This is a genomic window from Cellulosimicrobium composti (genome assembly GCF_009711085.1).
GTDB classification, from domain to species: domain Bacteria; phylum Actinomycetota; class Actinomycetes; order Actinomycetales; family Cellulomonadaceae; genus Cellulosimicrobium; species Cellulosimicrobium composti.
This window is the reverse complement of sequence record NZ_WMKA01000020.1, coordinates 1-57,671: the sequence shown is the minus strand read 5'-3', so window position 1 is coordinate 57,671 and position 57,671 is coordinate 1. Positions and strand designations below refer to the sequence as shown.

The following is a 57,671-nucleotide window of genomic DNA, read 5'->3' as shown; positions in this document are numbered from 1 at the left end:
CCGCGCGCGTCGCCGGCGCCCTCGGCGCGCGCATGACGGGCGGCGGGTTCGGCGGCTCCGCGATCGCGCTCGTGCGCGCCGACCAGGTCGAGGCCGTCGCCGACGCCGTCCGCGCCGCGTTCGAGCGCGAGGGCCTCGGCGCCCCGGGGTTCCTCCTCGCGACGCCGTCCGCGCCCGCCGAGCGCGTCGCCTGACGGGTGCCGCTCAGACGTCGTAGGTGACGACGAGCGGCGCGTGGTCGCTCCAGCGCTCCTCGTGCGACGGCGCGCGGTCGACCTCGACCTTGACGGCGCGCTCGGCGAGCGACGGCGTCGCGAGCTGGTAGTCGATGCGCCAGCCCGAGTCGTTGTCGAACGCGCGCCCGCGCCACGACCACCACGTGAACGGGCCGGGACCCTCGCCGCCGTGCAGCCGCCCCAGGTCGACGAGCCCGACCTCGTCGAGCCACGTGTCGACGTACGCGCGCTCCTCGGGCAGGAAGCCGGCGCTCTTGAGGTTGCCCTTCCAGTTCTTGATGTCGGCGTTGCGGTGGGCGATGTTGAGATCGCCCGCGAGGACGACCCTCTCGCCCGTGGCCGCGAGGGCGCGCAGCCGGGCCGTGACCTTCTCCAGGTAGGCGTACTTGGCGACCATCGTCTCCGGCTGGCTCACCGTGCCGGAGTGGATGTACGCCGAGACCACGGTGACGCGGCCGCCGTCCGGGAGGTCGAGGTCCGCCTCGACCCACCGGCCCGTGTCGACCGGCGGCTCGGGCTCGCCCGCACCGAGGCCGACGCGCACGGCGGACACCGGCAGCCGTGACGCGACCGCGACCCCGGCCCGCCCCTTGATGTCGCACGCCTGGTGCGCGACGTGCCACCCGTCGAGGAGGTCGTTCACGACCGAGTCGGGGGCGCGGACCTCCTGCAGCAGCAGGACGTCCGGGGTGCGGGACGCGATCCAGGCGTCCATCCCCCGGCGGTAGGCGGCGCGGATCCCGTTGACGTTGGCGGTGGCGATGGTCAGCACGCGTGCCATCCCATCACACGCCGGTGACAGCCTCGTCAGCCGGGCGACGTGGGCTCGGTCACCGTCACCGGGGCGGTGCGCGCGGGCCGGAACGCGCCCGCGAGGACGGCCGAGACGGCGGCGAGCGCGGCGAGCACGACGAACCCGGCGCGGAGCTGGTGCGCGGTCGCGAAGACCCCGGTGAGCACGCCGCCGAGCACGGCGCCCGCGTACGTGAACACGTTGAGCCGCGCGACCGCCCGGTCCGTGACCGCGGCGACGACGCCGTCCCGCGGGCCGGCCACGACGTCGGCCGTCGGTGCCGCCGGGATCTCGACGTCGCCCCGCGCGACCGCGTCCGACGCGGGGCCGGCGGCCGCCGCCACGGCCTCCCGCGCCCGGTCGCCGATCGCGGAGAACGCGAGAGGTGCGACGACGCCCAGGCCGAGCCCGGTCGCCGCGAGGCCCAGGACCGCGACGGGCCACGCGGGGGCCGCCGCGACCGCGAGGAAGCCGAGGGCGCCCACCGTGCCGCCCCCGCGCACGACCCGGACGCGGCCGACCCGCTCGACGAGGCCGTCGCCGAGGAGGCGGGACACGATGAGCGCGGCCTGGTACGCGGCGTACCCGAGCGGGGCGGCGACGGCGCTCGCGGCGAGGACGTCGCGCAGGAACGTCGCGCTCCAGCTCGACACGGCGGAGTCGGCGACGGGGAACGCGAGCATCCCTGCCCCGAGCAGCGCGACGGTGCCCGCCGCGACCCGGACCAGGCCCCCGGCCGGGCGGCCCCGCCCGAGGTCGGCACCCCCGGGACCGGGCCCAGCGACCGGCACGGGCGGCGTGCCACCCGGAGCGTCCAGGCTCGCGCCCGTGTCGGTGCCGTCGTCCACCGTGGGCACCCCGCGCGCGGCGACGGGCGCGGGGACGGCCGGACCGGCGTCGGGCAGACGCGCCGCGAGCACGACGGCGCCGACGGCGACGAGCGCGGCGAGGAGCGGGAGCGCGACGGGTTGGCTGAGCGTCGCGAGCGCCGAGCCGGAGACGGCGAGCGCGCCGAGCACCCCGCCCGCGGCGTTCGCGGCGTAGAACGACGCGAGCAGGCTGCGCCCCTGGGCCCGCTCGACGTCGATCCCGAGCATGTTCATCGCGGCGTCGACCGCGCCGAGCGCGAGCCCGTACAGCCCGATCGCGACGAAGAACACGGGCCAGGACGGCGCCGCCCCGATCCCCGCGACCGCCGCCGCGGCGAGGAGCAGCCCACCCACGACGACCGTCCGCGCCCCGCGCTGCGCCGCCACGACCCCGGAGAGCGCGCTGCCGAGCCCGGCGAGCACGCACACCCCCAGCACGACGAGCGTGACGACGTCGTCGCCCATGCCGAGCCGGTCCTTGTACCCGGGGATGCTCGTGAGCACCACCGCGAACCCGAACCCCTGCACGGCGTACGCCGCCGTCGTCGCGATGCGCGCCCTCGTCACCCGCGCAGACTAGCGCCCGCGCGACGCGACCGGGCAAGTCCCGCGGCGCGGCCGGCGGGCTGCGTTCGCACCGCCTCGGACGGTCCGACCGCACGAGCCGAGCACGCGCACGAGGTGAGCGGACACGCGAGGGGGCGGGTGCATGTCGCGGGTCGTGGTGGGCCTGGCGGGAGGCCGCGAGGCACGAGCGGCCGGATGGTAGACCCGCGACATGCACCCGCCCCCTCGCCCACGGCGACCCGGAACGGGCGACCGGGCGTCAGGCGGAGGCGCGCTCCGCCGCGTCCACGACGTTCGCGAGCAGCATCGCGCGCGTCATGGGCCCCACCCCGCCGGGGTTGGGCGAGATCCAGCCCGCGACCTCGGCGACGTCGGGCGCGGCGTCGCCGACGACGCGGCTCTTGCCGGTCTCGGGGTCGACCTCGCGCGAGACGCCGACGTCGATGACGACGGCCCCGGGCTTGACCATGTCGCGCGTGATGATGCCCCGGACGCCGGCGGCCGCGACGACGACGTCGGCCCGGCGCACGAGCTCTTGGAGGTCGGTCGTGCCGGTGTGCGTGAGGGTGACGGTCGCGTTGACCTCGCGACGCGTGAGCAGCAGGCCGATGGAGCGGCCGACGGTCACGCCGCGGCCGACGACCACGACCTCCTTGCCCGCGAGGGAGATCCCGTGCCGCTCGATGAGCTCGATGATCCCGCGCGGCGTGCACGGGAGCGGCGAGGTGACCTCCTCGTTGACGCGCAGCACGAGGCGGCCGAGGTTGGTCGGGTGCAGCCCGTCCGCGTCCTTGGCCGGGTCGATGAGCTCGAGCACGCGGTTCGTGTCGATGCCCTTCGGGAGCGGGAGCTGCACGATGTACCCCGTGCAGGCCGGGTCGTCGTTGAGGCGGCGGACCGCGGCCTCGATGTCCTCCTGCGTGGCGTCGCCGGGCAGGTCCTCGCGGATCGAGGCGAGCCCGACCTCGGCGCAGTCGCGGTGCTTGCCCGCGACGTACCACTGGGAGCCCGGGTCGTCGCCGACGAGGAGCGTGCCGAGTCCCGGCACGACGCCCTTGCTCGCGAGGACGGCGATGCGCTCGGCGAGCTCGGCCTTGATCGCCGCCGCGGTGGCCTTGCCGTCGAGGATCTGCGCGCTCACTGCTGCAGGCCCGGGTACAGCGGGAAGTCGGCCGTGAGCTTCTGCACGCGCGCGCGCAGCGCGTCGGCGTCGGTCGCGGCGCCCTCGCGCAGCGCGGTCGCGATGATCTCGGCGACCTCGGTGAACTCGGCGTCGCCGAAGCCGCGGGTCGCGAGCGCGGGCGTGCCGATGCGCAGGCCGGACGTGACGCGCGGCGGGCGCGGGTCGAACGGCACGGCGTTGCGGTTCACGGTGATGCCGACCTCGTGCAGGAGGTCCTCGGCCTGCTGGCCGTCGAGCGCGGAGTGGCGCAGGTCGACGAGCACGAGGTGGACGTCGGTGCCGCCGGTGAGGACGGACACGCCGGCCTCGGCCACGTCGGGCTGGGCGAGGCGGTCGGCGATGATGCTCGCACCGCGCAGCGTGCGCTCCTGGCGGTCGCGGAAGCCGTCGGTCGCCGCGACCTTGAACGACACGGCCTTGGCGGCGACGACGTGCATGAGCGGGCCGCCCTGCTGGCCCGGGAACACGGCGGAGTCGATCTTCTTGGCGTACTCCTCCTTGCTGAGGATGAAGCCGGAGCGGGGGCCGCCGATCGTCTTGTGCACCGTGGAGGAGACGACGTCCGCGTACGGCACCGGCGACGGGTGCAGGCCCGCGGCCACGAGGCCCGCGAAGTGCGCCATGTCGACCCAGAGCTTCGCGCCGGCCTCGTCCGCGATCTCGCGGAACGCGGCGAAGTCGAGGTGGCGCGGGTACGCGGACCAGCCGGCGATGATGACGTCGGGGCGCGTCTCGAGGGCCTGCTTGCGGACCTCGTCCATCTCGATGCGGTACGACTGCGGGTCCACACCGTACGCCGAGACGTCGTAGAGCTTGCCGGAGAAGTTGATCTTCATGCCGTGCGTGAGGTGGCCGCCGTGGGCCAGCTCGAGGCCGAGGATCCGGTCGCCCTTGTTGATGAGCGCGTGCAGGACGGCGGCGTTCGCCTGGGCGCCCGAGTGCGGCTGGACGTTGGCGTGCTCGGCGCCGAACAGCGACTTGGCGCGGGCGATCGCGAGGTTCTCCGCGACGTCGACCTGCTCGCAGCCGCCGTAGTAGCGGCGGCCCGGGTAGCCCTCGGCGTACTTGTTGGTGAGCACGGAGCCCTGCGCCTGCAGGACGGCGCGCGGGACGAAGTTCTCGGACGCGATCATCTCGAGGGTGTCGCGCTGGCGTGCGAGCTCCCCGTCGAGGACGGCCGCGATCTCGGGGTCGAGCTCGGCGAGCGGGGTGTCGAGGACGTTGTCGGCTGGCTGGGCGCTCATGGCGTCTCCTCCGCTGGTTCTGGCAGTTCGTCGTCGGTGGTCACGTCCCGGCTCGCCGGGTACGCCCCACCAGTGGGGTGACCCGGGGCCCAGGCGAACGACCCGTCGTCTGCACAGCGTGCCGCTCCCCGGTGGTGATCCACCCTGCCCGGGCGGAGATCCCGGGCGGCGCCAGTCGCGACGCGTCGATCCTAGCGCACGGCCCGCGGGCCGGTCCGGCCCTCTCGCCCGGACCCGCCCGTCCCCGGTGGCGCGGGGCTACTCCTGCCCGACGGCGCCGGACTCGTTGCGCGCCTCGGCCTCGCCGAGGATGCGGCGCAGGTAGGTGTACGTGAGGTCGCCCGCGGCCTTGTCGTACTGCTCCTCGTACCCGTGCTTGGTGTACATCGCGAGGTTCTGCTTGGAGTCCTTGCCGGTGAAGACCCAGATCTCCGTGGTCTGCTCGGGCAGGTAGGGCAGCACCTCGAAGAGCATCTGCGTGCCGATGCCGCGGCCCTGCATGTCGGGCGCGACCGCGAGCCGGCCGAGCGTCGCCTTGCTGCCCTCGATCTCGACGCGGACCGAGCCCACGAGGCGCGGGCCGAGCCACGCGCCGATCGTCACGACGTCCTCGCGCGCGAGGTCCTCGCGCAGCTCGTGCAGGGTCTGGGTCAGCGGGGGGATGTTCGGGTCCTGGTAGAGCTGCGCCTCGGTGACGAACGCCGCCCGGCGCAGGGTCAGGAGCTCACCGGCCTCGGCATCGTCGACGAGGCGGGTCGTGATCTGCGCGTCGCTCATGAGGACATCGTGTCAGACATCGCGGGGCCCGACCGCGCGCGTCCGGGTGATGTCCGCACCGGGGACGCGCGCCTCGTCGCGGCCCGCACGCGGCTACCCTCTGAGGGGTGTCCACGACAGATCCCCGTGGCGCCGACGTCCCCGACACCTCGGCGCTCCGTCCCGCGCAGCCCTCGACCGGCGACCCCACGCACTGGGTCCTCACGCTCTCGTGCCCGGACGGGCCGGGGATCGTGCACGCCGTCGCCGGCGCGCTCGCCCGCCTCGGCGGCAACATCACGGAGTCGCAGCAGTTCGGCGACCCGCTGTCGGGGCTGTTCTTCATGCGCGTGCAGGTCGAGGCGGCCGCCGAGCGCACCGAGCTCGAGCGCGCGGTCGAGGAGGTCGCGGCGCGGTTCGGCATGACGTGGCAGCTCGACGTGGTCGGGCGCCGCGTCCGCACGCTGCTCATGGTCTCCAAGGCGCCGCACTGCCTCGTCGACCTGCTGTACCGCGAGCGCTCGCAGGGCATGCCGATCGAGGTCGTGGGCGTCGTCGGCAACCACCGCGACCTCGAGGACATCGCGTCGTTCTACGGCAAGCCGTTCCACCACGTCCCGGTCACGCGGGACACGAAGCCCGCGGCGGAGGCGCGCCTGCGCGAGCTCGTGACGGAGCTCGACGTCGAGCTCGTCGTCCTCGCGCGGTACATGCAGATCCTCTCGGACGAGCTGTGCCGCGAGATGACCGGGCGCATCATCAACATCCACCACTCGTTCCTGCCGAGCTTCAAGGGCGCGCGTCCGTACGCCCAGGCGCACGACCGCGGCGTCAAGCTCATCGGCGCGACGTCGCACTACGTGACGGGCGACCTCGACGAGGGCCCGATCATCGAGCAGGACGTCGAGCGCGTCGACCACACGCGCCGCGTCGAGGACCTCGTCGCGATCGGCGAGGACGTCGAGCGCCAGACGCTCGCGCGCGCCGTGCGCTGGCACGCCGAGCACCGCGTGCTGCTCGACGGGCATCGCACCGTCGTCTTCCGCTGACCGCCCGCCCACCACGACGGCCCCCGTCGCGTCCGTGGACGTGACGGGGGCCGTCGTGCGCGGCGGCGTGCCGGTTCGCCGCCGCTCCCCCGGCGCTCGACGCGCCCGGGGACTCGCCGGTCAGGCGAGGGTCACTTGGTGAGCTCCTCGAGGGTGGGGTCACCCGCGTAGACCTCGGCCGCGTTCTCCTGCGTGACGATGATCGGCTCGAGGAGGAAGGCCGGGACGACCTTCACGCCGTTGTCGTACGACTCGGTGTCGTTGATCTCCGGCTCCTCACCCGCCTGGAGCGCCTTGACGGCGTTGATCGACTCCTCGACGAGCTTGCGCGTGTCCTTGTAGATCGTCGAGTACTGCTCGCCCGCGACGATCGACTTCACCGACTCGACCTCGGAGTCCTGGCCCGTGATGACCGGGGTCTCCTTGCCGGCCTGCTTGGCCGAGGTGAGCGCGGCGCGCGCGAGCGTGTCGTTCGGCGACAGGACGCCGTCGAGCTCGGTGTCGGCGTAGCTGCCCGAGAGCACGGTGTCCATGCGCTTCTGGGCGTTCTCGGCCTTCCAGCCCTGCGTCGCGACCTGCTCGAACGACGTCTGGCCGGACGGGACGACGAGCGTGCCGTCGTCGATCTTCGGCTGCAGGACGCTCATGGCGCCCTCGAAGAACGGCGTCGAGTTCGCGTCGTCGGGCGAGCCGGCGATGAGCTCGATGTTGTACGGGCCCTCGCCCTTGCGCTCCGCGAGACCCTGGAGCAGCGCCTCGCCCTGGAGCACGCCGACCTGGTAGTTGTCGAACGCGATGTACTCGTCGACGGCGTCCGTGTTCTTCACGAGGCGGTCGTACGCGATGACGGTCGCGCCGTTGTCCTTGGCGTTCTTGAGCTGGGTCCCGAGCTGCGAGCCGTCGATCGCGCCGACGATGATGACCTTCGCGCCCTGCTCGACCATGGCGTCGATCTGGCTCTGCTGCTCCGAGACACCGCCGTTGGCGAACTGGACGATCGGCTCGAAGCCGGCCTCCGTGAGCCCGTCGTTGAACAGCTCCTCGGCGAGGACCCAGTTCTCCGACGTCTTCTGCGGGAGCGCGACACCGATGGTCGCGCCCTCCTCGAAGCCGGCGGCCGCGGACTCGCCGCCGGTCGCCTCACCGCCACCGGTGTCGCCGCCGCGGTCGGACGAGCAGCCGCTGAGCACGAGCGCACTCGCGGCGGACAGCGCCAGGAGCGTCGTGGTGAGCTTCTTCATGGGTACCACTTTCTTGTCGGGCATCCGTCGTCGGATGCGGTCGTGGGGTCGTACGGGTGGTGGGTGGGACGTGCGCGTCAGCCCTTGGCGGCCGTCGCCCCGGCCTCGACGGGGACCTCGGGCTGGACGTCGTCGGCGCCGGTGACGGCCCCGGTGCCCTTGTCGCGCCGCGACGGGAAGATGAGGCCGATGATCGACGGGCGGCCCTGCACCTTGTTGTAGACGTCGAACGCGACGGCGATGAGGAGCACGAGGCCCTTGATGATCTGGGTCATGTCGGAGCCGACGCCCATGAGCTGCAGGCCGTTGTTGAGGACCGCCATGACGAGGCCACCGATGACGGACCCGACGACGGTGCCGACGCCGCCGGAGACGGCCGCGCCGCCGATGAAGACGGCCGCGATGGCGTCGAGCTCCCACATGTTGCCGTCGAACGGGCCGGACGCCGTGGAGCGGCCGATGAAGATCATCCCGGCGAGCGACGCGAGGATCGACATGTTCATCATGACGAAGAAGTTGGTGCGCTTGATGTTGACGCCGGACAGCGCGGCCGCGGCGCGGTTGCCGCCCACCGCGTACACGTGGCGGCCGGTGATGGTGCGCGACGCGACGAACTGGTAGACGACGACGAGCAGCACGAGGACGAGCGCCGGGACGGGGAACGACGTGCCGACGCGGCCCGAGCCGTAGAGGTACGTGAGGTACGCGATGACGGCGCCGAACAGGACGACGCGCGTCACGGCGACCGACGTCGGGACGGGCTCGGCGCCGAGCTTGCGGGCGCTCGCGCGCCGGCGGACCTCGGCCCAGACGACGGCACCGATCGCCAGGACGCCGAGGAGGAGGGTCGAGTTGTTGAGGCCGGTGTTCGGGCCCCACTCGGGGAGGTAGCCGCCGCCGAGGGTCTGGAGCTCCTGAGGGACGGGCACGGTGTTCGACTTGCCGATGAACTGGTTGAGACCGCGGAACAGCATCATGCCCGCGAGCGTCGTGATGAACCCGGGGATGCCGACGTAGGCGACCCACCAGCCCTGCCAGGCGCCGATGACCGCGCCGACGCAGAGCCCGAGCACGATCCCCAGCCACCACGGGATGCCCCAGTCACGGATCGCGATGGCGACGATGATGCCGGTCACCGCCGCCACGGACCCGACGGACAGGTCGATGTGGCCGGCGATGATCACGAGGACCATGCCGATGGCGAGGATGAGGATGTAGGAGTTGCCGTTGAGCAGGTTCTGCGCGTTGCTCGGCGTGAGGACCCGCCCGCCCGTCGCGATCTGGAAGTAGATGATCAGGGCGAGGAGCGCGAAGAGCATGCCGAACTGGCGCGCTCCTCCGCTCAGCAGCTGCTTGATGGACGACATCGTCGGTGGTTCCTTCTGGGTCAGGATGCGGTGGCTGGGTGGTGGGGCGCGCTCAGGCGGCGGCGTCGGACGCGTCGCCGGGCGTTCCGGTCATGAGGCGCATGAGCCCCTCCTGGGTCGCCTCCGACCCGGGGACCTCGCCCGTGATCCGCCCCTCGAAGACGGTGTAGATGCGGTCGCACAGGCCGAGCAGCTCGGGCAGCTCCGACGAGATGACGACGACGCCGCGGCCCGCGTCGGCGAGCTTCTGGACGAGCCCGTAGATCTCGTACTTGGCGCCGACGTCGATCCCGCGCGTGGGCTCGTCGAGGATGAGCAGCTCCGGCTCGGTGTACATCCACTTGGCGAGCAGCACCTTCTGCTGGTTGCCGCCGGAGAGCTTCGCGACGCCCTCGTGCACGCTCGGGGCCTTGATCGAGAACGCCTTGCGGTAGGACTCCGCGGCGACGAACGCCGCGTCCTGGTCGATCACACCGGCCCGGGAGATCCGCGGCAGGTTGGCCGACTGGATCGTGCCGAGGATCGTGTCGAGCAGGTTGAGGCCGAGCGACTTGCGGTCCTCGGGCACGTAGGCGATGCGGTTCTCGATCGCCGAGAGCACGGTCGGCATCGACACCTCGCGCCCGTCGATGCGCACGACGCCGGACTTGTAGCGCCCGTACGAGCGGCCGAACAGCGACCGCGCGAGCTCGGTGCGTCCCGCGCCCATGATGCCCGCGAACCCGACGATCTCGCCCCGGCGGACGTGGAACGTCGAGCCCTTGCACACGAGGCGGCCCGGCACCTCGGGGTGCTCGACCGTCCAGCCCTCGACCTCGAAGAACGTCTCGCCGATGTTCGGCGTGTGGTCGGGGAAGCGCGACTCGAGCGAGCGCCCGACCATCCCGCGGATGATGCGGTCCTCGTCGACGTCGTCGCCCTGGACGTCGAGGGTCTCGATCGAGCGGCCGTCGCGGATGATCGTGATCGAGTCCGCGACCTCCTCGATCTCGTTGAGCTTGTGGGAGATCATGATGCTCGTCAGGCCCTTGGCGCGCAGGCCGCGGAGCAGGTCGAGCAGGTGCTCGGAGTCCTCCTCGTTGAGGGCCGACGTCGGCTCGTCGAGGATGAGCAGCCGCACGTCCTTGGCGAGGGCGCGCGCGATCTCGACGAGCTGCTGCTTGCCGACGCCGATGTTCTTGATCTGCGCGTCCGGCGACTCCTGGAGGCCGACGCGCGCCATGAGCTCCTCGGCCCGGCGCCGCGCAGCTCCCCAGTCGATCCCGAACGAGCCCTTGACCTCGTTGCCGAGGAAGATGTTCTCGGTGATCGAGAGCTCGGGGATGAGCGCGAGCTCCTGGTGGATGATGACGATGCCCGCGTGCTCGCTCGAGCGGATGTCCTTGAACTGGACCTCGCGGCCCTCGTAGTAGATCTCCCCCGCGTACGTCCCGTGCGGGTACACGCCGGAGAGCACCTTCATGAGCGTCGACTTGCCGGCGCCGTTCTCCCCGCAGATCGCGTGGATCTCCCCGGCGCGCACGCGCAGGTTGACGTCGTCGAGCGCACGTACGCCCGGGAACTCCTTGGTGATGCCCCGCATCTCGAGGATCACGCGCTCGTCCGTCATCGGACCTCCTCCTGCCGAGGACAGCTCGCGGGGCGCCGACGCCCCGGGACCCGGGCACCCTCAGCGCCGCCCGAGCGGGCCCGCCGCTATGCCCGTCCCGATCTTGGCGTCAACTCCTGAACGCAAGGACAGGGACAACCGTGATCGAATAGCGACCTTGGTCCTATGACAGCGCAGACATTCCGGTCGGATGTGAGCGCGCACACACGAAATCGCTCCCACGAGGTCACGAACTGAATACGTGAGAGCGCTCCCGAGGCGACGCGTCACCTCCCCGAACATGCGACTGTCGCCCGTCCGGGCGTCCTCATGGGCGAGATGCGCATGCTCGACGGGTGCGACCGCATGGTCGGCGGGTGGGCGTGCGATCGGCANCGATCGGCAGAGGGAGGGAGGGAGGGAGGGAGGGAGGGAGGGAGGGAGGGAGGGAGGGGGTCAGCGGGGGTCGAGGGGCAGCTTGAAGCCCTCGTGCGACTGCTCGTACCCCAGCGACCGGTAGAAGCGGTGCGCGTCGGCGCGCTGCTTGTCGGAGGTGAGCTGCGCGAGGGCGCAGCCCCGTTCCCGGCCCCACGCGTGGGCCCAGGCCATCATGGCGCGGCCCACGCCGCGGCCCCGCAGGCCGCGGTCGACGCGGACTGCCTCGACGAGGAGTCGCGACGCGCCCCGGCGCGAGATCCCCGGGATCACGGTGAGCTGCATCGTCCCGACGACCCGGCCGTCCTGCTCCACGACGACGAGCTCGTTGTTCGGGTCGGCCGCGATCGCGGCGAAGGCCGCCTCGTGCTCGGGGCCGATCTGACCCGTGCGGGCGCGGGCGACCTCGTCGTCCGCGATGAGCTCGACGACGCGCGGGAGGTCCGCGGCGACCGCGGCACGGAAGGAGAGACCCGGCGTCGGGCCCGGGTCGGTCGGGGACGTGGTGCTCACGGTCGGCGACGGTACCAGTCGCACGCCCGTCCCCAGCCCGCCGAGCATGCGGTCGTCGCCCGTCCCGAAGCCAGGAAGGGCGACGACCGCATGCTCGGCGGTGAGGGTCAGGAGCAGGTGGTTCCCGCGTGCTCGACGACGAAGGTCGAGGTGACCTCCTCGCCGTCGACCACGGCGGTCGCGATCACCGTGGCCTCGCCGGCCGCGACCGCCGTCCGGCGCGTCGCGAACGACTGGTAGGCGTTCTTGCCGGGCGCGACGTCCACGACCGCCTTCTCGCCGAACGGCGTGGCGAGCCGGACGTCCACCGGCACGGCGCCGTCGTTCGTCGCGCGGACCGCGACGTACGCCGTGCCGGCCAGGCAGCGCGCCTGCACGTCGACGGAGACGGGCAGGTCCGTCCCCGCCTGCGGCTCGACGAGCACGGCGACGGACCGCCCGGGGACGGTCACCGTGCCGCTGGCCGCGTCCCACGTGGTGCCGCGCACGACGTCGTCGCTCCCCTCCTGCTGCACGGGCGAGAGCACGTACTCGCGGCCCGCGAGCGCGGACAGCGGGACCTCGACCTCGTCGGACGACGCGTTGAAGACCGCGAGCAGCCCGTCGAGGGCGGGGTCGACGTCGGCACCGACGGTGTCGTCGACCGACATCGCGACGACGCCGGGCACCTGGTCCGGGCCGGCACCCGGGAAGGTGACCTTCTCCCGGATGAGCTCCGCGTCGCCGAGCCGGAACAGCGCGGTCGAGTGCCGCAGCCGCAGGAGGTCCTGGGCCTGCGCCGACGCGGTGGCGATGTCGTCGGGCGACGGCTTCAGCGCAGGGTCGGCGAGGAGCGGGGCCATGAGCGGCCACTTGTCCTCGTTGTCGGCCGCCATCGGCAGGCCCCTGCCGAACCCGTTGTCCTGGCCGGTCCAGTCGATCGCGTTGAACCAGTCGCCCGAGTCGTAGCTGTTGCGGTCGAGCGACTTCGACCGCAGCAGGTCCGTGCCCGCGTGCCAGAACGACGGCGTCTGGGAGAGCGCCGCGGTCGCGAGCGAGACCGTGTTCATGCGCACGCGCTCGTCCATGGGCGTGTCCGCCGGGAGCTTGAGCGCGAGCAGGTCGAACAGCGTCTCGTTGTCGTGCGCGTCGACGTAGGTGACGACCTCCTCGGGCGAGTCGGCGTACCCCGCGGGCGAGCCGCGGTAGTCGATCTCGTCGCCGCGCCTCTCCTCGCCCGCCGACGTGACGAGCGTGTAGTCGCGCAGGTTGCCCGCGAGGCCGAGGCGCACGAGGTCGGTCTGGTGGCCGAGGTCGGCGTACTCGTCCGCGGAGCCGTCGTTCACAGTCCCCGGCTCCCCCGCCCGGGCGGGCTGCCCGTTCGGGTCGGTCGCGAGGCCCGTGCCGAAGCCCTGCGTGAACGTCGACGCGCCGTCGACGGGCGAGCCGCCGTGCACGGCGTCGCGCAGCCGGTCGGAGAACGTCCCGATGCCCGTGCCGCCGAGCTGGCCCTGCGTGGCCTGCTCGAACAGCGCGTTGCCCGCGACCTCGCCGAAGTCCCAGCCCTCGCCGTACAGGTAGACGGACTCCCCGTCGACGCCGTCCTCAGCGAGCGTGAGCTCGTCGAGCGCGGCCCGGACGTCGAGCATGTTCTGCTTCGAGTGGTGGCCCATGAGGTCGAAGCGGAACCCGTCGACCTTGTAGTCCTTGGCCCACGTGACGACCGAGTCCACCATGAGCTTGCCCGCCATCGCGTGCTCGGTCGCGACGTTCTGGCAGCACGTGCTCGTCTCGACGGCGCCCGTGGTCGGGTTCTGCCGGTGGTAGTAGCCCGGCACGACCCTGTCGAGCACCGACTTCGCGTCCTGCCCGCTCGCCGCGGTGTGGTTGAACACCTGGTCGAGCACGACCTGGAGCCCGGCGCCGTGCAGCGACCCGACCATCGTGCGGAACTCGGCCACGCGCGCGCCGCCGTCCGCGTCGACCGCGTACGACCCCTCGGGCACGGAGAAGTGCCACGGGTCGTAGCCCCAGTTGAAGCCGTCCTGCGCCTGCACCGCTGCGACGGCGGCCTGCTGCTCGGGCGAGTCGGGCGCGAACCCGGTGAGGTCGCCGGTCGTGGCCTGGGCCGCGCGGTCCTCGGGGATCGACGCGATGTCGAACGTCGGGAGCAGGTGCACCGTGGTGAGGCCAGCGTCGGCGAGCTCGCGCAGGTGCGTCATGCCGGCCGAGTCCTCCTCGGCGAACGCGAGGTACGTGCCGCGCCGCTCCGCCGGGACCGTCTCGTCCGCGATCGAGAAGTCGCGCACGTGCAGCTCGTAGATCGTCTGGTCCACCGCGCGCTCGACGACCGGGGCGGGCGTGCCCTCCCAGACGCTCGGGCGGAACGCGGGGTCGTCGAGGTCGACGGCCACGGAGTGCGTCGAGTCGAGCGTGAGGCCGACCGAGTAGGGGTCGGTGACGACGTTCGTCTCGACCGTCCCGGTGCTCGGGACGTAGACCTGCACCTCGTAGAGGTACCGCGCGCCCTTCCAGCCGACGGCCGCGCCGCCGAGCTTCTTGTCGGCCGCCTTGCCGTCGAGGGTCCACGTGCCGTCGGACTGGCGCGTGGCCTCGAACCGGCGCGGGTCGTCGTCGAGCGACGCCCCGGCGGGCCAGGCGAGCACGGTGACGGCCTTCGCCGTCGGGGCCCACAGCGCGAACGACGCCCACTTGCCGTTGGCGTGCCACGAGACGCCGAGCTCGCGCTCGGCCGCGTCCTGCGCGAACAGGTCGTCGACGACGCCGGGCACCTGGACGCCGGTCGCGGCCGTGAGCGCGCCGCCGTCGGCCCGGGTGACGAGGCGCTGGCCCGTGAGCGCGGCCTCGACCGCGGCCCGGCCGACCGGCTCGCCGTCCTCGCCGAGCACGCGCAGCGCGGTGTGCCCGGCGAGGGCCGGGAAGTCCGCGACGACGTCGTCGGGCAGCCCGGCCGGGTCCGCCTGGAGCGTGTACGACGCCGTCCCCTCCGGGACCTGCACGTCGCCGTCGGCGCCGCCCGGGGTGACCACCAGCCCGCCCTCGGGCGCGGCCCACAGGGTCCACTCGTCGCCGGTGCCGAGGTCGTCCGGCCACGCGACGAGGCCCTCGCGCACCCAGTGCGCGGCCTGCTGGCCGGTGCCGGGCAGCGGCGGGTTCGCGACGTCGATCGTCAGGACGTGGGACGCGAGGTCGTAGGAGAACGTGACGTTCTCGCCGTCGCCGACGGAGAACGGGTAGTTCGCCCCGTCGCGCGCGCCGCCGACGCCGTAGTTCTCGGCCCAGCTCAGGCCGTGCGCGACCTTGCCCTCGTACGCGCCGGCCGCGAGGCGGTCGGTCGACCACGTGTAGACGCCGTCGCCGTCGGGGTCCTTGAGCCACGTCGCGAGGCAGTCGGGCGCCCACGTGCCGGGGCAGCCCACCTGGTCCTGGAACGAGCCGGGGAGCGTGACGATCGGGCCCTGGGCCGTGCTGGAGAAGTCCTTGCTCACCGGGTCCCAGTAGAACGTCACGGGGCCCCCGGCCGTCGTGTACGTCGCGTTCGGGCCGTCCGGCACGCCACCGACGCCGTAGTTCACGGTCCACGACCCGTTGATCGCGACCTTGTACTCGTACGTGCCGGCCGGGACGTCGAACGTGCCCTCGTAGACGCCGTCGGCGCGCCGCGTGAGCTTCGCGGCCTCGCAGCCCGGGGCCCAGTCGCCCGCGCAGCCCATGGCCGCGTTGTGGCTCCCGGGCACGGTCACGAGGTCGATCTCGGGCTCGGGCTCCTCGCTGACGTCGCCGCTCACGTCGACCCCGACGCTCGCGAACGTGGACGCGGCGGCGCGGTCTCCGTCCGCGTCGGTCGTCACGGCGCGGTACTCGACGAGCGTGCCGTCGGCCAGCCCGGCGACGTCGTGGAAGACGCGCGGCGCCGTGTCCTCGGCGGTGCCGAGCGGGTGCCACTCGGCGCTCCCGACCTCGCGCCACGCGAACGACGTCTCGGACCACGCGTCCGCGTCGACCGTGGCCGCGACGGGAGCGACGCCCGCCACCGCGGCACCCGCGGCGGGGACGGAGACGGCGATCTCGCCCGACGAGTCGGCGCCGACCTCGCGGTCGGCCCGCAGGACGACCGTGCCGAGCGCGGGGACGGTGACCGTGACGACGCCGTCGGCGTCGGCGGTGACGGGCTGCGCGCCACCCCCGGAGACGGCGCCGTAGAGGACCTCGTAGGTGGCTCCCGGCGTGAGGGTCGTGAACGTCGCCGAGCGCTCGGCGGTCGCGTTGTTCAGTGCGACGAGGTGCTCGACCTTCTCCGAGCGGTCGACGCGGCTGAACGCGTACACGCCCGCGCCGTTCTCGACGTAGCGCTCGACCTGGGCGCCGTCCGCGAGCGCCGGGTGCGCCTCGCGCAGCGCGGCGAGGCCGGCGATGTGCGTGTACAGCGGCGCGTCGGTGCCAAAGCGGTCGACGCTGCCCGCCTGCTCGCCGGTGACGAGCGGCTGGTCGGCGTACTCGGCGACCTGGGTCGCGAACAGGGTCTGGCGCGCGTCCTTGTCGCCACCCGTGCCTGCGAAGCCCTGCTCGTCGCCGTAGTAGACGACGGGCTGCCCGCGCGTGAGGTACATGAGGTCGTGCGCGAGCTCGTCGCGCGCGAGCGGGTCGTCGGTGCTCGCGAGCATGTACCCGACGCGGCCCATGTCGTGGTTGCCGAGGAACGTCGGCAGCGCCTGCGCGTTCGTCGCGGGCGTCGTGTACATGTCGTCGCTCGCGAAGAGCGACGCGAGGCCCTTGGCGCTGTTGCCGCTCGCGAAGCTCGTCGCGGCGGACTGGAACGTGAAGTCGAGCGTCGAGCTCATGTCGGTCCTGCGCACGTAGGGCGAGAGCTTCGCCGCGTCGGCGTCGTACACCTCGCCGAACATGAAGAAGTCGTCCTTGCCCTGCGCGTGCGCGTAGTCGAGGACCTCGGTGGTCCACGTCTCCCAGAACTCGAAGTTCACGTGCTTGACGGTGTCGATGCGGAAGCCGTCGATGCCGAGGTCGATCCAGTCCTGGTAGACGTCGACGAAGCCGTCGACGACCGTCGGGTGCTCGGTCATGAGGTCGTCGAGGCCGTCGAAGTCCCCGTACGTCACGGACTCCCCGGTCCACGTCGAGTTGCCGCGGTTGTGGTAGAGCGTCGGGTCGTTGAGCCAGGCCGGGACCTTGAGGTCCTCCTTGCCCGCGGGGACGACCGGCGTGTACGGGAACGACGTCGCGGGGTCGAGCGCCGGGAAGTCGCCGGTGCCGGCGAAGTCCGCCGGGTCGAACACGGTGCCCTCGGCGTCCCGGTACGGCGACGTTGCCTGGTCGACGTACGAGTACTGCTGCTCCTCGTAGTCGATCACGTCGGCCGTGTGGTTCGTGATGATGTCGAAGTAGACCTTGATCCCGCGGTCGTGCGCCTCGTCGATGAGCGCCTCGAGCTCGGCGTTGGTGCCGAGGTGCGGGTCGATCTGCGTGAAGTCGGTGATCCAGTACCCGTGGTACCCGGCCGAGGCGTCGGCCCCGGTGCCCTGGACGGGCTGGTTCTTGAACGACGGCGTGAGCCAGATCGCCGTCGTGCCGAGGCCCTCGACGTAGTCGAGGTTCTCGCGCAGGCCCGCGATGTCGCCGCCCTGGTAGAACCCCTTGTTCGTCGGGTCGAACCCGGAGACGAGCGGGTCGTCGCCCAGTCCCGCGGTGTCGTTCGACGGGTCGCCGTTGGCGAACCGGTCGGTCATGACGAAGTAGAAGCGCTCGTCCGATCCGGGCTGGCGCACGGGGGGCACCACGAGGTCGGCGTCCTGCGCCTCGTCGTAGCCGCCTGCGAGCCCGAGCGGCGTGAGGGCGATGCGGTGCGTCGCCTCGTCGAACGTGACGCGCACGGTCGCGTCGCCGCCGAGCACGAGCGGCGCGTTGTCCTGGCCGCCGTCGCGCCCGTACGCCTCGTCCCACGCGTCGTCGTAGGCGACCTTGTACTCGTAGGCGCCCGCGGGCAGGTCGAACTCGGCGGACCACACGCCCGCGGCGTCGGTCGGGTCGAGCTCGGTCTCCGCGCACGCGGGGTCCCAGTCGGCGGCGCAGCCGAGCTCGGACTGGAGGTCGCCCACGAGGGCGAGCGTGCGCGCGTCGGCTCCCGCGGCGGGGGTCGCGAGCGCGGCGAGCGTGAGGCCCGCGAGCCCGGAGGTCGCGAGCGCGACGGCGGTGACCGACGCGGTCGCGCGAGCCCCGCGGGGACGTCGGGACGGTTGGTCGGGTGAAGCGGGCGACGGTGTGCGCGGGTCGCGGCGTCGTCGCGGCGTGGAGGTCATGAGGACTCCCTCGTCCGGTGGCTGGTGCGGGGACCGCAGGCGTGAGCAGGCACGGGCCGACAAGAACGCGGGCGACGCCACCGGCAGTGGTCGACGTCGACCGTGGCTTCCTCAGCGTACGGCTGGCTGAACTGTACTGGTTGCAGAAAGTTGCAGCAAGGGTCCGCAAACGGCCGTGCCGCCCCGGCGGTCCCGAGCACACGCGCGGGGCCGCCCCCACGGTGCGTCCGTGAGAGGCGGCCCCGTCCGGGAGCCGGGAGCCTCAGCCCGCGAGGTGCCCCCACCGCGACGCGAGGTCCCGCCACGGCCCGACCGCCGCGACGCGCCCCTCGTCGAGCACGACGACGCGGTCGGCGCGCGCGAGCGCCGCGCGCTTCGACGTCGCGCCGATGACGGTCGTGCCGCGCTCGCGCAGCGACGTCCACAGCTCGATCTCGGTCGCCGCGTCGAGCGCGCTCGACACGTCGTCCGCGAGGAGCAGCTCGGCGTCGGTCGCGAGCGCCCGCGCGAGGGCGAGGCGCTGCACCTGGCCGCCCGAGAGGCGCACGCCCCGGTGCCCGACGAGCGCCTCGTGCCCGCCGGCCTCGACGACGTCGCGCTCGAGCCGCGCGGCCGCGACCGGCCCGCGGACGTCGCGCTCGTGACCGAGGCGCACGTTGTCGGCGAACGACCCCGAGAGGACACGCGGCACCTGCGCGACGTGCGCCACCTGGCCCGGGCGCAGGAACGTCTGGGCGTCGACGACGTCCGTGCCGTTCCAGCGGATGCTGCCCGTGTGCTCCATGAGGCCGGCGAGCGCCGACAGCAGGCTCGACTTGCCCGCACCCACCTGACCGAGCAGCAGCACGAGCTCGCCCCGGCGCACCGCGAGGTCGACCCCCTGGACGCCGATCGTGCCGTCGTCGTGCAGCGCCGTGACGTCCTCGAGGTCGAGGCGGTCGAGCGGACGCCGCGGACCGGGCGCGGGCGCGGGCGCCGCGCCCGTGAGGAGGTCGACGCCGTCCGGCAGGTCCATGAGGTCGGTCCCGGCCGCGAACCGGCTCGTCGCGCGCTGCCACGAGCGCGTGCCCGGGGCCTCCGTCACGACGGCGCCGGCGACGACGCCGAACCAGCCGAAGCCGGTCACGGCGTTGGCGACGAGGAGCGCCGTCGCGAGGTCCCACGTGCCCGCGAGGAGCCCGGCCCACGCCGCCACGACGCCGAGCTGGATCATGACGAGCGGGACGCCGTCGAGCGCGGCCTGGACACGGTGCTCGAAGATCGCGGCGCGCACGCGGCCCGCGTCGACGTCCCGCAGGTGCGCGTGCACCTGCGGGGTCCGGGCGGCGAGCTTGACCGTGCGCGCCGAGTCGAGCGCCGAGACCAGCGCCCGCCCGAACCGGGCGCGCGCGGCCGACGAGCGCGTGGCCGACCGGCCCGCGATGGGCCGGCCGAGCGCCGACGCGGCGGCCGAGACCACCATGACCGCGAGCAGCACCGCGCCCGCGAGCCACGACCCGCTGAGCAGCGCCGTCACGCCCGCGATGACGAGGCCGTTGACGAGGTCGACCCAGCGGTCCGCGTACCGCACGAAGCGGTCGGCGTCCATGGCGCGCGCCACGACCTCGCCCGGGGGCGTCGCCGTGAGGCGGTGCTGGCGCGTCTGACCGGCCATGACCGCCATGCGCACGCGCAGGAGCACCTCGATCCACCAGCGCGGGTAGACGTAGAGCGCCCACGCGAGGCACAGCGGTGCGACGACGAGCAGCACGGCGAGCGGGACGAGGAGCCGCGCGGGGAAGCCCTCGTCGAGGTCCTGCACCGCGCGGCCCCACAGGAACCCGGTGATCGCGCCCTGCGCGGAGACGAGGCTCGTGGCGAGGAACAGCACGGCGCCCACGACGCCCCACGCCGGCCGCACGAACAGCGCGTGCAGGACGCCGCGCGCGAGCGAGGGCCCGTCGCCCGGGTCGGCGAGCACGGGTGGCGTGCCGCGCCGTCGCCGACCGCCGACGGCGTCGGTCGCGCGGTCGGTGCGGGTCGCGTCCGGCGCCGCGAGCGCGGCGCTGTCCTGCGCGTCGGGCGCGGTGACGCCCTGCGCGTCGGGCGGGGTGTCACCCTGTGCGTCGAGCGCGACGTCGCCCTGCGCGACGCTCGCCGCGAGCAGGTCGCGGTACGGCCCCGCGACGCGCGCGAGCGCCGCCCGCTCCCCCTGCTGCACCACCCGGCCGTGGTCGAGCACCACGAGCAGCCCGGCCCGCTCGATCGTCGTGAGCCGGTGCGCGACGAGCACGCCCGTGCGGCCCGCGAGCAGCCGCTCCGAGGCCGCGACGACGCGCGCCTCGGTCAGCGGGTCCATGCGCGCCGTCGCCTCGTCGAGAACGACGACCTGCACGTCGCGGACCAGGAGGCGCGCGAACGCGACGAGCTGCTCCTCCCCCGCCGAGAGCGACGTGCCGCCCGGGCCGAGCAGCGTGTCGAGGCCGTCGGGCAGTCCCGCCGCCCAGTCGTCGAGCCGCAGCTCACGCACCGCGGCCTCGACGTCGGCGCGCGGCACGTCCGCGAACAGCGCGATGTTCTCCGCGAGGGTGCCCGCGAGGATCTCCGTGCGCTGCGTCACGACCCCGACGGCGGCGCGCAGCGCCTGCAGGTCGAGGTCGCGCACGTCCACGCCGCCCACGAGCACGGCGCCGCGCGGCGGCTCGACCGCGCGCGACAGGAGCGACGCGAGCGTCGACTTGCCCGAGCCCGTGCGCCCCACGAGCGCGACCGTCTGACCGGCAGGCACGCGCAGGGTGACGCCGTCGAGCGCGAACGTGCCCTCCGCGTACGAGAAGTGGAGGTCGCGCAGCTCGATCCCCACGGGCCCCGACGGCAGCGAGCGCCCGCCCGTCGGCTCCGGCTCGACCGCGAGCATCTGCCGGATCCGGGTCAGGGCGCCCAGGCCCTCCTGGATGTCCGGGAGGTGGTGGACCAGGTTGTCGACCTGCCCCACGAACATCGCCGTCACGAGGAACAGCGTGACCAGGCGGTCCACGCCCAGGTTGCCGTCCGCGGCGAGCGCGGCCCCCGCGACGGCGACACCCGCGAGCAGCGACGCGAGCACGAGCCCCGCCCGGCGGAGCATGCGCGACTCGACGACGAGCACCGACTCGAACTTGCGGTGCACGTCCGCCGAGCGCTCGGCGAGCCGCCGCACCGCGAACGACTGCCCGAGGCTCGTGCGCAGGTCGTCACGCGCGGCGACGGACTCCTCGAACGCCGCGGCGTGGTCCGTCCACGCCGCCTCCTCGATCACCTTGCGCCGCGCGATCTCGCCGAGCATCGGGCGCACGATGAACCACGCGACCGCCCCCAGCACCGGGAAGAGGACCCACGCCGGCCACCAGGTGAGGCCGGCGACGACCCACATCGGCAGCACGCCGACGACGGTGCGGCCCGCACCCCAGAGCTGGCGGCGGACGAGCGTGCCGACGGCGTGCGTGTCGTCGTCGACACGGTCGAGCACCTCGCCGACCGCCTGCTCCGTGAGCGTGGCGAGCGGCTGGTGCAGCGCCGCCGTGAGCAGGTCGCCGCGCAGCCGCCCCTCGGCGCGGTCCACGACGCCCGCCCACACGACCTGGCCGGCGGTGTCGAGCAGCGCCGCCCCCACGACGCACACCGCGAGGAGCTGGAGCGTCGCCGTCGTCGGGTCGTCCGCGATCCACCCCGCGACGACCGTGCCGAGCGCGGCACCGACCGCGCCGAGCGTGAGCGCGACGAGCGCGACGACGGCCTGCGGCCCGCGCAGGCGCCGCCAGTCCAGGCGGCGCGCCGGGTCCACCGGCGGGCGCGGCGGGGTCGCCGTCGGGGTCGCGGCCGGGGCGGTCGGGGGGTCGGGGGTCTGCTCGGTCGGCAGGGAGGCGTCGATCATGGCCCGTCGACCCTACGGGTCCGCGCACGCGCGGACGCAGGGAATTTCCGCTCCCCGACGCCCCGCACGCGCGCCCCCGTCCCGCCCCGGACCGCCGCCCGGGGACTACCGCCTCAGACCAGGCCGAGCTGCTCCACGGCCTGCCGCTCCTCCTGCAGCTCCGCGACCGACGCGTCGATGCGCCCGCGCGAGAGCTCCGACAGCTCCAGACCCTGGACGATCTCCCACGACCCGCCCCGCGAGACCACGGGGAACGACGAGATGAGGCCCGTCGGGACGCCGTACGACCCGTCCGACACCACGCCCGCGCTCGTCCAGTCGCCCTCCGGCGTGCCGAGCACCCAGTCGCGCACGTGGTCGATCGCCGCGTTCGCCGCCGACGCCGCCGACGACGCCCCGCGCGCGTCGATGATCGCCGCGCCGCGCTTCGCGACCGTCGGGATGAACGTGTTCTCCAGCCACTCGCGGTCCTGGGCGAGCTGCGCGCCCGGCGTGCCCGCGACGTCCGCGTGGAAGATGTCCGGGTACTGCGTCGCGGAGTGGTTGCCCCAGATCGTCACCTTGCGGACCTCGGACACCGGCACGCCCGCGCGCTTCGCCACCTGCGTGAGCGCCCGGTTGTGGTCCAGGCGCGTCATCGCCGTGAACCGGTCCTTCGGCACGTCGGGCGCGTTCGACGCCGCGATGAGCGCGTTCGTGTTCGCCGGGTTCCCGACGACCAGCACGCGGACGTCGTCCGCCGCGCCCGCGTTGATCGCCTGGCCCTGCGGCTTGAAGATGCCGCCGTTCGCCTCCAGCAGGTCACCGCGCTCCATGCCCGGGCCCCGCGGCCGCGCGCCTACGAGGAGCGCCACGTTCGTCCCCTCGAACGCCGCCGTCGGGTCGTCGAAGATGTCGATGCCCGCGAGCAGCGGGAAGGCGCAGTCGTCGAGCTCCATCGCGGTGCCCTCGGCGGCCTTGACGCCCTGCGGGATCTCCAGGAGGCGCAGGCGCACCGGGGTGTCGGTGCCGAGCATCTGGCCCGACGCGATCCGGAAGAGCAGTGCGTAGCCGATCTGACCGGCCGCGCCGGTCACCGTCACGTTCACGGGGGAAGTCATGCGCTCACTCTCCCACAACGCGCCCCGCTCGGACGCCTCGCACGCCCCGCCGTCGTGGGGCGCGACGCGCCGGGTCACGTCTGGGTGGGCGGACGGCGGGTGACGACGCGCGGGGCCGCCTCTGGGCGGACGGGACGGCTCGCGTGCTCGGGCTGCCGCGCCGTCACCTCCGCCCGTCGTCCTCGCTTCCCGAGCGCGGCTCTGACGCCCTTCGCACCCGACCCGACCCGACCCGTCCGGGCGTCGCCCCACCCTGGTCACGACGCACCCCGACGCATCGGGAGCCCTGACCACGGCGGCTCACCCGTGCGGCGTCGCCCGCTCGACCCGAGCCGCCCGACTCACCCGGCCGCCGTCGCCTCTCGACCCCAGCCGCCCGACTCACCCGGCCGCCGTCGCCTCTCGACCCCAGCCGCCCGACTCACCCGGCCGTCGTCGCCCGCTCGACCCGTGCGGCGGGCGGCGGCACCGGGAGCGGGGCGCGCAGAGGAGGAGGGCGCGGGTCGTGGCGGGTCTGGCGGGAGGCCGTGAGGAACGAGCGGCCGGATGGAAGACCCGCGCCCTCCTCCTCGGAGCGCCCCGCGAAGGCGACCCCGACCGCGCGCCCTCCCTGCGCGCCCGGGGAAGCGCCCGGGACGACGAACGGCGGCGCCCCCCTGCGAGGGGACGCCGCCGTCGGGCGTGCGAGGAGGGCGGGTCAGCCCAGGCGCGCCTTGAGGTTCTCGTCGAGCGCGGCGAGGAACTCCTCGGTCGTCAGCCACTCCTGGTCCGGGCCGATGAGGAGCGCGAGGTCCTTCGTCATCTTGCCGGACTCGACGGTCTTGATGACGACGTCCTCGAGCGTCTGCGCGAACTCGGTGACCTCGGGCGTGCCGTCGAGCTTGCCGCGGTGCATGAGGCCGCGGGTCCACGCGAAGATCGACGCGATCGGGTTGGTCGACGTCGGCTTGCCCTGCTGGTGCTGGCGGTAGTGACGCGTCACCGTGCCGTGCGCGGCCTCGGCCTCGACGGTCTGGCCGTCGGGGGTCATGAGGACGGACGTCATGAGGCCGAGCGAGCCGAAGCCCTGCGCGACGGTGTCGGACTGGACGTCGCCGTCGTAGTTCTTGCAGGCCCAGACGTAGCCGCCCTCCCACTTCATGGCCGAGGCGACCATGTCGTCGATGAGGCGGTGCTCGTAGGTGAGGCCCTTGGCGTCGAACTGGTCCTTGAACTCGGCGTCGAACACCTCCTGGAAGATGTCCTTGAAGGCGCCGTCGTAGGCCTTGAGGATCGTGTTCTTCGTCGAGAGGTACACGGGGTACTCGCGCTGGAGGCCGTACGCGAACGAGGCGCGCGCGAAGTCGCGGATCGACTCGTTGAAGTTGTACATGCCCATCGCGACGCCGCCCTCCTCGGGCATGGTCACGACCTCGAACTTCTGCGGCTCGGAGCCGTCGGCCGGCTCGAACGTCATCGTGATCTTGCCGGGGCCGGGGACCTTGAAGTTCGTCGACTTGTACTGGTCGCCGTGGGCGTGACGGCCGATGATGATCGGCTTGTTCCAGCCCGGCACGAGGCGCGGGATGTTGGAGATGATGATCGGCTCGCGGAAGACGACGCCGCCGAGGATGTTGCGGATCGTGCCGTTGGGCGAGACCCACATCTTCTTGAGGCCGAACTCCTCGACGCGCGCCTCGTCGGGCGTGATCGTCGCGCACTTGACGCCGACGTTGTACTGCTTGATCGCGTTGGCGGCGTCGATCGTCACCTGGTCGTCCGTCGCGTCGCGGTTCTGGATCGACAGGTCGAAGTACTTGAGGTCCACGTCGAGGTACGGGTGGATGAGGCGGTCCTTGATGAACTGCCAGATGATGCGCGTCATCTCGTCGCCGTCGAGCTCGACGACCGGGTTGACGACCTTGATCTTGCCCATGCGCAGATCGCTCCAACTGTCGGGGACTGGTGCCCCCGGGAGGCTGACGGCGACCGGTGCGGCCCGTGGGGCCCGGTCCGTCGCACACGAGGGCGTTGCTGACCGCGGTCCAGGGTACTCGACTTCTCGACGTCAAGATACTTTGCGACCGAACGACCACGGCCCGCATCGTGAGACGACGCGCCGGTTCTCAGGTGGTGCACCGCCGATCTTCACGCATCTCCCGGGTCGTGGTGGCAAGATGCCCCCAGATGCCGGAATGGCCGGGCACCTCGGTCAGGCATCGTGCCGTCGTCCCGACGTCCGCCGGTGCCGTACCGGAGCCGGCGGGGCGGGGACCGCCCGATTTCCCACCGAAGCAGACAGGATCATCATGTCCCAGGACACCACCGCTCCCGGCGCACCGGAGGGCATCGCCGACGACGCGCGTCACGCGCCGGCCGAGACCGTCGCCGTCGTCCAGCCCGGCCTCCTCGCGCGCCTCGGCGCCGAGGTCTTCGGCACGTTCTTCCTCGTCCTCGCGATCGTCGGCGTGGCGATGTGGGTGCGGTTCTTCAACGGCAACCTCGTGCTCGCGGTCGCGCTGGCCGGTGGTCTCGCGCTGCTCGCGGCGGTCGCCGCGGTGGGGCACGTCTCGGGCGGCCACTTCAACCCGGCGGTGACGCTGGGTGCCGCGATCGGCGGACGCACCGCGTGGCGCGACGTGCTCCCGTACTGGATCGCCCAGCTCGTCGGGGCGCTGCTCGCGGGTCTGGTGCTCCTCGCCACGATCCCCCGCGCGACGCTCGACGTGCTGCAGCAGAACCAGCTCCTCGACGAGGCGACGACGGGCGCGCTGTTCCGCGCGACGGCGAACGGCTTCGACGAGCACTCGCCGATCGTCGGCACGTTCGGGGGCGCGGCCCAGCAGCTCGGGCTCGAGGTCACGCTGCCGCTCGTCGCGGCGCTGCTCATCGAGGTCATCGCGACCGCCCTGTTCGTCGGCGTGATCCTCGGCGTGACGGACTCGCGCTCGCGCAGCACCGTGGCCCCGGTCGCGATCGGCCTCGCGCTGGGCGTGCTCATCCTCGTCGCGGCGCCGTTCACCAACGCGTCGCTCAACCCGGCACGCTCCACGGTCTCGGCCGTGTTCGGCGGCGACTGGGCGCTCAGCCAGCTCTGGGTCTTCTGGGTCGCGCCGCTGCTCGGCGCGGCGATCGCCGGCCTGTTCTACCGCGCGTTCGCGTTCGCCCCGAAGCAGGACGACCTCCTCGGCGAGGAGCAGGTCGTCACGGTGACCGAGGGCGCCCCGGCCGGCGGTGCCTACTCGGCCGGGGCGGCGGCCGGTGCGACCGCGGGCGCCGCGGCGGCGGTCGTCGAGGAGGAGGTCGTCGTGACCGACGAGGACGGCGACGTCGTCGCCGTCGAGGAGGCGGTCGAGGTCGTCGAGGTGGAGGAGCCCGAGGCCGGCTCCGCGGACGACGCCACGGACGCGGACGAGACGCCCAAGGCCTGACCCGCACCGCTCGCCCGACGGGCCCGGACCGCACGCGCGGTCCGGGCCCGTCGTCGTACGAGGCGCCGGATGCGGGGCGGCAGGCGTCAGATCTCGCCCTGGTCGAGGGTCAGCGCGAGGAACGCGATGACGACGGCGGGCGCGAGGAAGAAGAAGACGTCCAGCCCGCGCGAGCGCACGGTGATGCCGACCGGTCCCGGGCCGGGGATCGTCGCGCGGCACAGCCCGGCGACGGCGAGGAGGCCGGCGAGCGTGAAGCACCCGGCGCGCGCCCCGACGAGCATCGTCACGGCCGTCGCGACCGCGACGCCCGCGAGCACGAGCCACATCGCGGGCTGGCGGGACGGCGCGAGGCTCGCGGGGGGCTCGGGCACCCGGGGCGGGGTCGCGTCGTCGTCCCGCGCGGGGTCGTGCGCGGACCCGGGGCCGTCCGGGGCGTCGTCGTCGACGTGGTGCCACGCCGGGACGAGCGGCGGGCGCGGCGGGTGCTGCGTGCCCCTGTCGGCGGTGACGTCGCTCACGCTGCTGCACCTTCCACGCCCGGAAGCCTACCGTCGTGGCCTAGCGTGACGTGCATGGCGTCCGTCGAGCATGCCCTTCCCGCACCCCGGCTCTCGGCCCCGTCCGCGCCGTCCCTGGGCCCGTCGTCGTCCGTCGTCGTGGTCGGGGCCGGCCTCGCCGGCGCGCAGACGGTCGGCGCGCTGCGCCGCCAGGGCTACGCGGGCCGGGTCACGCTGCTGGGCGCCGAGGGCGTGCCCCCGTACGACCGCCCGCCGCTGTCGAAGGAGCTCCTGAGCCGCCCGAGCCCGGCGTGGCTCGCGGAGGACCTCGGCGTCGACGTCGAGGCCCTCGCGGACGACGTGCGCCTCGCCGACCCGGCGGTGCGGGTCGAGCGGCACGACGCGGCCGGGCGGGCGCCGTGGGAGGTCACGACCCGGGCGGGTGAGCGCGTCGCCGCCGACCACGTCGTGCTCGCGGTCGGCTCGACACCGCTCCTGCCCGGCGGGTGGGACGGCGCGCGCCTCCTCCACACGGTCGACGACGCCGAGGCCCTGCGCGGCGCGCTGCGCCCGGGGCTGCGGCTGGTCGTGGTCGGCGCGGGGTGGATCGGCGCCGAGATCGCCGGGGTGGCTGCCGGGGCGGGCGCCCGCGTGACGGTCGTCGAGGCCGCGCCGACGCCGCTGCGTCGCCAGCTCGGCCCGGTCGTCGGCGCGCACCTCGCGCCCTGGTACGCGGCGGCGGGCGCGGAGCTCGTGACCGGTGCGCTCGTGGCCGAGGTCCGGCCCGACGGCGTCCGGCTCGCCGACGGGCGCGAGCTCGCTGCGGACGTCGTGCTGGCCGCGGTCGGCGCGCGGCCCGCGACGGACTGGCTCGACGGCCAGGTCCCGCGCGACGCGCGCGGCAGCGTGCCCGTGGACGCGTCGGGGGCGGTCCGCGGCCTTCCCGGACTGTGGGCCGTCGGCGACTGCGCGACGCGCGAGCACCCGGTGCTCGGCGCCGTGCCGGGCGGCCACTGGTCGGCCGCCCTCCACGACCCGGACGCGACCGTGGCCGCGATGCTCGGCGCGGCGCCCGAGGGCCCGGGCCACGCGCCGTACGTGTTCTCGCAGCAGCTCGGCCACGACCTCGCGCTCTTCGGCGTGCCCGCAGAGGACGACGAGGTGCTCCTGCGCGGCGACCCCGCGGGTGGGACGTCGGGCCACGACGGCTGGGCCGCGTTCTACGTCCCCCGGGGCTCGCTCGGCGACGGCCCGGTGGCGGGCACGGACCCGGCGTCCGGCCCGACGGCGGAGCCCGCGCCGGGCGGCCGGGTCGCCGAGGTCCGGGCGGTGCTCCTCGTCGACTCGCCGCGCGACGTCGGCCCCGTCCGCAAGGCGATGAACCGCACGGGCCACCTGCGCGTCGACCTCGACGTCGCGCTCGACCCGACCCGGCGCCTGCGCGACGCCCTGCGCTGACCGACCGGCCGCCGACCCCACCACCGCCGAACATGTCGTTACGGCGCGTCCCGGGCGGGTGACGTGCCGCAACGACATGCTCGGCCGTCAGTGCGCGAAGTGGCGCGTTCCCGTGAAGTACATCGTCACGCCCGCCGCCCGCGCGGCCTCGATCACCTCGGCGTCACGGATGGAGCCTCCCGGCGCGACGACGGCGCGCACGCCGGCGTCGAGCAGGATCTGCAGGCCGTCCGCGAACGGGAAGAACGCGTCGGACGCCGCGACGGCGCCGCGGGCGCGCTCCTCGCCGTCGGCGAGGGTGTTGGCGCGCTCGACCGCGAGGCGGCACGAGTCGACCCGGTTGACCTGGCCCATGCCGACGCCGACGGCCGCGCCGTCGCGCGCGAGCAGGATCGCGTTGGACTTCGCGGCGCGGATCGCGCGCCAGGCGAACGCGAGGTCGGCGAGGGTCGCATCGTCCGCGGCGTCGCCCGTGACGAGCGTCCAGTGCTCAGGTGCGTCGCCGCCGGTGACGGTGCCGTCGGCGTCGGTCACGACGGCGTCGACCCGGTCGGCGCTCTGCACGAGGAGTCCGCCGCTGACGGGGCGCGTCTCGACGGCGGCCGTCGGCGGCGCGTCGACGACGAGGAGGCGGATGTTCTTCTTGGCCTGCAGCACCTCGAGCGCGTCGGGCTCGAACCCGGGCGCGACGACGACCTCGGTGAACACGGGCGCGATCTGCTCGGCGGCCGCCCTGGTCACCACGCGGTTCGCGGCGATCACGCCGCCGTACGCGGAGACGGGATCGGTCGCGTGGGCGCGCGCGTGGGCCTCGGCGACGTCGGCGCCGACGGCGATGCCGCACGGGTTGGCGTGCTTGATGATCGCGACGGCGGGCTCGTCGTGGTCGTGCGCGGCGCGCCACGCGGCGTCGGCGTCCACGTAGTTGTTGTAGCTCATGGCCTTGCCGTGGAGCTGCGTCGCCTGGGCGAGACCGGTCGCGCCGTGGCCGGCCGTGTAGAGCGCGGCACGCTGGTGCGGGTTCTCGCCGTAGCGCAGCACGTCGGCACGGTCCCACGTGGCGCCGATCCAGGCGGGGAAACCCGTGCTGACGGTCCCGCCGTCGGTCTCGACGGCGTCGGTGGGCGCGACGACGCTGCCCATCCACGACGCGACCGCGACGTCGTAGGTCGCGGTGTGGACGAACGCCGCGGCGGCGAGCGCCTTGCGCTGCGCGTAGGTGAAGCCGCCGGCCTGCACGGCCGCGACGACGTCGCCGTACCGCGCGGGGTCCACGACGACGGCGACGCTCGGGTGGTTCTTGGCCGCGGCGCGGACCATCGAGGGCCCGCCGATGTCGATCTGCTCGACGACCTCGTCCGGCCCCGCGCCCGAGGCGACGGTGGCCGCGAACGGGTAGAGGTTGACCACGACGAGCTCGAACGGCGCGATGCCGAGCTCGTCGAGCTGCGCGAGGTGGTCCGCCTTGCGCGAGTCCGCGAGGATCCCGGCGTGCACGCGCGGGTGCAGCGTCTTGACGCGGCCCTCGAGGCACTCGGGGAACCCGGTGAGGTCCTCGACCTTGGTCACGGGGACACCCGCGCCCGCGATGGTGGCGGCGGTCGAGCCGGTGGAGACGAGCTCGACGCCCGCGGCGTGGAGCGCCGTCGCGAGCTCGACGAGGCCGGTCTTGTCGTAGACGCTGAGGAGCGCGCGGCGCACGGGCCGCTGCGCGTCGTCGGCGAGCTGGACGTCGGGGGCGGAGGGCGCGGGATGGGACATGACGAGGGGCTCCTCTGGGTCGCGGTCGCTGCGACGGACCTGACCGTCGCGAGTGGCAGAACCCAGGCGCCCAGGCGGTCGACGCACCAGCAGGTAGATCCGGCCGCTCCCCGGTGGTCGTTCCCACCCTCGCCAGTCGCGGCCGCCGCCCAGTCTAGCGGCCCGGCCCCGACGACCCGGGCTCGTCCGGCGCGACGCCCGCCGTGGCTCCCGGCACCGCGCCCGACGCGGCGAGGGCGACGGCGTCGTCGGCCCAGGTGTCGGGCGTGCCGACCCGCCAGAGTGGCCGGACCGTGCTGACGACCGCGACGGTGACCACGAGGAGCCCCGCGAGCACCGCGAGCGCGGTCCCGAGACCGCACCGGTCGAGGAGTCCGCTGCCGACCAGCGGGACGAGCGGGCCCGCCGCGAGGCCGGTGAGCCCGAGCACGGACGAGAGCCGGCCCTGGAGCTGCGGCGGCGTGACGGCCGCGGCGTACCCGGACAGGCCCGCGTTCACCGCCGGGACGAGCAGGAGGGCGATCGGCAGCACCGCGAGGTAGGCGGCGTACGACTCCAGGACGGCCATGACGACGGCCCCCGCGGCGAGCACGCCGAGGGCCGCGACGACGAGCAGCCCGGCGCGCACCCTCGCGACGAGCCGCGGCGCGAGCACCGCCCCGACGAGCACGCCCACGCCGACCGCGAGATCGACGAGGCCGATGAGCAGCGGGGCCGTCCCCGTGCGCACGAGCTCGAGGTTGATGCCGACCATGAGTCCGCCGAACGCGACGTTGATGACGACGAACAGGCCGAGCAGCGCGCGGAACAGCGGCACGGACCACACGAAGCGCAGCCCTTCGCGCAGCGCCGCGACGGGCCGGGTGGTGCGCGCCGCCGCGACGTCGCCGTTGAGCGGCTCGCGCACGAGCCACGTGCACACCGCGGTCGCCGCGTGCCCGATCGCGGCCCCGGCGAGCGGGACGGCGTGCGCGACGGCGTAGAGCGCCCCGCCGATCGGTCCGGCGAGCAGGCTCGCCACCGCGTCCCTCCCCTGGACGGCCGCGAGCGCCGTCGGGAGCTGCGGCACCGGGACCACCGAGCGGAACGCGCCGCTCGTCGCCGGGTCCACGAGCGCGCCGACGACCGAGGCTCCGAACAGGACGGCGGCGAGGTGCCACGCGGAGAGCGACCCGGTGCCGGCGGCCACCGCGACGGTCGTCCAGAGCAGCGCCCCGACGGTCGCCGCGGCCACGACGAGGCGGCGGCGGTCCACGCGGTCCGCGACGACGCCGGCGGGCAACGTGGCCAGGAGCGCGCCCACCTGCCCGACGGCGGCCACCACCCCGGCCTGGACGACGGACCCGGTGAGGCCGTACGCCACGAGGGGCACGGCGAACAGCGCCACCCCGGCTCCGAGGGACTCCGCGGTCAGCCCGGTCATGAGCAGCAGGTACGACCGGTTGCGCAGGAGCGACGGCGGGGCGCCCGTGCCGGGGTCGAGGTCGCCAGAGGCGTCGGGCGCCGGTGGCGACGCGAGGGACGGACGGCTCTCGGCGGAGGGCGGGGTGGACATGGCGGCAACGTACATGCGCAACTCACGTTGCGCAATCTCCATTGCGCAACGTCGGGTGTGCACATGCCTCGCGCGCCGCTCGCGTTGCTAGCCTCGCCCTGTGCTCGACACCTTCCGCGTCCAGGACCCCGCGGCGCTGCGCGCGATCGCGCACCCCATGCGCCAGCGGATCCTCATGGAGCTCGCCGTCCTCGGGCACGCGCGCGCCGCGGACCTCGCCCGGGCCATCGGGGAGCCCGCGAACTCGGTGAGCTTCCACCTCCGGGTCCTCGCCCGGGCGGGGATGATCGTCGAGGCCCCCGAGCACGCCCGGGACCGGCGGGACCGCGTCTGGAAGAACGTCGCGGAGAGCTACACGGTCGAGCCCGGCACGCCGGACGCCGTGCGCCAGGTCGTGCGCCCCGCGCTCGCCTGGGTCGAGGAGACGCTGCGCCGCGGGAGCGGGACCGCCCCCCGGGAGGACCGCATCTTCGCGCTGAGCGCGCTCGTGCTCACGCCCGACCAGGCGTCGGCGATGACGCGAGAGATCGAGGAGCTCGTCGAGCGTTGGTCCGCGCGCTCGGTCGACGAGGGTCGCGCGAGCCCCGACGCGCCGCGCGAGACCTACCAGCTCCTCGCGGTGCTCGCGCCGCGCGACGCCGGCCCGCCCGCCGAGCGGTGAGATCGGCGCTTCCTCGCGAGATCGGCAGCCCGGACCGCCGATCACGGACGGACGTGCCGATCTCGGACGGACGTGCCGATCTCGGACGGACGTGCCGACCTCAGTCGGTCAGGACGCCCCGCCGAGCACGACGCGACGACCCTCGATGCGCATGCCCTCGCGTGCGACGCGGCCGACGGTCTCGACGAGCAGGGCCCGCTCGGCGACCTTGATGCGCTCGTGCAGCGACTCCTCGTCGTCGCCGTCCTCGACCGGGACCGCGACCTGGGCGACGATCGGGCCGGTGTCCACGCCGTCGTCGACCACGTGCACGGTGCACCCGGTGACGCGCACCCCGTACGCGAGGGCGTCACGGACCCCGTGCGCGCCCGGGAACGACGGCAGGAGCGCCGGGTGGGTGTTGATGGTGCGGCCCGCGAAGCGCCCGACGAACGCGGGCCCGAGGATCCGCATGAACCCGGCGAGGACGACGAGGTCCGGCCGGAAGACGTCGACGGCCTGCGCGACGGCCTCGTTCCACGCCGCCCGGTCGGCGAAGTCCCCGGGCGCGACGGTCACGGCGGCGACGCCCGCCCGGCGCGCGAGGTCGAGCCCGCCCGCGTCGGCCTTGTCGGAGACGACGCCGACGACGCGCGCGCCGTACGCCGCGTCGTCGTGCGCGGCGAGGATGGCCGCGAGGTTGCTGCCCGCGCCCGAGACGAGGACGACGACGCGGGCTGCGGAGGTGGACTCGACGGGGTGGCCGGACGGCGTCTGCACGGTGCTCCTGCGGGGCTTCGGTCGGGTGGGTCGGCGTCGGTGCGGCGCCGGGGCGCCGGTCGGGCGGGACGGGGCGGGCACCCTCCCGGGCACCCGGCGTCCGATGGGAGAATGTACCGCGAGCCGCCCGACCGACCGAGGAGCCGCCCGTGGGCAACCCGTACGCACCGCCCCGTCCCGACGCGCCGCAGCGGCCCCGCCCCGAGCCGCCGCAGCCGCCGGACGACGGCGCGCGTCCGGAACCGCCGGTCCCGCCGGGCGCCGGGCACGGCCCGTCCGGCCCCGTGCCCCCGCCCCCGCACGGCTCCCCCGCCGACCGCCGCCCGCCCGCACCGGAACCCGCGGAGCCGGACCCTGAGCTCGCCCGGCAGGCGACGCGGCGCACCCTGCACTTCGGCCTGCTCCTGCTCGCCGTGATCGTCGTGAGCACGATGCCGTTCCCGTGGCAGGCGGTGAGCCTCGCGCTCGCGCTCGGCGCGATCGTCGTGGGCGTCCGTGCGCTCCTGACCGTGTGGCGCGCGCGTGTGCGCGGCGCGCTCGTCCCGGCGCTCGGCATCGGCGTGGGGCTGTCGGCGATGCTCGCGCTGCAGATGGTCTCGACGCTCGTCACGTGGGACGTCGCGCTCGCCCACCAGCAGTGCCTCGACGGTGCGATCACGGTCGCCGCGGAGAAGCGCTGCGACATCGAGCGCACCCAGGCGCTCGAGGAGAAGCTCGCGCGCTGGTTCCCCGCGCCCGCGCCGACGTCGACCTGACCCGAGGGCGCCCCTCGCTCAGTCCTCGGTGCGGCGTCGCCCGAGGACGTCGAGCCTGGCGGCGAGCACCGCGAGCGCGGCGCCGCCGCCGATCTCGGCCGCGGCGAGCGCGCCCACGACGAGCGCGTCGGCCCCGACGACCTCGAGCCGGCCGGGCCCGACCGCGCCGCCCGCGAGCCAGCTCACGAGCCCGGCGAGCAGCCCGGCGCCGACCGCCGTGCCCGTGACGGCGAGGCACACGTCGAGCCAGGGCACGTCGTCGTCGGGGTGGGTGCCCGTGGCGTCGCGCAGCCGACGCTGCACGAAGAGCCCGGCGACCACCCCGAGCGCCACGACGACGGCCGGCACCCACGGTGTCAGGGGGTTCGTCCAGTCGTCGCCGGGCAGCGCCCCGAGGAGCGGGATCGCGGGCAGCGCGCCGGGCTGAGAGCCTGTCGGCGCGAACGTGCTTCCCTCGCCGACGGCGAAGCCCGGCCCGACGAGCCAGGCCCCCGCCCACGCGACGAGGTTGGGCAGCACGGCGAGCTGCGCGACCGCGAGCACGATCCCCCCGATCGTCCCGGGCACGAGGCCGGCGACGATGTCCGCGGACGTCGCGCGCCCCGCCACGAGCCAGGCCCCGACCACGACGGCGGACACGCCCGCGAGGAGGCTCGTGCCGAGCAGTCCGCCGCGGAGCCCGAGCCGCAGCGAGGGCGGCACCCAGCGGTCCAGCCGCTGCGTGAGGTCACCGACGAGCGGGGCGTCCGGGCGTGCGAGGATCCCCGCCCCGAGTCCGAGCCCGCCCACGAGCGCGCCGCCCGCGACCGCGACCCCGAGACCCCACGGCGGCGTCGAGCCGGCGAGGAGCGCGACGCCCAGCGTCGCGAGCACGTACGTCGCCGTCCCGGCGGCCCACGCGGCGGTCGAGGTGTACGCGGACCGGCGCGCGGACGCGAAGCAGCAGAACAGGGCGAGCGCGGTGAGGCCGAGCGGGACGAGCGTGACGGTCGTGCCGCTCGCGACGAGCGGGACCCCGTGGCCGAGCAGCCAGAAGCCCGCGGCGATCGTCACCGACTGGCCCCACCCGCTGCCCTCCGACGTCCCGTTCGACGAGCCGAGGAAGGCCACGACGCCCGGCAGGACGACGACCGCGAGGGACAGCACGAACGCCTGCAGCGCGGCGAGCACCCCGGAGGGACCGCGCCGGACCACCACCGGTGCTGGTGCCGGGCTGCCGTCCACGGTGCGCGTGCGCGCACCACGCGTCGTGCTGGTGGTGCTCATGGTGCCTATCGTCGTCGATCGGGAGGTCGGTTCGTGACATTCGCCCCGGCGCGCCAGACTACCCGCGCCCCGCGATGCCCCCGCGCCGGGCGCTGCGCACCCGTGGCCGTGGCCACGACGCCAGGGGGCCACGACGCCAAGGGCCACGACGCCGGGGTCGGCGACGCCGTGCCGGACGCACGACGCCCCGCGACCCGAGGGTCGCGGGGCGTCGGGTGCGGGTGGCGCTGGCGTCACGTTCCGGCCGCGGACCCCGGTGTCAGGCGAGGACCTCGCGCAGGAGCGCGGCGGTCTCGGACGGCGTCTTGCCGACCTTCACGCCGACGGCCTCCAGGGCCTCCTTCTTCGCCTGGGCGGTGCCCGCCGAGCCGGAGACGATGGCGCCGGCGTGGCCCATCGTCTTGCCCTCGGGCGCGGTGAAGCCCGCGACGTAGCCGACGACCGGCTTCGTGACGTGCTCCTTGATGTAGGCCGCGGCACGCTCCTCGGCGTCGCCGCCGATCTCGCCGATCATGACGATCGCCTTGGTCTCGGGGTCGTTCTCGAACGCCTCGAGCGCGTCGATGTGCGTGGTGCCGACGATCGGGTCGCCGCCGATGCCGATGGCGGTCGAGAACCCGAGGTCCTTGAGCTCGTACATCATCTGGTAGGTCAGCGTGCCCGACTTGGACACGAGACCGACCGGGCCCTTGCCCGTGATGGTGTGCGGGGTGATGCCGGCGAGCGACTCGCCCGGCGTGATGATGCCGGGGCAGTTCGGGCCGATCATGCGCGTCTTCTTGCCCTGGAGGTAGGCCCAGACCTCGGCCGTGTCCTGGACGGGCACGCCCTCGGTGATGACGACGATGAGCGGCATCTCGGCGTCGATCGCCTCGATCGCGGCGTCCTTGGTGAACGCCGGCGGGACGAACAGGACGGACACGTTCGCGCCCGTCTCGGCCATCGCCTCGGCGACGGTGCCGAACACGGGCAGCGTGACGTCGTTGCCCTCGTGGTCCTTGTGCGTGACGGTCGTGCCGGCCTTGCGCGCGTTGACGCCGCCGACGATCTGCGCGCCCGAGTCGAGCATGAGGGCGGTGTGCTTGGCACCCATCCCGCCGGTGATGCCCTGGACGATGATCTTGGAGTCGGAGTTCAGGTAGATCGACATGGTGTTCTCTGTCTCAGCTTTCCGCGTCTTCGGGCGATCAGGCGTTGGCCAGCTCGGCAGCCTTGTCGGCCCCGCCGTCCATGGTCTCGGCGAGGGTCACGAGCGGGTGGTTCGCCTCGCGCAGGATCGCGCGGCCGAGGTCCACGTTGTTGCCGTCGAGACGCACGACGAGCGGCTTCGAGGCCTCGTCGCCGAGGATCTCGAGCGCGCCGACGATGCCCTTGGCGACCTCGTCGCACGCGGTGATGCCGCCGAAGACGTTGACGAACACCGACTTGACCTGCGGGTCGCCCAGGATGACGTCCAGGCCGTTCGCCATGACCTGCGCGTTGGCGCCGCCGCCGATGTCGAGGAAGTTGGCGGGCTTCACGCCGCCGTGCTTCTCGCCCGCGTACGCGACGACGTCGAGCGTGCTCATGACGAGCCCGGCGCCGTTGCCGATGATGCCGACCTCGCCGTCGAGCTTGACGTAGTTGAGGCCGTTCGCCTTCGCCTTGGCCTCGAGCGGGTCGGTCGACTCCTTGTCCTCGAGCGCGGCGTGGTCGGGGTGCCGGACCTCCGACGCGTTGTCGTCGAGCGTGACCTTGCCGTCGAGCGCGACGATCGAGCCGTCCTCGGTGCGGACGAGCGGGTTCACCTCGACGAGCGTCGCGTCCTCGGCCGTGAACACGGTCCACAGCTTCTGGACGACCGCCGCGACCGGCGCCTTGAGCTCCTCGGCGAAGCCCGCCGCGTCGACGATCTCGCGCGCCTTGGCCTCGTCGATGCCGACGATCGGGTCCACCGCGACCTTCGCGAGCGCCTCGGGACGCTCGACCGCGAGCTGCTCGATCTCCATGCCGCCCTCGACGGAGCACATGGCGAGGTAGTTGCGGTTCGAGCGGTCCAGCAGCACCGAGAAGTAGAACTCCTCGGCGATCTTGGCGCCCTGCGCGATCATCACGCGGTGGACCGTGTGGCCCTTGATGTCCATGCCGAGGATCTCGGACGCCTTCTCGGCGGCCTCCTCGGGCGAGTGGGCGAGCTTGACGCCGCCGGCCTTGCCGCGGCCGCCGGTCTTCACCTGGGCCTTGACGACCACGGTGCCGCCGCCGAGCTTCTCGGCGCCCGCGCGGGCCTCCTCGGGCGTCGTCGCGACGACCCCGCCCAGCACGGGCACGCCGTGCTTCTCGAAGATGTCGCGCGCCTGGTATTCGAACAGGTCCACCCTGCTGCGTCCTTCCGTCTGATGCGCCGTGTGCGGCATGACCGATGTCTCGACATCAAGACATCCCCCTACAGGGTAGCCCGCGAAGCCGAGCGCTCCTATCGCGGGCCGACCCCCGGCCGCCGACGACGCGTGTTTCGTTCGTCACGCGGCGGCAGCGCTCCGGGCACGGCGCGCGCCCCGCGGGGGCTCAGCCCGAGACCGGGACGTCCACGAACCGGATGGGCGTGCTGCCGTCCGTGACGGACGTCGACCCCTCGGGCACGTCGACGACGACCGTGTCGGAGCCCCGGTCGGGCCAGACCACGCTGACGACCGACGTCGTCCCCGACGCCAGCGAGCCGACCGCGGCGTCCGCGAGGACGTTCCGGGCCGAGATCTCGTAGAGGTCCTCGTCGACGAGGTAGTCCACGGGATAGACCCGCACCCCGCCGTCGAGCAGGGTCACGTTGCTCGCGCCGAGCAGGCCCAGGCCGAGGTCGCCCCGGCCGTCGCGGACGGAGCCGAGGACGCTGACGAAGGACGCCTGCTCGGCGCCGTCGTTGCGCACGGCGAGCTCGCCCACGAGGTATCCGCCGACGCGCCGCACCCCGCGCAGCTCGACGTGCAGGCGCTGCACCCCGCCGACGCCGTCGCCGTGCAGGACGACGGCGCCGCCCAGGCCCTCGATCGTCGGGCCCTCGGCCGGGACGAGCCCGTCGCCCGCGGGCGCCTGGACCGTCGCGGCGTCCGTGGCGGGCGTGAACTCGACGGTCACGCGGCGGTTGAGCGCGCGCGCCTCCTCGGTCGCCTCCGTCGTGAGGGGCTCGCTCTCGCCCCGTCCCTCGACCCGGACGTCGAACCGCCCCAGGTCGGCGATCTCGGCCAACCGGTCCGCGACGGCCCGCGCGCGCCGCTCCGAGAGCTCCTGGTTCGCGGCCTCCTCGCCCTGGTCGTCGGTGTGCCCGACGACGACGAGCTCGCCGTCGGCCGCGAGCGCGAGCTGCGCGACGACCGCGTCGAGCGCCTCGTCCGCGCCTGGGCCGATCACGGCGGAGTCGACGTCGAAGAGGACGTCGGAGTCGACCACGACGCTGACCACGTCGTGCGCGTCGCGCGTGCGCACGGCGTCGCCGGCCGTGGTGCTGAACGTCTCGAGGTAGGCGGAGGGCGCGACGACGCCCGCGAGGTCACCCGACGAGAGCTCCGCGACCGGGACGGTCAGGCCGTCCGCGTCCGCCGCCTCGACGACGGGCACGTCCTCGACCAGGCCGACGGCCGGGACGAGCACCGAGGTGGTGGCCGTGGGCGGGGCGTCGAACGCGACGTGCCCGACGACGGGCTCACGGCCGGGCGAGAGCATGTACTCCTCGCCCATCGACGCGAGCGCGGCCCCGTCCGCGGTCCGTGCCGCCTCCCGCACGACGCCGGCCTCCAGGTCGACGAGCCGCACGCCGTCGAACGAGTCCTCCTGGGTGAGCGCCCGGTTGGCGAACACGAACCCGGCCATGACCGCCTCGTCGCCGCCGGTGGCCTCGACCTCGACCCGGAGCACCGCGAGGTCGCCGTCCACGGCGACCGGCCCGACCCTCGCCTCGACGTCGACGCCGCGCACGTGGCCCTCGACCACGACCGGCGTGGGGTCCGTGGACCGGGCGGGCGCCACCGCGCCCTCTGCCGCCGACGTCTCGCCGCCGTCCCCCTCGGGGCTGGTCGTCGTCCCGCACCCGGCGACGAGCGTCGCCGCCGTCGCGCACGCCGTGAGCGCCAGGAGCGCGCGTCGTGCGCGTCCCCCGGGCGCGTCGGACCGCTGCTGCATCGTGTCCTCTTCCGTGGTCGTCGGTGTGCCCCTGCGCCCTCGGACGCCGGCGCGGCGCCACGACCCTAGTGGACCGCGCGCGCCGTCCGGGACCGCCCGACGCCTGCCGTCAACACAGGTTGACACGTCGGGTGTCGTCAACCTAGATTGACAGCCATGGAACCCGTCGACATGGACGCCGCGAGCAGCACCGACCCGGACGTGGGTCTGCGCGCCGTGCGGTCGCTGCGCGTGCTCGCCGAGCGCCTCGAGGCGCTGCAGGTCGAGAACGCGCGCTCGCTGGGCTGGTCGTGGCAGGAGATCGCGGACCGGCTCGGCGTGACCCGCCAGGCCGTGCACAAGAAGTACGCGGCGTCCCGTAGCACCAGGAGGTCATGACATGTTCGAACGCTTCTCCGGCGACGCGCGGGCGACGGTCGTCGAGGCCCAGACGCACGCGCGCGAGCGCGGCGACGACGCCATCGACGCCGTCCACCTGCTCCTCGCCCTCGCCCACCAGCCGGGCGGCGTCGCCGCGAGCGCCTTCGCCGCCGTCGGGGTCACGCCCGACGCGGTCGACCGGCACGCCGCCGCACTTGGAGCCCGCGACGACCTCGACGGCCCCGCGCTCGCGTCGCTCGGGATCGACCTCGACGCGGTCCGCGCGCGGACGGACGCCGCGTTCGGCGCGGGCGCGCTCGACCGGCGCCGGCACACCCGTCGCGGGCACCTGCCGTTCACGAAGGAGGCGAAGAAGACGCTCGAGCTCTCGCTGCGCGAGGCGGTCCGCGTGGGCTCGCGGTCCATCGACTCCGGCCACGTGCTCCTCGCCCTCGTCCGCGTGGACGGGACGACGGCGCACCGCACCCTGGTCGCGGTGCTCGCCGAGGCGGGCAGCGACCTCGACGGCCTGCGCACCGCGCTCGCGACGGAGCACCGCGCCGCGTCCTGAGCCCGAGCCTCGCCCCCCCTCCCCCGGGGACGCGCGAGGCCCGTGCGAGGGACCGGCGCTACGCGCGCGGTCGCAAGACCAGCAGGTCGCCGATCTCGCAGCCGAGCGCGTCGCAGATCGCGGTCAGGGTCGAGAAGCGGACGGCCCGCGCGCGGTCGTTCTTGAGCACCGAGAGGTTCACGACCGTGACGCCGACGAGCTCGGCCAGCCGGCTGAGCGTCATGCCGCGCTCCTCGAGGAGCTCGTCGAGCCGGCAATGGACCCGGCCGACCTCCTCCTCGGGCGGCATCAGACGAGCCCCTCGGTCTCGCGCTGGACCCGCTCCCCCACGCGCATCGCACCCGCGACCGCTCCGAGCGCGATCGCGACGAGCAGGAGCCCGAGGGGGAACGACGCCACGAACACGGCGCCGGGGTCCGCTTCCGCCCCGCCGAGGGCGGCGCGCGCCGCGTCGCCGACGGCCGTCGTCGCGCCGACCTGGACGAGCCACGCCACGATCAGCGCGACGCACGACACGAGCACGAGCCGCGTGGTCCCGGCCGTGAACGCCGCCCCGCGCACCACGCGCCGGCAGAACAGCGCGAGGCACACCGCGGTGACGCCGTACGCCGCGGGCACGAGCACCGCCTCGAGCAGCGCGACGCCCGTCGCGAGGCCGGGCAGGTGCGGCACCTCGACGACGACCGATCCCGCCGTGGCCGGGACGTCCGCGCCGCCCGGCCCGAGGGGTGCGCGCAGCGTCTCGTCGCCCGTGAGCTCGACCCGCACCGGGACGGGCCCGGCCCCGAGGAGCTCGGCGACGCGCCGCACCACGGCGACGACGGAGCCGACGACGACGAGCGCGGCGACGACGTACGTCACCACGACGTCGGTCCGGTCGAGCTCGACGAACGAGAAGCGCTGGCGTTCGGTGGCGGGCACCGTTCCTCCTGGGGTCGCTGACCGTCGCGTATCGACGATCGATAACATCGAGAAACGATAACAACGATGATCGATATGCGCGACCCTCGACCCCGACCACGGGTGGACGCTCGTGCGCCCCGGGTCGGGCGACGGTCGGACGACGGCGCTCGTGCGGCGACCTAGCGTGGCTCCGTGCCCGCCACCGAACCCGCCGCCCGCACGGCATCCGCCGCCCTCCCCTCGTCCGCGCCGAGCCGACCCGTACCGGCCGACGGAGCGGCCCGCACCGCGGTGCGCGCCCTCGTCGTCGTCGCCGCGTCGTTCCTGCTGGGCGGCCTCACGTCGTACGCGCAGGGCTTCCTGCCGGACGCCGCGAGCCCGTTCGCCAACTCGTCGAGCGGGTGGACCGTGCTCACGGTGCTGCTCGTGGCGTGGTTCGCGGGCGCACCCCGCGCCCGGACGTGGCACGCCGCGGTGCTCGGGGCCGCGAGCTTCGTGCTCCTCGTGCTCGGGTACACCGTGGCCGCCGACCTCCGCGGCTTCGTGTACCACCCGCTGCTGTTCGGGCTGGTCGGCGTCGTCGCGGGCCCGTTCGTCGGCGTCGCCGCGGCGTGGCTGCGGACCCAGGGCGTGCGCGCCGCCCTCGCGACGGCGCTCCTCGCCGGGATCGGGGTCGGCGAGGGCACGTACGGCCTCCTGACCGTCGCCGAGCACACCGGCGCGACCTACTGGGTGGTCGCCGGCGTCGCGTCGCTCGTCCTGCTCGCCGCGATGCTCGCGCGCCGCGTCCGCGGCACGTGGCCGGTCGTCGTCACCGTCGCGGGCACGGCCGTGGTCGCGGGCGCGTTCTACTCCGCCTACATCTGGCTCGGCACCGTCGGCAGCCTCGGCTGAGCGTCAGAGCTTGGTGACGGGCGAGTACCGCAGCAGCAGCCGCTTCGTCCCGTCCGCACCGAAGTCGATCTTCGCCACGGCGTTCGGCCCGGCGCCCTCGAGCGCGACGACCGTCCCGAGCCCGTACGCGTCGTGCGTCACCTTGTCCCCGACGGCGAGGCTCGGCACGTCCCCGTCGGGCCGCGGCGTCGCCGACCCGAACGTCGCCCCTCCGGACGCCGAGCCGAAGGGAGAGCGCGAGGAGGGGGTCGACGCCGGGTCGCGGCGGGCCTGGCGCGAGGAGCCCGAGGAACGGGGGCCGCGAGGGGCAGATCCGTCGCCGGCGGCACCTGCCCGCGACCCCGACCACGACCCGGACCGCGCACCGGACCACGAGCCCGAACCCGAGCCGCGACCCCAGACCGACCCGCCCGCGCGCAGCGTCGCCATCGACGACTCGCGCCGCCGCCAGTCCCACAGCTCCTCGGGGATCTCCTCGAGGAACCGGCTGGGCGGGAACTCGTTCGCCATGCCCCACGCCGAGCGCACCGCGGACCGCGAGACGTAGAGCCGCTCTCGTGCGCGGGTGATGCCCACGTAGGCGAGGCGACGCTCCTCGGCCAGCTCGGCGTCGTCGTGCAGGGACCGCATGTGCGGGAACGTGCCGTCCTCCATGCCGGTGAGGAACACGACGGGGAACTCGAGGCCCTTGGCGGTGTGGAGCGTCATGAGCGTGACGACCCCCGGGTCCTCCTTCTCCTCGGCCTCGCTCGCGCCGTCGGCGACGTCCTCGGCCGGGATCTGGTCGGCGTCCGCGACGAGGGACACGCGCTCGAGGAAGTCGGACAGCGTGCCCTCCGGCTCGAGCTCGCTGAACTCGGTCGCGACGGCGTGGAGCTCCGCGAGGTTCTCGACGCGCGTCGCGTCCTGCGGGTCGTCGCTCGCGCGCAGCTCGGCGAGGTAGCCCGTGCGGTCGAGGACGGCGCCGAGGATCTCGGACGGGCTCGCGCCGGAGTCCGCGAGCTCGCGCAGCCCCGTCATGAGCTCCGCGAAGGCCCGCAGCGGGTTGAGCGTGCGGTTCGTCAGGCCGGGGATCTCGTCGATGCGGGCGAGCGCCGCGCCGAACGAGATGCGCTCGCGGTCCGCGAGCGCCGCGACCGCGCCCTCCGCGCGGTCGCCGAGCCCGCGCTTGGGGACGTTGAGCACGCGGCGCAGGTTGACGTCGTCGTCGAGGTTGTCGATCGCCCGCAGGTACGCGACGGCGTCCTTGACCTCGCGCCGCTCGTAGAAGCGCGTGCCGCCCACGACCTTGTACGGGAGGCCGACGCGGATGAGCACCTCCTCGAGCGCGCGGGACTGCGCGTTGGTGCGGTAGAACACCGCGACGTCGCCGGGGCGCACGCCCTCGGTGTCGCCGAGGCGGTCGATCTCCTCCGCGACGAACCGCGCCTCCTCGTGCTCGTTGTCCGCGACGTAGCCGATGACCTTCGCGCCCGCGCCCGAGTCGGTCCACAGGCGCTTGGGCTTGCGGTCGGGGTTGCGCGAGATGACGGCGTTGGCGGCCGAGAGGATGTTCTGGGTCGAGCGGTAGTTCTGCTCGAGCAGGATGGTGCGGGCGTCCGGGTAGTCGGCCTCGAACTCGAGGATGTTGCGGATCGTCGCGCCGCGGAACGCGTAGATCGACTGGTCGGCGTCGCCGACGACGGTGAGCTCGGCCGGGTCGAGCGCCGGGACCTGCGCCTCGCCCGTGCCGCTCGTCGCGGCGTCGGTCGCCGCGGAGTCCTCGCCCACGCCCGCGAGCTCGCGCACGAGCACGTACTGGGCGTGGTTGGTGTCCTGGTACTCGTCGACGAGCACGTGGCGGAACCGGCGGCGGTAGTGCTCGGCGACCGCGGGGAACGCCTGGAGCAGGTTGACCGTGGTCATGATGATGTCGTCGAAGTCGAGCGCGCTGGCCGCGACGAGACGGGCCTGGTAGCGGGTGTAGACGTCGGCGAGCACCTGGTCGAACTCGGGCACGGCAGCGCCGTGCTGACCGGCCCGTGCTGCGAGACCGTCGTCCGTCGCGTGGGCGCCGGAGTCGCGCGCGTAGGTCTCGGGGTCGATGAGCTCGTTCTTGAGGTCCGAGATCTTGTTGGCGAGCGACCGTGCCGGGTACTTCTTCGGGTCCAGGTCGAGCTCGCGCGTGACGAGGGTGATGAGCCGCTGGGAGTCCGCGGCGTCGTAGATGGAGAAGCTCGACCGCAGGCCGAGCGTCTTGGCCTCGCGCCGCAGGATGCGCACGCACGCCGAGTGGAACGTCGAGACCCACATGTTGCGCGCCGACGGCCCGACGAGCGCCTCGACGCGCTCGCGCATCTCCGCCGCGGCCTTGTTGGTGAACGTGATCGCGAGGATCTGGCCCGCGCGCGCCCGGCCCGTGGCGAGCAGGTGCGCGATGCGGTGCGTGAGCACGCGCGTCTTGCCCGACCCGGCGCCCGCGACGATGAGCAGCGGCCCGCCCGCGTGCACGACGGCCTCGCGCTGCTGCGGGTTGAGCCCGTCGAGCAGCGCGTCGGGGTCGAGGTGGGCGTACCTGCCGCGTCGCTCCCCCGTGCCCGACGGCGCGCCGTCGCCCGGCGCGGTCGTCCCGCCCGCCGCGGCGTCCCCGACCGGCGAGCCCGCGCCGTCGGGCACGGCCGGGTCGTCGGTCCAGCGCGGCGCGGTCCGCGGGAGGCGGGACTCGCCGCCGTGGTCGACGCGCGGGCCGTCGAACAGCGTGTCGAGGCCGGGCAGCGGGAGGTTCTCGAAGAGCGAAGCCATAGCCCCTCCAGCCTAGGCGCCCGCGCCCACACCCGGCGCCGATCGGCCGATGAGTCGCGCCACCCCGGGCGGTCTGCCGTTCGTGACCGCCCGTCCGGGCGGCACGCCCCGCCCTGTCGAAGGAGACACCATGACGACGACCCGCCTCACGGGCGTGCACACCGTCGCGGTCCCGGTCGCCGACCAGGACCGCGCGCTCGCGTTCTACACCGGGACGCTCGGGCTCGAGGTCCGCATGGACGGTGAGCTCCAGGAGGGGTTCCGGTGGGTCGAGGTCGCGCCCCGGGGAGCCGCGACGTCGCTCGCCCTCGTCGCGGCCGGCGACGGCTTCCCCGCGGGCGTCGACACCGGGATCCGGCTCACGACCTCCGACGCGGCCGCCGACCACGCGGCGCTCGGCGAGGCCGGTGCGGACACGGGCGAGCTCCTGCGCTGGGAGGGCGTGCCGCCGATGTTCGCGCTGCGCGACGTCGACGGCAACACGCTGTACGTCATGGAGCTGCCCGGCTGAGCCGCCGGGTCAGGTGATCGCGAGCCCGACGCCCCAGGTCGCGGCGGCGAGAAGCCCGCCGAGGAGCTGGACGAGGATCGTGATGCCGGTGGCCTGCATCGCCGCGACGGTCGCGCGCCACGCGGCGCGTCGGTCGCGGCGGCGCAGGAGCTCGGCGACGAACACCGCGAGCACGAACCCGATGAAGAGCCCGATCACGGGGATGACGAAGAACCCGACCACCCCCGCGACCCCGCCCCACACGAGGGTCGACCACGGGACCTCGGCGCGGCGCATGTGCCGACCCGCGAGCACGTACTGCGCGACCTCCGCCGCCACCACGAAGAGGGCCGCCACGGCGAAGACGACCCACGCCGCCGTGCCGCCCGTGACGACCGCCCACACGAGGACCGCCCCGAGCACGAGGACGTTCCCGGGCAGGACCTGCACGACGATCCCGACCAGCCCGACGAGGATCGCCAGCCCGACGAGGACCTCTCCACCGACGCTCACGAGGGCAACCCTCGCACGTCAGCGGCCGCGCGCACGTCCCGGGAGCGGCACGAGCCGCGGGTGCGCGACGCCGTCGAGCACCCACGACCGGATCATCGCGCTGAACAGGTCGGGGTCCTCGGCGCTCCACTGGTGGTGCATCCCGGGCGCGAGGCGCACGGCGGCGTCCGGCAGGCGTCGTCGGACGGTCGCCAGGGCGCGGCGCGCGTCGCGGACGTCCCTGCCGCCCGCGACGGCGAGCACGCGCGCCCCGGACCGCTCGATCCCGTCCGGCCAGCAGCCGCCGTAGACGTCGGCCACGATGCGCTCCATGGTCGCGCGGCGGATCGCGAGGCCCGAGCGCACGAACAGGTCGCGCGCGTCGGCGGGGACGCCCGTGGTGCGCGCCTGCGCGCGCCAGTACCAGGGCCGGTCCCAGACCCGGAGCTGCGCGCGGCCGAGCGCCCCCGCGAGGCCCCGCACGCCGTCGAGCACGGCGCCCGACGCGAGGACGGAGCGGACGAGGCCCGGGTGCCGCGCGGCGAGGCGCAGGGCGACGACCCCGCCGAACGACAGCCCGACGACGTGCACCTCGTGCTCGGCGGGGATCCCCGCGACGGTCGCGGCGACGTCGTCGGCGACCGCGTCGAGCGACGCCGGGACGTCGGCCGCGCGACGGCCGAAGCCGAGCAGGTCGGGCGTCCACACGTCGAGGTCGCGCAGCGCCTCGACCTGCGGCTGCCACATCCACGACGCGACGTTGCCCCCGTGCAGCAGGACGACGGACGTGCGGTCCGCGCCCGCCGTACCTGGCCGTCGGGCCGGGTGGTGCACGACGGCGTCCGGCAGGCTCACGCGAGCACCTCGCGCTCGGTCTCGTCGAGCCACGCGAGCTCGGTGCGTGCGTGCGCGAGCCCGTGCCGCAGCGTCGCGAGCCGCAGGGCGAGCCCCCGGGTGCCCCGGACGCGGTCGGCGTCGGGTCCGCCGCCGGCGAGGACCGCGGCGACCCGCTCCTCCTCGGCGGTCAGCGCGGCGAGCGTCTCCTCCGCCTGCGCGCGGCGGGCCGCGAGGAGCGCGGCGACCCCAGCGTCGTCGACCTGGTCGGCGAAGAACAGCCGCCCGAGGAACGGCTCGCGCGAGTCCTCCGCCTCGAGCGGCGACCCGAGCCAGTCGCGCAGGGCCGCCCGGCCCGCGTCGGTGATCGTGTGGACCTTGCGGTCGGGGTAGCTCTCCTGGGGCACGACCTCGACCTCCGCGAGCCCGGCGTCGACGATCGCGGCGAGGGTCCGGTAGAGCTGCGAGCGGTCGGCCGCCCAGAAGTGGCGCACGGACGAGTCGAACGCGCGCTTGAGGTCGTAGCCGGTCATCGGCCGGAGGGTGAGGAGACCGAGCACCAGGAAGCGAAGGACCATGCGACTAGTGGACCATGCACCTAGTCGCGCGTCAACGGTCCGCACCGGGACGCCGACGGCCCGCCGACGCCGGGGCGTCGACGGGCCGCAGGGTCGGAGAGGTCAGTTCCAGAAGACGGCGACGAGGATGTTGACCAGGGTGAGCCCGCCGATCGCGTGCTTGAGGCCCGGCGCGACGGCGCCGTCGGCCGCCTTGCCCCCCTGGCGCTTCGCGACGAACGCGAGCACGGAGATCACGAGCGCGACCGTGAGCTTGACGGCGATCTTGGCCATGTCCGGGCCGCCGTCGCCCCAGACGGACGCCTCGCCGACGCCCACCATGGCGATCCCCGCGACGAGCGCGGTGAGCGCGCCGTGGAGCACGCCCGTGTAGAGGCCCGGCGTGCGCAGCGACGCGAGGTAGCCGCCGAGGACGACGGCCCAGCCGACGAAGTGCAGCGCGAGGAAGACGTTGTAGAGGATCTCCATGGGGACATGCTATTTGCTGACGCCGCCGTCGTGAAAGTTTGCACAAAGTGAGATGCGCCCGGGTGTCGGACGGGCGTCGCGACATGCAGTCGGCCCCCCGCCCAGCCACTGCGGAGGGCACCGTCGCAGGTCACGGCAGGATCGACAAACTGGATCGAATGAGTCTAGAATTTCCGGTTTCCCACCATGCGGACCAGGGGTGTCCACGCGCGCGGGCCGCGGCTATGGTTCTCGGCATGACCACGGCAGCCCGCACCCTCCTCGTGACCTCGCGTCACGGGATGCCGGCGTGCGCGCACACGTGTCTCAGCTGTTGTCGCTGAACCGCGCCCGACTCAGCGCGAGCCCCGGCTCGCCCCTCCCCCTGGAGAACTCTGAGAACCGGCGCGCGCCGTCGGTCCTCAGCCCCTCGCACCCTCGCTGAGCGCTCGCCGTCGCGCGTCCCCGCACCCGAACGAGGACACGAGGAACCCGATGACGCAGGCAACGACTGCGCCCGAGGCCACGGACGGCGCCGCTCCGCCCGGCCGGCCCGCACGACGGAACGCCGGCCGCCCCGGGCGCGCGGACGCGCCCGCCCGCCCCGCACGGGCCGCCCGACCGAACGGGCAGTGGAAGGTCGACGGCACCGAGCCGCTCAACGCGAACGAGAAGTGGAAGCAGGAGGACGGCGGCCTGTCCGTCCGCGAGCGCATCGAGACGATCTACGCGCGCGACGGCTTCGACTCCATCCCCGGCGACGACCTGCACGGGCGCTTCCGCTGGTGGGGGCTGTACACGCAGCGCAAGCCCGGGATCGACGGCGGCAAGACGGCGACGCTCGAGCCGCACGAGCTCGAGGACCGGTACTTCATGCTCCGGGTCCGCATCGACGGCGGGGCCCTGACGACCGAGCAGCTGCGCGTCATCGCGGACATCTCGAAGGAGTTCGGCCGCGACTCCGCCGACATCACCGACCGCCAGAACATCCAGCTGCACTGGGTCGAGGTCGAGGACGTCCCCGAGATCTGGCGCCGCCTGGAGGCCGTGGGCCTGCAGACGACCGAGGCGTGCGGCGACGTCCCGCGCGTCGTGCTCGGCAGCCCCGTCGCGGGGATCGCGGCCGACGAGCTCATCGACCCGAGCGCGGCGATCGCCGAGATCACGCGCCGCTACATCGGCGTCCCCGAGCTCGCGAACCTGCCCCGCAAGTTCAAGACGGCGCTCACCGGGCACCCGAGCCAGGACGTCGTGCACGAGATCAACGACGTCGCGTTCGTCGCGCACCGCCACCCCGAGCTCGGCGTCGGGTTCGACGTGTGGGTCGGCGGCGGCCTGTCCGCGAACCCGCGCCTCGGCGAGCGCCTGGGCGTCTTCGCCACCGAGGAGCAGGTGCCCGACGTCTGGCACGGCGTGGTGCAGATCTTCCGCGACTACGGGTACCGGCGCCTGCGCAACAAGGCGCGCCTGAAGTTCCTGCTCGCCGACTGGGGCCCCGAGCGGTTCCGCGAGGTGCTGGAGACCGAGTACCTCGGCTACCGGCTGCCCGACGGCCCGCCCGCGCCGAAGCCGCCCGTCCCGGGGGACCACGTGGGCGTGCACAAGCAGAAGGACGGGCTCAACTACGTCGGCGCGGCCCCGTACGTGGGGCGCGTGTCGGGCACGATCCTCGGACGCGTCGCGGACCTCGCCGAGTCCGTCGGCTCGCGCCGCGTGCGGCTCACCCCGCACCAGAAGCTCCTCGTGCTGGACGTGCCCGACGAGCACGTGGAGCACGTCGTGTCGACGCTCAAGGAGAACGGGCTCGACGCGAACCCGAGCCCGTTCCGCCGCAGCACGATCGCGTGCACGGGCATCGAGTACTGCAAGCTCGCGATCGTCGACACCAAGGACACCGCGACCGCGACCGTCGACGAGCTCGAGAAGCGGCTCGGCGACCTGTCGCAGATGCGTCCCGTGACGCTGCACGTCAACGGGTGCCCCAACTCGTGCGCACGCATCCAGACGGCGGACATCGGGCTCAAGGGCCAGCTCGTCATGGACGACGCCGGCGAGCAGGTCCCGGGCTTCCAGGTCCACCTCGGCGGCGGGCTCGCCTCGCAGGACCGCGAGGTCGCGGGCATGGGCCGCACGGTGCGCGGGCTCAAGGTCACGGCCGCCGACCTGCCGGACTACGTCGAGCGGGTCGTGCGCCGGTACGAGGCGGACAAGACCGGGACCGAGACGTTCGCCGAGTGGGCGCACCGGGCCGACGAGGAGGCGCTGCGGTGAGCGAGGACCAGGCCACCACGACGACCGTGCCGGGCACGACCGACCCGTTGGCCGCGCTGCGCGCCGCCGCGCGGGCCCGCACCGAGCAGCGCGAGGCTGCGAAGGCCGCGCACCACGCCGAGCGCGCGCGGCACGGCCGGCCCAAGCGGTCGCTCGACGAGCTGCGCGAGATCGCGCGGCGCGGCGCGGCCGAGCTCGCGGGCTCCGGCATCGGGGCGGACGACGAGGCCACGGCCGAGCAGGTCGTCGCCTGGGCGGCGCGCGAGTTCGGCACGTCGGTCGCGGTCGCGTGCTCGATGGCGGACGCGGTGCTCCCCCACGTCGTCGCGGCGCAGATCCCGTGGGTGGACGTGCTGTTCCTCGACACGGGGTACCACTTCGCCGAGACGGTGGGGACGCGCGACGCGGTCGAGCAGCAGCTGGACGTGACGATCGTCGACGTGCGCCCCGAGCTCACCGTCGCCGAGCAGGACACCGCGCACGGTAAGGACCTCTTCGCGCGCGACCCAGGCCTGTGCTGCCAGATGCGCAAGGTCGAGCCGCTGCACCGCACGCTCGCCGGCTACGAGGTGTGGGTCACCGGCGTGCGCCGCGACGAGGCGCCGACGCGGACGCGCACGCCGCTCGTCACGTTCGACGAGAAGAACGGGCTCGTGAAGATCAACCCGCTCGCGGCCTGGTCGTTCGACGACCTGCTCGCGTACGCGACCCGGCACCAGGTGACCCTCAACCCGCTGCTGAACGACGGCTACCCGTCGATCGGCTGCCAGCCGTGCACCCGGCGCGTCGCGCCGGGCGAGGACCCTCGGGCCGGCCGCTGGGCCGGGCTCGACAAGACGGAGTGCGGACTCCACGTATGAGGACGGGCATGACGACCATCGACCTGACGACCGACGCGCCGTCCGCGGGACCTTCCACCCCGGACGCGGCGCCGACCCCGACCGCGGCCCTGCCCAGCGCGCGCCGCCTCACGCAGCTCGACGCGCTCGAGAGCGAGGGCATCCACATCATCCGTGAGGTGGTGGCCGAGTTCGAGCGCCCGGTGCTGCTGTTCAGCGGCGGCAAGGACTCCGTGGTGATGCTGCACCTCGCCGTCAAGGCGTTCGCGCCCGGCCCGGTGCCGTTCCCCGTGCTGCACGTGGACACGGGCCACAACTTCCCCGAGGTGCTCGCCTACCGCGACGCGACGGCGCAGCGCCTGGGCCTGCGGCTCGAGGTCGCGCGCGTGCAGGACTACATCGACGACGGCCGGCTGCGCGAGCGCGCCGACGGGACGCGCAACCCGCTCCAGACGCAGCCGCTGCTCGACGCGATCTCGGACCACCGGTTCGACGCCGTGTTCGGCGGCGGGCGCCGCGACGAGGAGAAGGCGCGTGCCAAGGAGCGCGTGTTCTCGCTGCGCGACGAGTTCGGCCAGTGGGACCCGCGCAACCAGCGCCCGGAGCTGTGGAACCTCTACAACGGGCGCCACCGGCCGGGCGAGCACGTGCGCGTGTTCCCGCTGTCGAACTGGACCGAGCTCGACGTGTGGCGGTACATCGCGCGTGAGCGCATCGAGCTGCCCGCGCTCTACTACGCGCACGAGCGCGAGGTGTTCGACCGCGACGGCATGCTGCTCGCCGTCGGGCCGTACTCCGCGCCCCGCACCGACGCCGAGGCCGCGTCCGTGCGCACCGAGACCGTGCGCTACCGCACGGTGGGAGACATGTCCTGCACGGGTGCCGTGCGCTCGGACGCCGCCGGCGTCGAGGACGTCATCGCCGAGGTCGCCGCGACGCGCATCACCGAGCGCGGCGCGACCCGCGCCGACGACCGCCTCTCCGAGGCCGCCATGGAGGACCGCAAGAAGGAGGGGTACTTCTGATGGGCACCCAGACCAGCACCGTCGAGGGCGAGTCCGTGCCGCTCGACGACACGCGCCGCGGCACGCTCCTGCGCCTCGCGACCGCCGGGTCCGTCGACGACGGCAAGTCCACGCTCGTGGGCCGCCTGCTGTTCGACTCCAAGTCCGTGCTCGCCGACCAGCTCGACGCCGTCGAGCGCGTCTCGCGCGACCGCGGCCTCGAGACGGCGGACCTCGCGCTGCTCACCGACGGCCTGCGCGCCGAGCGCGAGCAGGGCATCACGATCGACGTCGCGTACCGGTACTTCGCGACCGCGCGCCGGTCGTTCATCCTCGCGGACTGCCCCGGGCACGTGCAGTACACGCGCAACACCGTGACGGGCGCCTCGACGGCGGACGTGGTGGTGCTGCTCATCGACGCGCGCAAGGGCCTGCTGGAGCAGACGCGCCGGCACCTCGCCGTCGCGAGCCTCCTGCGCGTGCCGCACGTGGTCGTCGCGGTGAACAAGATCGACCTCGTCGACTACGGCGAGGCCCGCTACGCGGAGCTCGCCGCGGACATCCGCGCGGCGGCGACGTCGCTCGGCGTCGGCGACGTCCACACGATCCCCGTCTCGGCCCTCGTCGGCGACAACGTCGTGGACCGGTCGAGCGCGAACACGCCCTGGTACGACGGCCCGAGCCTGCTGGAGCTCCTCGAGGAGCTGCCGACGGGTGACGACCCGGAGACCGAGTCGTTCCGCTTCCCCGTCCAGGTCGTCATCCGGCCGCAGGCCGCGGCCGACGAGCGCTACCGCGACTACCGCGGGTACGCGGGCCAGGTCGCCTCGGGCGTCGTCACCGTCGGCGACGAGGTCGTGGTGCTGCCCTCGGGTCGCCGCACGACCGTCGCGGGGATCGACACGGCCGACTCGCTCGCGAGCGGCGAGACGCTCACCGAGGCGTTCGCGCCGCAGTCGGTGACGATCCGCCTGACCGACGACGTGGACGTCGCGCGCGGCGACCTCATCGCCGCCGCGGCCGAGGCCCCCGACGTCACGCAGGACGTCGAGGGCACGCTCGCGTGGCTCGGCGACCGCCCGCTCCTGCCCGGCGCGCGCGTGCTGCTCAAGCACACCACCCGCACCGTGCAGGCCGTGGTGCGCGACGTCGTCGGACGGCTCGACCTCGACACGGCCGAGCTCGAGCCCGCCGAGCGCCTGGAGCTCAACGACATCGGCCGCGTCACGCTGCGCCTCGCCGCCCCCGTCGCCGCGGAGGAGTACGTCGTCGCCCGCCGCACGGGGGCGTTCCTGCTCGTCGACGCCCAGGACGGCGGGACGCTCGCGGCCGGGATGGTCGGGGACGCGCTCGCCGCGGTCCGCCGCCCGGCCGAGCGACCCGGCTCGTACGCGATCTGAGGACACCGTGACGACCAGCGAGCAGCACCACGAGACCTACCCGCTCGGCCTGCGCCTCGCGGGGCGGCTCGCCGTCGTCGTGGGCGGCGGGCCCGTCGCCGCGCGGCGCACGCGGGGTCTCCTCGACGCGGGGGCGGTCGTGACCGTCGTCGCGCCGTTCGTGTGCGAGGACCTCGCGGACCTCGTCGCCGAGCACGCGCCCGACGCGCCGGGCGCGCGCCCCGCGACGGGCGCGCCGCTTACGTGGGTCCGCCGCGACTACCTCACGGGCGACCTCGACGGCGCGTGGCTCGCGCACGCCGCGACGGGCGACCCCGTCGTGGACGCCCAGGTCGCGGCCGACGCCGAGGCGGACCGCGTCTTCTGCGTCACCGCGGGCGACGCGGACCTCGCGACGGCGTGGGTGCCCGCGGTCGCGCGCACGCGCGTCGGGTCGTCCTCGGGCGCCGGTCCCGAAGGCGCCACGGGCGCCGAGGTCACCGTGTCCGTCAACGCGGGCCGCGACCCGCGGCGGGCGCAGCGCGTGCGCGACGCCGTCGCCGCGCTCCTGGAGACCGGCGAGCTGCCGCTGCGCGCGGTGCGCCCGGCCCGCGCGGGCAACCCCGCGCCCGGGACCGACGGCGAGACGTCCCTCGCCGGGGCCGTCACCGCACCGCTCGTGCGTCCGGTCGGCTCCGTCGCGCTCGTCGGCGGCGGCCCGGGCGACACCGGGCTCGTCTCGGTGCGCGGCCGCCGCCTGCTCGCCGAGGCCGACGTCGTCGTCGTCGACCGCCTCGGGCCGCGCGGCCTGCTGGCCGAGCTCGGCGACGACGTGGAGGTGATCGACGTCGGCAAGACGCCGGGCCACCACCCCGTCCCGCAGGCGGAGATCAACCGGATCCTCGTGCACCACGCCCTCGTCGGGCGGCGGGTCGTGCGGCTCAAGGGCGGCGACCCGTACGTGTTCGGGCGCGGCGGCGAGGAGCTCGAGGCGTGCCGCGAGCACGGCGTCCCGGTCGAGGTCGTGCCGGGCGTGACGAGCGCCGTCTCCGTCCCCGCCGCGGCGGGCATCCCCGTGACGCACCGCGGGCTCTCGCGCGGGTTCACCGTGCTCACCGGGCACGAGGACGTCGGCACGGTCCCGGCCGCGCGGGACCACACGGTCGTGCTGCTCATGGGCGTCTCGCGCCTCGCCGAGACCGCCGACGCGCTCGTCGCGCAGGGCCGCTCGCCCGAGACGCCCGTCGCCGTGGTCGAGGACGGGTACGGCCCGCGCCAGCGGACCACGGTCGGGACGCTCGCGACGATCGCGGCGCGGGCGCGCGAGGCCGGCGTCCGGCCCCCGGCGGTCACCGTGGTGGGCGACGTCGTGACCCTCTCCCCCGCGTGGGCGGCCGCCCCGCGCTGAGCGCCGTCAGAGCAGGCGGCGCTGGGCCGCCCAGCGCGTCAGCTCGTGCCGCGAGGAGAGCTGGAGCTTGCGCAGCACCGCGGAGACGTGGGTCTCGACGGTCTTGATCGAGATGAACAGCTCCGACGCGACCTCGCGGTACGTGTAGCCCCGCGCGATGAGGCGCATGACCTCCTGCTCGCGCGCGGAGAGGCGGTCGAGCTCGTCGTCGTGCACCGCGACGTCGCCCGCGCCCGTGCCGAACGCGTCGAGCACGAACCCGGCGAGGCGCGGGGAGAACACCGCGTCGCCGCCCGCGACCTGCCCGACGGCGGCCGACAGGTCCGGCCCGGAGATCGCCTTCGTCACGTACCCCCGCGCTCCGGCGCGGATGACCGCGACGACGTCCTCCGCGGCGTCGGACACCGAGAGCGCGAGGAACCGGACCTCGCCGAGCACGTCCGCGCACCGCTGGATGACCTCGGCGCCACCGCCGCCGTTCCCGCCCGGGAGGTGCACGTCGAGCAGCACGACCGGCGGTCGCAGCTCGTGCACGCGCGCGACCGCCGACTCGACGTCGTCGGCCTCCCCGACCACCGTGACGAGCGCCGGGTCGAGGCTCGCCCGCACGCCCGCACGGAACATGTGGTGATCGTCGACCAGCACCACGGGCACGGGCCCGGTCGCGGGCGCGCCGTCGGTCGTCGCGCTGGGGATGGTCGTCACGGCGTCTCCTCGCTCGTCGGGGCGTGCGCGCGGCCCGTGCCGCCCTCGGCCCGGGCCGCCGGGCCCGTCGCGGGACCCGGCGTCGCGCCCGGCTCGGCGACCGCGCGCGGCACGCGCAACCGTACCTCGGTGCCCCACCCGGGCCGGCTGATGATCTCGGCCTTGCCGCCGCGCCGCTGCACGCGCCCGAGGATGGACTCGCGCACCCCGAACCGGTCGGGCGCCACGTCGTCCATGACGAACCCGTCGCCGCGGTCGCGCACGAACACCTCGGCCGCGTCGTCGCTCACCTCGAGGTAGACCGAGTACGGCGGGCCGCCGTGCGCCACGGCGTTGACGAGCGCCTCGCGCGTCGCCTGGAGCAGCGCGGCCGTCTCCTGCGTCGGCGTGCAGTCACCCACCACGACGACGTCCACGACGACGGGGCCCGGCTCGGCCTCCCCCGGCACCCCGCCGATGGGCTCGGCCCGGCGGCCGACGCGGCCGTCCTCGACCTCCGCGACGAGCGCGCGGAGCTCGGCGGCGAGCGACGTGCCGGGCGAGGGGCGGTCGTCGTACAGCCACTCGCGCAGCTCGCGCTCCTGCGCGCGCGCGAGGCGCGCGACGGTGTCCGCGTCGGAGGACCGGGCGCGGATGAGCGCGAGCGTCTGGAGCACCGAGTCGTGCAGGTGCGCGGCGATGTCGGCCCGCTCGGCCTCGCGCGCGCGGGCGGCCCGCTCGTCGCCGAGCTCGCGCACGAGCCGCAGCCACCACGGGGCGAGCACGATCGCGACGCCGGCGAGCACCGCGACGGCCGCCACGGCCGCGCGCACGATCTGCGTGGGGCGCGCGTCCTGGCCCACGAGCAGGACGATGCCGACGAGCACGAGCACCACGCCCCCGGCGATGCGCAGCACCCCGGCGGGCGTGCGCCCGCCCGCGCGCGTGAGCAGCCGGCCGCGCTCGACCGCGTCGAGCTGGCTCCACGCGAGCGCCGCGCCCGCGAGCGCGATGAGGACGGGAATCACCCACGACACCTCGACGTCCACGCCGGTGCGCAGCGCGACGAGCAGCGCGGCCCCGCCGAGCAGGACGACGCCGACCGCGACGTCGCGCACGGGCAGCCGCCGCACCCCGCCCTGGAGCCGCGGCGCGAGCCGCGACAGGGAGGCGGGGCGCTGCTCGTCGCGCGCCGTCTCCGGGTCGCCCGGCGGGACGGTGAGCCACCAGAACACGTAGAGCGCGAGGCCGGCCCCGCCCGCGAGCGCGAGGAGCGCCATGACGAGCCGCACGACGCCCACGCCGACGCCGAGGTGCGCCGCGAGCCCCGCGCACACGCCGCCGACCCACCGGCCGCGCTCGGGTCGGCGCAGCGGGAGGTCTCCGGGTCGGCGGGCAGGTGAGAGGGCTGACGTCACCCCCCGATCGTCACACGTGGCGCGCCCCCGGAGGACCCCCCGACGGCGAAACCAGGGTCGTCCGGCGCACCGTTCAGGGTCGGGTCAGGGTGGCACCCGATACCCGACGCGCGGCCCGCGGACCAGCATGGTGGTCATGAGCACTCCCGACCTCCCCGGACCCGGCGGCCAGCCCGGGCACCCCGGCGACCCCTCGACGCCCGGCCCGCAGCCGGGCACGGTCCCTCCCGGGCCGTCCGGCCCCGCGCCGGGACCCGGCACGGCCTGGACCGGACCCGACCCCGCGCAGGCCCCGCCCCCCGGGGCGCCGGGCGGCGCCGCGCCCGGTGGCGCGCGCCCGACCGGCGGCGACGGCTTCTTCGACGCCGTGCGCCGGGTCGGCATCTTCCGCTCCGACGACCGCTGGATCGGGGGCGTGGCCTCCGGCGTCGCCGAGCGGTTCGGGATCGACCCGCTCATCGTGCGCGGCCTGCTGTTCGTGACGTTCTTCCTCTCCGGCGCCGGCCTCGTGCTGTACGGCGCGGCGTGGGCCCTGCTGCCCGAGCGCCGCGACGGCCGCATCCACCTCCAGGAGGCGTTCCGCGGCAACGTCGACGTCGCCCTGCTCGGCGCGGCGGCGTTCGTCGTCGTCGGCCTGTCGTGGGGCGGCGGCTGGTGGTCGTGGTGGGACGCGATCGACCTCGGCTGGCTGACCGGCCTCTTCTGGGTCGCCGCGTTCGTCACCGTGGCCGTCGTCGTGGTCTCCGCGCTCACGCAGCGCGGCTCCCGCCCGGGCCAGTCCCCGCAGGGTCCCGGCCGGGGCGGCCACCCGGCCCCCGGGCCGGGCACCCCCGCGGGCCCGGGCCAGGCCCCGGCCGCGGGCCACGGCCCCGTCCCGGCGGGCCCCGGCGC

At 74.6% G+C, this 57,671-nt stretch carries 46 protein-coding genes and 2 riboswitches (1 of these 48 running past the window's edge); of the genes, 16 read left to right on the top strand and 30 right to left on the bottom strand.

What is annotated here, in order from left to right:
* Positions 1-194, top strand: the 3' end of a protein-coding gene (galK, locus tag GJV82_RS20045) for a galactokinase (RefSeq protein WP_455550361.1). The gene continues 982 nt to the left of window position 1, outside the view; the window shows 194 of its 1,176 coding nt (coding positions 983-1,176); its start codon lies beyond the left edge, outside the window; the stop codon is at positions 192-194.
* A 10-nt stretch (positions 195-204) separates the two neighbouring features.
* On the opposite strand, the gene GJV82_RS10340 is transcribed toward galK, so the two are convergent.
* The 5 genes from GJV82_RS10340 to GJV82_RS10320 form a co-directional block, all read right to left on the bottom strand.
* Positions 205-1,008: an exodeoxyribonuclease III gene (locus tag GJV82_RS10340; protein WP_404812958.1), complete on the bottom strand. Its 804-nt coding sequence runs from the start codon at positions 1,006-1,008 to the stop codon at positions 205-207.
* A 35-nt stretch (positions 1,009-1,043) separates the two neighbouring features.
* The gene (locus GJV82_RS10335; protein WP_155099163.1) at positions 1,044-2,465 is read right to left on the bottom strand and encodes an MFS transporter; all 1,422 of its coding nucleotides are present in this window, start codon (positions 2,463-2,465) and stop codon (positions 1,044-1,046) included.
* Positions 2,466-2,724: 259 nt separating this feature from the next.
* Positions 2,725-3,606, bottom strand: a complete 882-nt coding sequence (locus tag GJV82_RS10330) for a bifunctional methylenetetrahydrofolate dehydrogenase/methenyltetrahydrofolate cyclohydrolase (RefSeq protein ID WP_318657502.1) — start codon at positions 3,604-3,606, stop codon at positions 2,725-2,727.
* Positions 3,603-4,892, bottom strand: a complete 1,290-nt coding sequence (glyA, locus tag GJV82_RS10325) for a serine hydroxymethyltransferase (protein WP_155099162.1) — start codon at positions 4,890-4,892, stop codon at positions 3,603-3,605. Before glyA ends, GJV82_RS10330 begins: the two co-directional genes overlap by 4 nt.
* Positions 4,893-4,972: 80 nt before the next feature.
* Positions 4,973-5,081: riboswitch (ZMP/ZTP riboswitch) on the bottom strand.
* A gap of 69 nt (positions 5,082-5,150) precedes the next feature.
* Complete coding sequence (locus GJV82_RS10320; RefSeq protein ID WP_024840434.1) at positions 5,151-5,669, bottom strand: GNAT family N-acetyltransferase; 519 nt, start codon at positions 5,667-5,669, stop codon at positions 5,151-5,153.
* A gap of 107 nt (positions 5,670-5,776) precedes the next feature.
* On the opposite strand from GJV82_RS10320, the gene purU reads away from it, so the two are divergent.
* A complete protein-coding gene (gene purU, locus GJV82_RS10315; RefSeq protein ID WP_318657501.1) occupies positions 5,777-6,697 on the top strand; it encodes a formyltetrahydrofolate deformylase in 921 nt (306 codons plus the stop codon).
* A 131-nt stretch (positions 6,698-6,828) separates the two neighbouring features.
* Here purU and GJV82_RS10310 read toward each other — a convergent pair whose 3' ends face one another.
* The 8 genes from GJV82_RS10310 to GJV82_RS10275 form a co-directional block, all read right to left on the bottom strand.
* A complete protein-coding gene (locus GJV82_RS10310; protein ID WP_024840432.1) occupies positions 6,829-7,938 on the bottom strand; it encodes a substrate-binding domain-containing protein in 1,110 nt (369 codons plus the stop codon).
* Between the two features lie 77 nt (positions 7,939-8,015).
* The gene (gene mmsB, locus GJV82_RS10305; protein WP_024840431.1) at positions 8,016-9,305 is read right to left on the bottom strand and encodes a multiple monosaccharide ABC transporter permease; all 1,290 of its coding nucleotides are present in this window, start codon (positions 9,303-9,305) and stop codon (positions 8,016-8,018) included.
* Positions 9,306-9,357: 52 nt separating this feature from the next.
* On the bottom strand, positions 9,358-10,914 hold the full coding sequence (mmsA, locus tag GJV82_RS10300) for a multiple monosaccharide ABC transporter ATP-binding protein (protein ID WP_155099161.1): 1,557 nt from the start codon (positions 10,912-10,914) through the stop codon (positions 9,358-9,360).
* Between the two features lie 435 nt (positions 10,915-11,349).
* Entirely contained in the window at positions 11,350-11,841 is a 492-nt protein-coding gene (locus tag GJV82_RS10295; protein WP_051471617.1) for a GNAT family N-acetyltransferase, read from the bottom strand.
* A 107-nt stretch (positions 11,842-11,948) separates the two neighbouring features.
* Complete coding sequence (gene pulA, locus GJV82_RS10290; RefSeq protein WP_155099160.1) at positions 11,949-18,155, bottom strand: pullulanase-type alpha-1,6-glucosidase; 6,207 nt, start codon at positions 18,153-18,155, stop codon at positions 11,949-11,951.
* A 262-nt stretch (positions 18,156-18,417) separates the two neighbouring features.
* Positions 18,418-22,047: an ATP-binding cassette domain-containing protein gene (locus GJV82_RS10285; RefSeq protein WP_155099159.1), complete on the bottom strand. Its 3,630-nt coding sequence runs from the start codon at positions 22,045-22,047 to the stop codon at positions 18,418-18,420.
* Between the two features lie 113 nt (positions 22,048-22,160).
* Positions 22,161-23,147, bottom strand: a complete 987-nt coding sequence (locus tag GJV82_RS10280; protein WP_155099158.1) for a malate dehydrogenase — start codon at positions 23,145-23,147, stop codon at positions 22,161-22,163.
* 697 nt (positions 23,148-23,844) lie between these two features.
* The gene (locus tag GJV82_RS10275; protein ID WP_024840425.1) at positions 23,845-25,062 is read right to left on the bottom strand and encodes an NADP-dependent isocitrate dehydrogenase; all 1,218 of its coding nucleotides are present in this window, start codon (positions 25,060-25,062) and stop codon (positions 23,845-23,847) included.
* A gap of 373 nt (positions 25,063-25,435) precedes the next feature.
* Between GJV82_RS10275 and GJV82_RS10270 the strand changes: the two genes are divergently transcribed.
* On the top strand, positions 25,436-26,557 hold the full coding sequence (locus tag GJV82_RS10270; protein WP_225873257.1) for an aquaporin: 1,122 nt from the start codon (positions 25,436-25,438) through the stop codon (positions 26,555-26,557).
* Positions 26,558-26,643: 86 nt separating this feature from the next.
* On the opposite strand, the gene GJV82_RS20740 is transcribed toward GJV82_RS10270, so the two are convergent.
* The gene (locus GJV82_RS20740) at positions 26,644-27,078 is read right to left on the bottom strand and encodes a DUF3017 domain-containing protein (protein ID WP_155099157.1); all 435 of its coding nucleotides are present in this window, start codon (positions 27,076-27,078) and stop codon (positions 26,644-26,646) included.
* 54 nt (positions 27,079-27,132) lie between these two features.
* On the opposite strand from GJV82_RS20740, the gene GJV82_RS10260 reads away from it, so the two are divergent.
* Positions 27,133-28,515, top strand: coding sequence for an NAD(P)/FAD-dependent oxidoreductase (locus GJV82_RS10260; protein WP_155099156.1), 1,383 nt, complete (start codon positions 27,133-27,135; stop codon positions 28,513-28,515).
* 87 nt (positions 28,516-28,602) lie between these two features.
* On the opposite strand, the gene purH is transcribed toward GJV82_RS10260, so the two are convergent.
* Together purH and GJV82_RS10250 are read right to left on the bottom strand one after the other, a co-directional pair.
* Positions 28,603-30,276, bottom strand: coding sequence for a bifunctional phosphoribosylaminoimidazolecarboxamide formyltransferase/IMP cyclohydrolase (gene purH / locus GJV82_RS10255; protein WP_155099155.1), 1,674 nt, complete (start codon positions 30,274-30,276; stop codon positions 28,603-28,605).
* A 61-nt stretch (positions 30,277-30,337) separates the two neighbouring features.
* Positions 30,338-30,426: riboswitch (ZMP/ZTP riboswitch) on the bottom strand.
* A 4-nt stretch (positions 30,427-30,430) separates the two neighbouring features.
* Positions 30,431-31,831, bottom strand: coding sequence for an MFS transporter (locus GJV82_RS10250; protein WP_155099154.1), 1,401 nt, complete (start codon positions 31,829-31,831; stop codon positions 30,431-30,433).
* Between the two features lie 100 nt (positions 31,832-31,931).
* On the opposite strand from GJV82_RS10250, the gene GJV82_RS10245 reads away from it, so the two are divergent.
* Positions 31,932-32,492, top strand: coding sequence for an ArsR/SmtB family transcription factor (locus GJV82_RS10245; protein WP_318657500.1), 561 nt, complete (start codon positions 31,932-31,934; stop codon positions 32,490-32,492).
* Between the two features lie 108 nt (positions 32,493-32,600).
* Here GJV82_RS10245 and purN read toward each other — a convergent pair whose 3' ends face one another.
* On the bottom strand, positions 32,601-33,251 hold the full coding sequence (purN, locus tag GJV82_RS10240; RefSeq protein ID WP_318657499.1) for a phosphoribosylglycinamide formyltransferase: 651 nt from the start codon (positions 33,249-33,251) through the stop codon (positions 32,601-32,603).
* 149 nt (positions 33,252-33,400) lie between these two features.
* On the opposite strand from purN, the gene GJV82_RS10235 reads away from it, so the two are divergent.
* Positions 33,401-34,006, top strand: coding sequence for a hypothetical protein (locus GJV82_RS10235; protein WP_155099153.1), 606 nt, complete (start codon positions 33,401-33,403; stop codon positions 34,004-34,006).
* Positions 34,007-34,024: 18 nt separating this feature from the next.
* Here the strand turns inward: GJV82_RS10235 and GJV82_RS10230 are convergent, their stop codons facing one another.
* The 4 genes from GJV82_RS10230 to GJV82_RS10215 all read right to left on the bottom strand — a co-directional run bounded on the left by GJV82_RS10230 (position 34,025) and on the right by GJV82_RS10215 (position 39,427).
* Positions 34,025-35,272: a cell division protein PerM gene (locus GJV82_RS10230; protein ID WP_155099152.1), complete on the bottom strand. Its 1,248-nt coding sequence runs from the start codon at positions 35,270-35,272 to the stop codon at positions 34,025-34,027.
* Positions 35,273-35,531: 259 nt separating this feature from the next.
* On the bottom strand, positions 35,532-36,422 hold the full coding sequence (gene sucD, locus GJV82_RS10225) for a succinate--CoA ligase subunit alpha (protein ID WP_024840415.1): 891 nt from the start codon (positions 36,420-36,422) through the stop codon (positions 35,532-35,534).
* A gap of 37 nt (positions 36,423-36,459) precedes the next feature.
* Positions 36,460-37,629: an ADP-forming succinate--CoA ligase subunit beta gene (sucC, locus tag GJV82_RS10220; RefSeq protein WP_318657498.1), complete on the bottom strand. Its 1,170-nt coding sequence runs from the start codon at positions 37,627-37,629 to the stop codon at positions 36,460-36,462.
* Between the two features lie 190 nt (positions 37,630-37,819).
* Positions 37,820-39,427 (bottom strand): OmpA family protein, encoded by a 1,608-nt coding sequence (locus GJV82_RS10215; protein ID WP_155099150.1) that lies wholly within the window; start codon positions 39,425-39,427, stop codon positions 37,820-37,822.
* 156 nt (positions 39,428-39,583) lie between these two features.
* Here GJV82_RS10215 and GJV82_RS10210 point away from each other — a divergent pair, with 156 nt between their 5' ends.
* On the top strand, positions 39,584-39,805 hold the full coding sequence (locus GJV82_RS10210) for a helix-turn-helix domain-containing protein (RefSeq protein ID WP_024840412.1): 222 nt from the start codon (positions 39,584-39,586) through the stop codon (positions 39,803-39,805).
* Between the two features lies 1 nt (position 39,806).
* Positions 39,807-40,358 carry a Clp protease N-terminal domain-containing protein gene (locus tag GJV82_RS10205; RefSeq protein WP_155099149.1) on the top strand — a complete coding sequence of 184 codons (552 nt, stop codon included), beginning with the start codon at positions 39,807-39,809 and terminating at the stop codon, positions 40,356-40,358.
* A gap of 58 nt (positions 40,359-40,416) precedes the next feature.
* On the opposite strand, the gene GJV82_RS10200 is transcribed toward GJV82_RS10205, so the two are convergent.
* On the bottom strand, positions 40,417-40,647 hold the full coding sequence (locus GJV82_RS10200; RefSeq protein ID WP_155099148.1) for a helix-turn-helix domain-containing protein: 231 nt from the start codon (positions 40,645-40,647) through the stop codon (positions 40,417-40,419).
* Entirely contained in the window at positions 40,647-41,279 is a 633-nt protein-coding gene (locus GJV82_RS10195) for a hypothetical protein (RefSeq protein ID WP_115942119.1), read from the bottom strand. The genes GJV82_RS10200 and GJV82_RS10195 overlap by 1 nt, the downstream gene beginning before the upstream one ends.
* 174 nt (positions 41,280-41,453) lie before the next feature.
* Here GJV82_RS10195 and GJV82_RS10190 point away from each other — a divergent pair, with 174 nt between their 5' ends.
* Positions 41,454-42,155 carry a DUF6518 family protein gene (locus GJV82_RS10190; protein ID WP_196217220.1) on the top strand — a complete coding sequence of 234 codons (702 nt, stop codon included), beginning with the start codon at positions 41,454-41,456 and terminating at the stop codon, positions 42,153-42,155.
* 3 nt (positions 42,156-42,158) lie between these two features.
* Here the strand turns inward: GJV82_RS10190 and pcrA are convergent, their stop codons facing one another.
* Complete coding sequence (pcrA, locus tag GJV82_RS10185; RefSeq protein WP_155099147.1) at positions 42,159-44,936, bottom strand: DNA helicase PcrA; 2,778 nt, start codon at positions 44,934-44,936, stop codon at positions 42,159-42,161.
* Positions 44,937-45,066: 130 nt separating this feature from the next.
* Between pcrA and GJV82_RS10180 the strand changes: the two genes are divergently transcribed.
* Entirely contained in the window at positions 45,067-45,447 is a 381-nt protein-coding gene (locus tag GJV82_RS10180) for a VOC family protein (RefSeq protein ID WP_155099146.1), read from the top strand.
* Positions 45,448-45,456: 9 nt separating this feature from the next.
* Here GJV82_RS10180 and GJV82_RS10175 read toward each other — a convergent pair whose 3' ends face one another.
* The 4 genes from GJV82_RS10175 to GJV82_RS10160 all read right to left on the bottom strand — a co-directional run bounded on the left by GJV82_RS10175 (position 45,457) and on the right by GJV82_RS10160 (position 47,798).
* Complete coding sequence (locus GJV82_RS10175; protein WP_318657497.1) at positions 45,457-45,939, bottom strand: DUF456 domain-containing protein; 483 nt, start codon at positions 45,937-45,939, stop codon at positions 45,457-45,459.
* An 18-nt stretch (positions 45,940-45,957) separates the two neighbouring features.
* The gene (locus GJV82_RS10170; protein WP_155099145.1) at positions 45,958-46,773 is read right to left on the bottom strand and encodes an alpha/beta fold hydrolase; all 816 of its coding nucleotides are present in this window, start codon (positions 46,771-46,773) and stop codon (positions 45,958-45,960) included.
* The gene (locus GJV82_RS10165) at positions 46,770-47,330 is read right to left on the bottom strand and encodes a PadR family transcriptional regulator (RefSeq protein WP_155099144.1); all 561 of its coding nucleotides are present in this window, start codon (positions 47,328-47,330) and stop codon (positions 46,770-46,772) included. The genes GJV82_RS10170 and GJV82_RS10165 overlap by 4 nt, the downstream gene beginning before the upstream one ends.
* Before the next feature lie 102 nt (positions 47,331-47,432).
* On the bottom strand, positions 47,433-47,798 hold the full coding sequence (locus GJV82_RS10160; protein ID WP_155099143.1) for a hypothetical protein: 366 nt from the start codon (positions 47,796-47,798) through the stop codon (positions 47,433-47,435).
* 474 nt (positions 47,799-48,272) lie between these two features.
* Here GJV82_RS10160 and GJV82_RS10155 point away from each other — a divergent pair, with 474 nt between their 5' ends.
* From GJV82_RS10155 to cobA, 5 genes are all read left to right on the top strand, one after another.
* Positions 48,273-50,048 (top strand): nitrite/sulfite reductase, encoded by a 1,776-nt coding sequence (locus GJV82_RS10155; protein ID WP_155099142.1) that lies wholly within the window; start codon positions 48,273-48,275, stop codon positions 50,046-50,048.
* Positions 50,049-50,209: 161 nt separating this feature from the next.
* Complete coding sequence (locus tag GJV82_RS10150; RefSeq protein WP_225873259.1) at positions 50,210-50,908, top strand: phosphoadenylyl-sulfate reductase; 699 nt, start codon at positions 50,210-50,212, stop codon at positions 50,906-50,908.
* A gap of 8 nt (positions 50,909-50,916) precedes the next feature.
* The gene (gene cysD / locus GJV82_RS10145) at positions 50,917-51,912 is read left to right on the top strand and encodes a sulfate adenylyltransferase subunit CysD (RefSeq protein ID WP_155099141.1); all 996 of its coding nucleotides are present in this window, start codon (positions 50,917-50,919) and stop codon (positions 51,910-51,912) included.
* On the top strand, positions 51,912-53,291 hold the full coding sequence (locus GJV82_RS10140; protein WP_155099140.1) for a sulfate adenylyltransferase subunit 1: 1,380 nt from the start codon (positions 51,912-51,914) through the stop codon (positions 53,289-53,291). Before cysD ends, GJV82_RS10140 begins: the two co-directional genes overlap by 1 nt.
* A 7-nt stretch (positions 53,292-53,298) precedes the next feature.
* Positions 53,299-54,678 carry a uroporphyrinogen-III C-methyltransferase gene (cobA, locus tag GJV82_RS10135; protein WP_318657496.1) on the top strand — a complete coding sequence of 460 codons (1,380 nt, stop codon included), beginning with the start codon at positions 53,299-53,301 and terminating at the stop codon, positions 54,676-54,678.
* A 6-nt stretch (positions 54,679-54,684) separates the two neighbouring features.
* On the opposite strand, the gene GJV82_RS10130 is transcribed toward cobA, so the two are convergent.
* Positions 54,685-55,383: a LuxR C-terminal-related transcriptional regulator gene (locus GJV82_RS10130; RefSeq protein WP_024840396.1), complete on the bottom strand. Its 699-nt coding sequence runs from the start codon at positions 55,381-55,383 to the stop codon at positions 54,685-54,687.
* Positions 55,380-56,780 (bottom strand): PspC domain-containing protein, encoded by a 1,401-nt coding sequence (locus GJV82_RS10125; protein ID WP_318657495.1) that lies wholly within the window; start codon positions 56,778-56,780, stop codon positions 55,380-55,382. The genes GJV82_RS10130 and GJV82_RS10125 overlap by 4 nt, the downstream gene beginning before the upstream one ends.
* Positions 56,781-56,916: 136 nt before the next feature.
* Here GJV82_RS10125 and GJV82_RS20465 point away from each other — a divergent pair.
* Positions 56,917-57,671 (top strand): PspC domain-containing protein (locus GJV82_RS20465; RefSeq protein WP_263971398.1); only part of this gene is annotated, 755 nt, incomplete at its 3' end.

Excerpts from the sequence above, each read along its gene's own strand:
- GJV82_RS10165 (WP_155099144.1), bottom strand. The coding sequence starts at position 47,330 with ATGGTCCTTCGCTTCCTGGTGCTCGGTCTCCTCACCCTCCGGCCGATG.
- GJV82_RS10260 (WP_155099156.1), top strand. The coding sequence starts at position 27,133 with ATGGCGTCCGTCGAGCATGCCCTTCCCGCACCCCGGCTCTCGGCCCCG.
- cysD (WP_155099141.1), top strand. The coding sequence starts at position 50,917 with ATGACGACCATCGACCTGACGACCGACGCGCCGTCCGCGGGACCTTCC.
- GJV82_RS10205 (WP_155099149.1), top strand. The coding sequence starts at position 39,807 with ATGTTCGAACGCTTCTCCGGCGACGCGCGGGCGACGGTCGTCGAGGCC.
- GJV82_RS10200 (WP_155099148.1), bottom strand. The coding sequence starts at position 40,647 with ATGCCGCCCGAGGAGGAGGTCGGCCGGGTCCATTGCCGGCTCGACGAG.
- GJV82_RS10210 (WP_024840412.1), top strand. The coding sequence starts at position 39,584 with ATGGAACCCGTCGACATGGACGCCGCGAGCAGCACCGACCCGGACGTG.
- sucD (WP_024840415.1), bottom strand. The coding sequence starts at position 36,422 with ATGTCGATCTACCTGAACTCCGACTCCAAGATCATCGTCCAGGGCATC.
- GJV82_RS10160 (WP_155099143.1), bottom strand. The coding sequence starts at position 47,798 with ATGGAGATCCTCTACAACGTCTTCCTCGCGCTGCACTTCGTCGGCTGG.
- GJV82_RS10215 (WP_155099150.1), bottom strand. The coding sequence starts at position 39,427 with ATGCAGCAGCGGTCCGACGCGCCCGGGGGACGCGCACGACGCGCGCTC.
- GJV82_RS10140 (WP_155099140.1), top strand. The coding sequence starts at position 51,912 with ATGGGCACCCAGACCAGCACCGTCGAGGGCGAGTCCGTGCCGCTCGAC.
- mmsB (WP_024840431.1), bottom strand. The coding sequence starts at position 9,305 with ATGTCGTCCATCAAGCAGCTGCTGAGCGGAGGAGCGCGCCAGTTCGGC.
- GJV82_RS10230 (WP_155099152.1), bottom strand. The coding sequence starts at position 35,272 with ATGAGCACCACCAGCACGACGCGTGGTGCGCGCACGCGCACCGTGGAC.
- GJV82_RS10270 (WP_225873257.1), top strand. The coding sequence starts at position 25,436 with ATGTCCCAGGACACCACCGCTCCCGGCGCACCGGAGGGCATCGCCGAC.
- GJV82_RS10320 (WP_024840434.1), bottom strand. The coding sequence starts at position 5,669 with ATGAGCGACGCGCAGATCACGACCCGCCTCGTCGACGATGCCGAGGCC.
- GJV82_RS10310 (WP_024840432.1), bottom strand. The coding sequence starts at position 7,938 with ATGAAGAAGCTCACCACGACGCTCCTGGCGCTGTCCGCCGCGAGTGCG.
- GJV82_RS10275 (WP_024840425.1), bottom strand. The coding sequence starts at position 25,062 with ATGGGCAAGATCAAGGTCGTCAACCCGGTCGTCGAGCTCGACGGCGAC.
- GJV82_RS10280 (WP_155099158.1), bottom strand. The coding sequence starts at position 23,147 with ATGACTTCCCCCGTGAACGTGACGGTGACCGGCGCGGCCGGTCAGATC.
- purH (WP_155099155.1), bottom strand. The coding sequence starts at position 30,276 with ATGTCCCATCCCGCGCCCTCCGCCCCCGACGTCCAGCTCGCCGACGAC.
- GJV82_RS10285 (WP_155099159.1), bottom strand. The coding sequence starts at position 22,047 with ATGATCGACGCCTCCCTGCCGACCGAGCAGACCCCCGACCCCCCGACC.
- GJV82_RS10180 (WP_155099146.1), top strand. The coding sequence starts at position 45,067 with ATGACGACGACCCGCCTCACGGGCGTGCACACCGTCGCGGTCCCGGTC.
- GJV82_RS10155 (WP_155099142.1), top strand. The coding sequence starts at position 48,273 with ATGACGCAGGCAACGACTGCGCCCGAGGCCACGGACGGCGCCGCTCCG.
- GJV82_RS10250 (WP_155099154.1), bottom strand. The coding sequence starts at position 31,831 with ATGTCCACCCCGCCCTCCGCCGAGAGCCGTCCGTCCCTCGCGTCGCCA.
- glyA (WP_155099162.1), bottom strand. The coding sequence starts at position 4,892 with ATGAGCGCCCAGCCAGCCGACAACGTCCTCGACACCCCGCTCGCCGAG.
- pulA (WP_155099160.1), bottom strand. The coding sequence starts at position 18,155 with ATGACCTCCACGCCGCGACGACGCCGCGACCCGCGCACACCGTCGCCC.
- pcrA (WP_155099147.1), bottom strand. The coding sequence starts at position 44,936 with ATGGCTTCGCTCTTCGAGAACCTCCCGCTGCCCGGCCTCGACACGCTG.
- mmsA (WP_155099161.1), bottom strand. The coding sequence starts at position 10,914 with ATGACGGACGAGCGCGTGATCCTCGAGATGCGGGGCATCACCAAGGAG.